We start from the raw sequence: 57671 nt of genomic DNA, 5'->3' as shown, positions 1-57671 counted from the left end.
AAAATCGGAACTTAATTGTCCCGTGCTTTACACTATATTATAATTAAAATTATACCATAGATACCTATGTTGTACTCTTGAAAAAAAGTTTGAAAGTTTCTTCACATTTTTCAAAAAAACGTGCTATACTATCAGTGTGTTAATAATTTCACTAATGAAGGGAATGCATTATAGTGTCAGAAATTAAAAATCATCAAAAAGTTATTTTAGTCGGTGACGGGGCTGTTGGTTCTAGTTACGCTTACGCAATGGCTCTTCAAGGAGTTGCTGAAGAATTCGGAATTGTCGATGTTGTGAAAGAACGTACAGAAGGTGATGCTCTTGATTTGTCTGATGCAACAGCATTATCATATCCAAAGAAAATTTATTCTGCTGAATACTCAGATTGTACAGACGCTGATTTAGTTGTTATTACAGCGGGAGCACCACAAAAACCTGGTGAAACACGTTTGGACTTAGTTAATAAGAACTTACGTATATTGTCAAGTATCGTTAAACCAATCGTTGAATCAGGCTTTGACGGTATCTTCCTTGTTGCTGCAAATCCTGTTGATATTTTAACTTACGCTACTTGGAAGTTATCCGGTTTTCCTAAGCATAAAGTAATTGGTTCAGGTACTTCCCTTGATACTTCACGTTTACGCGTAGCACTTGGTGATTTATTTGATGTAAATGATCCTCGTTCAATTCATGCCTACATTATGGGTGAACATGGTGATTCAGAATTTGCAGCATATTCAGCTGCTACAATTGGTGGTCTTCCTGTCTTGGATTGGGCAAAGAACAATGGTGTTACTGCTGAGCAATTAGCAAAAATTGAAGACGACGTTCGTAACAAGGCTTACACGATTATTAGTAAAAAGGGTGCTACTTTCTATGGGGTTGCTACAGCCTTAGCTCGTATTTCAAAAGCTATTTTACGTGATGAAGATGCAGTCTTGCCTGTTTCAGCTTATATGGATGGTCAATATGGCTTAAACGATATCTACATTGGAACACCTGCTGTTATCAATGGTCATGGAATCGCTAAAATTCTTGAAGTTCCTCTTAATGAAGAAGAAAGTAAGAAAATGACTGACTCTGCAACTACTCTTAAAAAGGTTTTGACTGATGGCCTTAAAACAATTGAGGCATAGTTAATAAATTATTACTTGGCTTAATTATTCATTTTCATAACTATTTTGAATGGGACAAAGCGAAAGCAATCTTTCGACTTTGTCTTTTATTTTGTTACAAGAAGCTTTATTAAAGCTTACTTTTCATAGTATCTTTCTGTAACACATATCTTATATATTATAAATTCTGAATAAATTGTAAAATTTTCATTTCAATTCTCCTTTTAATATAATTTTATGATAATATAGATTAGAAGTTTTTAATTAATGGAGGAAATAATATATGCTATTTAAATCCTTGGTTCAACCAAAGAAAAATTTAACTACTGTTCGTGAAGATGTTACACTAGAACAAGCCCTTGATATTTTAGAAGATTCTGGTTACAGATGTGTTCCTATACTCGATGAAACTGGTCAAATTTTTCGTGGAAATATTTATAAAATGCACATATATCGCCATAAGTCACGTGGTGGCGACATGAGTCTACCTGTCACATATTTACTGAAAAATGCTACAAAATTTGTAACTCTAGATTCTGCTTTTTTTAATATTTTCTTTTCAATTAAAGACTTGCCTTACATTGCTGTGCTTGATGAACAGAATTTTTTCTATGGTATTTTAACACACTCAAGCTTGCTAAACATGCTTTCTCAATCTTGGAATATTGATATTGGTAGTTATGTTTTAACCGTTATTTCCTCTGACGAACGTGGAGATTTGGTAGAAATGTCGAAAATAATCACAAAGTATACAGCTATTGCAAGTTGTATTACCCTAGATGTTGAAGAAAAAGATCTTGTCCATCGAACTTTATTCACATTACCTGCAGATGTAACTTCTGAAAAACTTGAAAAGATAATCTCAAATCTAGAAAGAAAGAGTTTCACAGTCTCAGAAATAGAAGATTTACGTTCGTAAATCGAACATAAGAACTTCCTTGCTGGATATTAGCGAATTTAATCTAGTTAAAAACAGAGTGTGACACCAAATAACAAAAGATCGAGTATTTTCAATACACTTTCTGTTACAAACAAATAGAGGAACCGGGTCAAAATCTAATTTTGACCCGGTTCCTCTATTTGTTCAACCAATCACCAGTACATTAATTATATCGTACACCCTTGAAATCAATATTCTGACTCAAATCATAATATTTCTGAAAATGATAACCTATTGTCTTATCTGCTATGTATATCTGTCAGTCCTAAACTGACATCTAATGCTTGATTAATTTCATTCATTTCGGTTTCACTTATATGTGTTATTTTATCCTTTAATCGTTGCTTATCAATTGTTCTGATTTGTTCTAACAAAACGACTGAATCTTTTTCAATGCCAACTTCTGCTGCTTTTAAACCAACATGAGTTGGCATTTTAGGCTTTTGTATTTTTGCTGTTATTGCAGCAACAATAACGGTAGGGCTGTACCGATTTCCAATATTATTTTGTACAATCAAAACAGGACGCATCCCCCCCTGTTCTGAGCCAACGACAGGTGATAAATCCGCATAAAAAATATCACCACGTTTAACATCCTCAGTTGTCATATAACCCCTCGATCTTTATTCTCATATTCCGTTTCACAATCACAGCCTATAAATTCATCACAAATCTTTTTGTTTAACGGTCCCATTTCCTTATAACCATTAATTAATTCATCTAAAATATGACGGTGTGCTTCTACATATTCAGCAACCATATTATCTTTTTCTAATTCTTGCTGATTGATAGAATAATAATCACAATATATAGATATTCTTTCACTTGAATCATTATTAATCTTTTCTGCCATACTCTCAAAATGATATGCCATTTTGTGACCCCCAACCGTAATTTATCCACTAATCATAACACAGTTTTCCACTGATGTAACATTAAAACCTTAGTTATTTTTTAATAAATTCTTGGTACACGTTCTGAAATCAAACATAAAACTTCATAATGTATAGTATTCATTTGATCTGCAACTTCTTGAGGTGTAATTTTTTTGTTACTATCTTTACCAATTAAAGTAACAGCAGTCCCTACTTTATATTCTTGTGGAACTCTCACCATTATTTGGTCCATGCATACTCTTCCAACTATCTCACAAAAAAAGCCATTTATTAAAACTTTGAACCCTTGCATTTTTCGTGACCAGCCATCCGCATATCCAATTGGAACTGTCGCAATCCATTCAGAGTCTTTTGCAGTATATGTTTTACCATAGCCTATCGAGTCTCCTTTATTTATTTCCTTAATAGCTACAATCTCACTCATAAGACTAAATGCTAACTTAAAATCCGGACTATCCAATTCTCTCCCAGATGGATTTAATCCGTACATCGATATTCCAAATCGAACTGTATTTCCTCCACATTCCTTATGCCAGATTGACGCCGCAGAATTTGCCACATGGACATATCTAGGAAGTGTTTTCAAACACGTCTCAAGGTTTTTAAATTTTTTAAGTTGTTTGTCATAATAATCAACCGCATCTCTTTTTTTTGAATCGGCAGTTGCAAAATGGGTGAAAATCCCTTCAAAATTAAACTGATTCGAATATTGGTTTATAAAATCAACAGCCGCTTGCAATTCTTCTTGATTCCTAAAACCTATTCTTCCCATTCCGGTATCCAATGCTAAATGAATCGATAATCTAAGTTTTCTTTGTTCTAGTAACTTCTGAGCATTCTTCAAAAAATCTATGTCACCCACTGCTGTGGAAATATCATTTTCTGCCATTAACGGTGCATACTCAAAAGGAGTAACTCCAAGAACTAAAATAAGTTCATTTAAGTCCGCTTGGCGTAATGCTAATGCTTCATCAATGATTGCAACACAATAGCCTTCTACTCCCACTTCATGTGCAACCTTAGCAACCTCAACGATTCCATGACCATATGCGTTAGCTTTTACAACTGCGAACAGCTTTTGATTAGAATCCATCTTTTCTTTTTCTACTGAAATATTGTGTTTAATAGCATTTAAATCAATTTTTGCATATGTTCTTCTATGAAAACCAACGACCATTTCTAAGACTTCCCTTACAATTAATTACTTTCCAAGATTACTTCCGTCATCACTAATCTATCAGTATGTGAAATTGAAATATGTGCTTTCCCATCCTTAAACGGTTGCCTCGTTATAGTCGGCTTACCACTTGTTGGATCATTCAAAATTTCAACGTCCTGAAAACTAATCTTTTTCCCAATGCCTGTGCCAAATGCTTTACTGTAAGACTCTTTAGCGGAAAAACGACCAGCCAAATATTCATTTTTTCTCTGCATACTAAGTTTTTTAAAATAAGACAATTCTTCTTCTGTCAAAATTTTTGTTGCGAAATTTTGATGTCTTTCTTGTGCAGCTCCAATTCGATCAATTTCCGTTATATCTACTCCAATTCCACGAATCAAATTTCTCATCCTCTTCAATTAACCTTACCATATCATACTCTGCAAATTATATTACCACAATTCATTGATTCAAAAAAGGACTGTATAAATCAATAATTTCTAACTTTATTCTACTATATTTTAAACTTTTTTCTTCTGAAAATGATTAATAAAAAAACAGAATCAGAAGTAAGTTACCTTCTAATTCTGAATAAAAATTAATTATTAACACATCATTACTGGATAGAATTAAGGTCTCCCCTAATTACCTAATAGTCAAAAATTTTTTATTACTATACTCCGAAGTTAGTCAAGAAATTCTACTATAGTAACCTAGCACACGTGATTAACCTTCTTTTGTTCTAATCGTAAACTTTCTTTTCTTTTTATTGTCTCGATTAAATTTATCTCTGTTCTGATCTTTTTTAGGTTTACGACTACTGCTACTATTGCTACTACTCTTGTGACTGCCTGTTTTATTATCTCTTCTTTGGTAACCACCACTCTTACCACTTCTACGGTTACGATCATAATGACCAGCAGATGCCTTCTTCCGTCTTGGTAATGGACGTTCTGGTGTAATTTTAACAGGCACTTCGTTAGCAGCATCCTTAGTCATCACATTAAGTAACGCAGCAACCAAGTCTGTCGTTTCATATTTTTCAGTTAAAATATCAATTTGTTGTTGAAACTTTTGTGTATCTGTTTTTTTAATAAGTGTATCAATATCATCAATTGCTGAAGATATCTGCCCATTAAATGCTTCTTGTTCTGTAGGTGGCTTTAAATTACTCATACGTTTTTTAGTAAGATTCTCAATTACACGTAAATAATCCATCTCATTTGGTGTTACAAATGTAACAGAGACCCCATGGCGCCCCGCACGTCCTGTACGTCCAATACGATGCACATAACTTTCTGGGTCTTGTGGAATATCATAGTTATAAACATGCGTTACACCTGAAATATCTAATCCACGAGCTGCCACATCAGTTGCAACCAATATATCAAGTTTGCCAGCCTTAAATTGCTTTAAAATGCTCATACGACGTTGCTGAGACAAATCACCATGAATTCCCTTGGCATTATATCCTCTCGCTTCGAGACCCTTCGACAACTCATCAACACGTCGCTTGGTTCTACCAAAAACAATTGTTAACTCTGGCGCTTGTACATCAAGAATTCTAGTCATTGTATCGAATTTTTCAAAATCTCTTGATTTAACATAGTATTGATCAACTAAATCTGTTGTTAATTCTTTAGCTTTGATTTTAACAATACTTGGATTTTGCATAAACTTCTCGCCGATTTTCAAAATTGCTGGAGGCATTGTTGCAGAAAATAACAAAGTTTGACGTTCACTTGGAACAGCTTTGATGATACTTTCAATATCTTCTACAAATCCCATATCAAGCATTTCATCCGCTTCATCAAGAACCATCATTTTTACAGAATCCAATTTAACTGTTCTTCTTCTAATATGATCCAACAAACGTCCTGGTGTACCCACTAAAATTTGTGGAGCCTTCTTTAATGAGTTTATCTGGCGTCGGATATCTGCACCACCATACACAACTTGTACCTTTGCACGTTCATCACGTCCTAATCGGTATAATTCTTCTTGTGTTTGAATTGCTAACTCACGCGTTGGTGACACAATTACTGCCTGTATCTCGTTTACTTTTGTATCAATTTGATTTAATATTGGTAACCCAAAAGCTGCAGTCTTTCCTGTACCTGTTTGAGCTTGTCCAATAACATCTTTTCCTTTCAAAACCAAGGGGATTGTTTCTGCCTGAATAGGTGTTGCTTCTTCAAACCCACTACGGTTTATTGCCTTTAAGATATTTTCTGAAAGACCAAGTTCTGTAAATTTCAAAAATTATTTCCTCCTGTTATATAAAAAGCTAATTTCTCTATATTAATTGTTCTAGTACACTCTCCAGATGTATTCCATGACTTCCTTTTAACAATAACAAGTCATTAACATTCACTTCTTTTTGTAATGCCTTAACTAAGCCATCTTTATCAGTTGTCTTATACAAATGAAGTTGATTTTCTTCAAACTTTGCTGCTAACTTTGTAGCCAAATACTTAACTTCTTCCCCACAAAAATATACACTCTCAATTTTCTTTGGATTAATAACATCAGCTAAGCTTTCATGCATCTCTTTTGAATTTGCTCCAAGTTGAAGCATATCTCCAATAACCAAAATTCGTTTTCCATTTGTTGGAGCATTCGAAAAAGCATTAATAACTAGTTTGGCAGCAGTCGGATTGGAATTATAAACATCACTTAATATTTGCTCACCTTTTTTCCCAACTAACCACTGTGTTCTATTTTTTGTTAAAACAAAAGAATTGAGAGCTTTCTCCATTTCATCGACTGTAATATGGAAAAAATCTCCGACACTCAATGCAGCAATTGCGTTAGTAACATTATAGGAACCAATCATTGGAATCACAAAGTTTTTATTACTCCATTTTGCAACTCTAAAACTAGTTTTTTTATCACTACTAACAACATTTAACGCACGTACTTCAACATGCTCCGAAGTTCCAAAAGTAATTGTTTTTTGTTCAATATTCTTTGCTCTTTGGGTAAGCAAAGGTTCATCACCGTTATACACAAATACTCCATCTTCTTTTAGTCCATGAGTTATTTCCATTTTTGCATCTGCAATTTTTTCTCTAGTTCCAAAAAATTCAATATGCGCTTCACCAATCATTGTGATAACTGCAACATCAGGTTCCACAAGCAAACTGAGTTTCTCTAACTCACCAAAGTGATCCATTCCCATTTCAACGACTAAAACTTCAGTATTTGGCTCCATCGACAAAACAGTCATCGGTACACCAATAAAATTATTAAAGTTATCGTGTGTCTTTTGTACATTGAATCTTTGACTTAGAATAGCTGCTACCATATCCTTTGTCGTTGTTTTTCCATTACTCCCCGTAATAGCGACAACTTTAGGATTAATCTTCTGAAGATAATAATGCGCAAGTTTGTGCAAAGCCTGCAAATTATCAGCTACTACCAATTTTGGAATTATACGTGTATTTTCAACATGTCCTTCTTGCCACAACGTTGCAACCGCACCATTCTCAGCTGCTCTTTCAACATAATCATGACCATCATGTTCTGCAACTAACGGAACAAATAAAGCACCAGGTTTTAACGAACGTGTATCAAAAGAAATACTTGTCACCACTATTTCTTCCCATTCTTCTTTTGGTGTAACTTCTAGAGCTTTCGCAATCTCTGCTAATCGCATCTTCATTTAAAACTCTTCCCTTCATGACATACTGCCAAAAAGGCTAATTTTCTTAGCCAAAATAATAACATGCACAGCATCTCCATTAAAATTGTCCTATGCCATTGTATCACAAAAAATAAAACATCTTAAATTAAACGCAAAATAAGGCAGCAATTATTTATTGGTTTCTAATACTCTCATCATCTGAGTACCTCTAGCTATTTGCCAACGTAATAATAATTCTGCCACATAGTATTAATACTTTATTAAAATGACACATGACTACAGACTTAAATCATTTTCAATTAATTCTGGCACTAAAATATTAAATTTCCACTCCGCCTTGTCCAAATAGTACCTTAATTCCCCTACAAATTGTGATTTTTCAATCAACATAGTGGGCTCATGCCACTTTAATTGATATACAGAATCTGGAGCCAATAAGAAAGGAACGATTAATTCTTGACCTTTAATTTTTAGTCCCCCAAAATCAAACACCATACCATTCACAAGTAAGTCATCAATACTTTTGATAATTTCAACACTCATATTCTGAAAATGATGTCGAGATCTTAAAAATGACTTTTTTTCTCGATATATATCAGCCACCTTGTTGGTTAGGCTAGTTGCGAGAACTTGATAAAAGTGTGGCAAATAACGATAGTATACCTTTTTTGCACCATTAGGTAAAGTTAAATATACATAATTATTTTGTAATTTGTAATAAAAAGGCGATTTTATATGTGTATATGCATGTCCCAAATACAATAATTCAGCTACTTCACGCGGTGTTAATGCCTCTAAATCATTGACTTCATCAAAATCAATCCAATTAATATTTTGTTCTGTATTTCTGGTCAAAAATTTTTTTACATCTGTATCCTCTAAAAACATATTAAATCCAGAATAAATATCTATCTCTTGATTTGGATCTACATTATTAAGTGACAATAAATTTTGTGGCTTTAGTTCCACACCTCTAAAAAAATCTAAATTTGAAATCCCATACGTCAACGTTAAATGAGATACCTTCTCAACATGAACATATACAAGATTATTTCGCATTACCAATCCTCTATTCTACTTATAAAATATTACATTTTCTTTAACCGAGCAATTCGTTCATCTGTCGGGGGATGTGTATCAAATAGGTGAGTCCACGAATCGCCTTTAAACGGATTCGCAATATACAAAGAAGAGCTACTAGGATCTGCTGATTGCATTGGTTCACTACTAGAAATCTTTTCAAGTGCACTAATAAGTCCTTGTGGATTACGAGTCAACTCTATCGCAGATGCATCAGCAAGAAATTCGCGATTACGCGATAATGCCATTTGTGCCAAAGAAGCAGCTATTGGCCCAAGTATTAGCAAAACAATTGACAGTAATACCGCTATCCCATTTTTGTCATTGTCTCTTCTACGGTCTCCTCCCCACCAAAAAGAATTATAACCAATATTCACCAATGCTGAAATTACAGAAACAAGAGCCAAAGCGGTTGTTTGCAACCGAATATCATAGTTTCTAATATGTGAAACTTCGTGAGCTACTACCCCTTCTAATTCTTCACGATTTAGTCGTGTAAGCAACCCTTTAGTAACTGCAACAGCAGAATGTTCAGGGTCTCTGCCTGTCGCAAATGCATTTGGACTTTCATCATCAATTGTAAATACTCTTGGCATAGGAACTTTACCTACCAGTGCCATATCCTCAATAATATGCCATAATTCAGGGAAATCACTCTCTTGTTTAATTTCCTTCGCATTATTCATCCCCATTACAATATCAGTTGAACGTGCAAGCATAGACAACATATAAAAAGTACCAATAACAGCAGCTAATAAAATTCCCGCGCCAGTGCTATTAAAAAAAACATAACCAATCGAAGCACCTATCAAAATTACTAATAGAAAAAAAGCAATCATTACATACAATGTTCTTCTTTTGTTTCGTGCTATTTGCTGAAATAACATCTTCAAAACTCCTTCAACAAAATTTTATTCAAATGACACTTTAGGTGCAATCTTTTCCTCGGCTGGAACTTCTAAATAATTAACCTTTTCCAAGCCATGTGCTTTTGCAACCATATTGGAAGGAAATGTCATCAGTTTTTGATTATATGAAGCGGCTGAAGAATTAAATAGCTGACGTGAATATGCAATCTTATTTTCTGTATTCGTTAGTTCTTCCATCAACTTCGTAAATTCTTGGTTAGCTTTTAAATCAGGGTAACTTTCTGCTAACGCAAAAATAGACTTTAATGTCCCTGAAAGTTGATTAGAAACCTCCATTTTTTCCTCATGTGCATCTGCAGGTAATTGAACCATTTGATTCCTTAATTCAACTACCTTAGCAAAGGTCTCTTTTTCATGCTTAGCATAACCTTTTGTTGTCTCCACAAGGTTAGGTATTAAATCATTTCTCCGCTTAAGCTGTACATCAATTTGGCTCCAAGATTCTTCTGTATATACCTTAGCAGTTTGTAACCCATTATAAAGAGCGACATATCCCAAAATAAGCAATACAATAACCACAATAATAATAATCCAAATCATTGTAAATTCCTCCATAATTATATTAAAAAATTGTCAGTTCAACTCTAATTAATTACTACCTAAACTTTAAGTAATTCCATACACTATTAAAAATAGCAACACATCAAGTAAGGCTAACCAACGAATATCCTTTTCCATATCATAGCAAATTTGTTTAATATTATAAAGCCAGTTATACCACATTAAAGGCACAAATCTAAATTATATTCTGCGGTATTTTTTTAATCCATAATTTAAAAAATAAGCCATAACAAAAACTAATGTTTTGTTATGGCTTATTAACCGGTATCACTACTTAAAGTGATAGTAGGGTCACTCCACAATGAACACCTACAAACACACTGGAAATCCGCCAGTATATGTGTCCCGTTCGAAAAAAATCACTAGCCGCCACAGCGGAACGAATAAATTCGTCTGATTACTTCGACTCATCGCATAAAATTATTATAACATAACTTTCCAATAAATCAACGTAGAGTTTTTGTCATTTTATGATGCGCAATTCCGGCATCATAAAATCCTTCTCCAGAAACATTAAAACCTAGCTTGATATAAAAATCCTGGGCTTGGTCTTGTGCTCCTAATGTCAAATAATGTATATCTTCATTTATTGCAATTTCTTCAATACATTTCATTATTTCTTTAGCATACCCTTTACTACGATACTCTTTTAAAGTCGCAACTCGTTGAATATGCCAAGCACCATCTTCTTCATTAACTGTCCGTGCTGTTACTACTGCCTTAGAGTCTACATATCCCACATAATGCACTGCTAATTCTTCGCTATCAATTTCCATATTTTCTGGAACCCCTTGTTCAACCACAAAAACATTTTTTCTAATTTCAAGAGCATCCCTATAAACTATGGATTCTAGATCATTGGTTCTATAAAAAGCAATCATTTATTCATCTCCAATTCGAATTTTATTTATACCACCCATTTTACAGGTAGATGCTTTCCAACAAAAGATAAATTTTATATAATGATCTTATTTTTACATCATTATTTTTTTGAATTTCTTTGGCTTTTGGACTAGAATAAAGTTGTGGGACAAAAGCCACGTGTCGATTCCAAAAAAAGAGGCGATTACAATGTCACAAAAGTTGAGTAAAGAAGAAAAGAAAGCATTGGCTCGCAAAGCCTTAGAGGAACGCGCAAAACATCCCGTGAAAAAAGATGGATCAGGCTTTGCACGCCTTGATGCTGATGCAAAAAAAATAGAAAGATAAAACCAAGTCTTTCTGGCTGTTTTTTACACCAAACATAAAACTATACACTGCAAAAAGAAAATAACTGTCAGTGTATTAAAAGGGACTAAATCGAAACATATCATTTCGGTTTAGTCCCTCTATTTAACTAGAATAGTCAGAAAATTCTTTTAGTAAGCCAACTCTTCCAATCGGTCGTTTTTTTCACTAATTATTTAAAATCCAGAAAAAACCTATAAACACAAAGAATAAAATATACATAATCGGGTGAACTTCTTTTCCTCTTTTGGAAGCAATCATAGTGACTGGATATGCTATTATCCCAAGTGCCAATCCATCAGAAATACTATAAGTTAGAGGCATTCCTAATAAAATAAGAAATGAAGGAATTGCAATTTCCATCTTTTCCCACTCAACTTTTTTCATGTTCTGAGCCATCAAAACTCCAACAATAATTAAGGCTGGTGCTGTTACTTGATTCGTAACGACACTCAAAAGTGGTGAAAAGAACATTCCAAAAATAAATAAAATTCCTGTTACAACTGCAGTTAATCCTGAACGTCCACCAACAGCAATTCCAGCAGAGGACTCAACATAAGCTCCTACAGGTGAAGTTCCTAGCAAAGCTCCAGCAGTCATCGCTGTTGAATCTGATAATAATGCTTTACCAACTCTTGGCATCTTATTGTCTTTCATAAAACCAGCTTGTTGAGCCAATCCAACTAATGTTCCAGCAGTATCAAAGAACGTAACCAACAAGAAAGTAAGTACAACGACAACTAATTGTAATGAATTAATATCACCGATATGGTGTAATGCAACTAAAAAAGTTGGTTTCAAGCTAGGAGCACTAGACACTACAGAACTAGGTAATTTAATCATATTAGTAATAATTCCTAAAATCGCTGTTGCTGCCATACCAATAAAAATATTTCCTGGAATACGGCGAACTAATAAAATTGCAGTAACAATCAATCCAAAAATGGTTAACCAAGTTGTACCAGAAAAACTACCCAAAGCGACTAATGTAGATTTATCTGCTACAATTATTCCACCATCTTCTAACCCTATAAAAGCAATAAACAATCCTATACCAGCAGAAATTGCATATTTTAAATTGGCAGGAATTGCATCGATAATTAATTCACGCAGTTTAAAAATCGTAATTAGCAAGAATATAACTGATGCCACAAAAACACCTGCTAAAGCTGTTTGCCAAGGAACCTTCATCCCTATACAAACTGAATACGTAAAAAATGCATTAATTCCAAGTGCTGGAGCTGTCGCAATTGGATATTTTGCATATAGTCCCATTAAAATACATCCAATTGCACTCGCAATTGCTGTAGCCGTGAATACAGCTCCCTTGTCCATTCCTGAGTCACCTAAAACACTAGGATTAACAAAAAGAATGTATGCCATAGAAATAAATGTGGTAAATCCGGCCAATAGTTCACGACCAATAGTCGATCCTAATTCATTAATTTGAAAATAAGATTCGATTTTCTCTTTCAAAGTACTTACCCCTTTTCACGAACATTAAAATCCGCTTTTTTTATAAAACCCGTTAATAATATACTACATTGAAAAAAAAATGTAAATAACAAACTGATTCTCTCATAAATGTTCGGCTTTATTAAAAAAAGAAAGATTAGCTTGCTATCTTCTAAAATTTCGGAGAGAATATAATATTGACCAAAAGAAAAGAGATGGAGTTATGCGTAATAAAATAAATAAACTATTCTTCAGAAAGAAAGAAACATGGGAAAAAAATTTATTAGTTCTATGGTTTGGAACTTTTATGACTGGAATTGGTTTCAGTCTAGTCATGCCATTTCTTCCATTATATATAGATACTCTTGGAGAATTTTCAAAAAGGCAGTTGAACTTATATAGTGGTTTAACATATTCCGCTATGTTCATCGTAATGGCCTTTGTTTCCCCTTTATGGGGTAAGTTAGCAGATCGTAAAGGTCGAAAATTAATGTTACTACGTGCAGCATTTGGAATGTCAATTGTCATTGCATTAATGGGTTTTGTTTCCAATGTCTACCAACTTATATTACTAAGACTGCTACAAGGAGTTTTTTCGGGCTACGTCAGTAATTCTAATGCTTTAATTGCAACAGAAACTCCTAAAAAAAATAGCGGTAAAGCACTGGGAATTTTAATTACTGGAAACATTACAGGTACACTTTTCGGCCCGTTAGTTGGTGGTGTGATTGCTTCGCTTTTTGGTTATCGTCCAACATTCATCATCACCGGAATTATTTTATTCCTTGTTTTCTTACTAAGCCTTTTTTTTGTTCACGAAGATTTTGAACCTGTGAAAAAAGCCGATGTCCAAAATTCCATGCAAGTTTTCAGTCAATTAAAAAATAAAAGAATCATTATCGGTATGCTCGTTGCTACTTTAATAATTCAACTAGGAAATTTTTCAATAAGTCCAATTATTAGTCTATACGTTCGAGAACTTATGAAAAATTCTGGACCAATTACAATTGCAAGTGGAATTGTTGCATCTTTGCCCGGTCTTGCTACATTAATAGCTGCTCCTCGCTTTGGTGAACTCGGAGACAAAATCGGGACCGCAAGAATACTTAAAATTGGAATGCTATTTGCAACCTGCGTTTTTATCCCAATGTCTCTGGTAACTAATGTTTGGCAATTTGGCTTTTTACGCTTATTGATTGGCGTCTCCGATGCTGCTTTAATTCCTGCAGTTCAAACACTTTTGGCCAAGAACACCCCTCCAAATGCAACTGGTAGAATTTTTAGTTACAATCAATCCTTCCAAGCTCTTGGCAATGTTATGGGTCCATTGCTAGGTTCCACGATTTCTGGTTATTGGAGCTACAATGCTGTTTTCTTTTCCACAGCAGTTATTATTTTTACCGGATTCATATGGGTTGTTTTCGCGACAAAAAAACATAATTAGACAACTACCACAAGTCAGCTTAATCACATGATTAAAAAATTACGACCCACAAACCAAATGTTCTTATAATTCATGTTTATCTGAATAAACTATGAACTTGTTCTTAATTTTTAAATTTAATTCAGCAAAAAAGGCTACGTCAAAATAAAATTTGACATAGCCTTTTTACTAGTTACGTATCTAGCCTGTAACTGTATACAACAAAAAATTAGTCTTCCTTATTTGCAAAACCATATTTTTTATTGAAACGATCAACACGTCCGTCTGCTTGCGTGAACTTCTGACGACCTGTGTAGAATGGATGTGAATCACTTGAAATTTCAACACGAATTAATGGGTATGTATTCCCATCTTCCCATTCGATTGTTTCTGCTGAGTTCTTAGTTGAACCTGAGATAAACTTGTATCCTGTAGATGAATCTAAGAAAACAACTTCATGATAGTCTGGATGAATTCCTGGTCTCATTTTATACTCTCCTTTGCCCTGACTCATTTGCTGCGTCAGAGTTAATCATTTGTACAACAACAATAAGCATTTTAACACAAATAAAAGAGATAAGCAATTATCAATCCTATTTATTTTTTTCTAACCTTACTCTCCAATTTAGCAATAAAATCATTATTATCTTTTGTTTTTTTCATTTCAAGAATCACTTGTTCTGCTTGTCTTGCAATATCACCATTTAGTTCTTTGCGCAAATTCCACATAAAGTTCAATTTTTCTTCAGGAAGTAAAAGCTCTTCTTTTCTAGTACCCGACTTCTTTAAATCAACAGCCGGAAAGATTCTCCGTTCTGCCAAGTCTCGGGCAAGTTGTATTTCTTGATTACCCGTTCCTTTAAATTCTTCATAAATAACATCATCCATACGACTTCCAGTATCAACAAGTGAAGTTGCTAAAATTGTTAAACTTCCACCTTCTTCGATATTTCGGGCTGCTCCAAAAAACTTTTTGGGCTTGAATAAAGCAGCTGGGTCAATCCCACCAGAAAGTGTTCTTCCACTTGGAGGAACCACCAAATTGTATGCTCTCGCTAGTCTCGTCAACGAATCTAATAAAATTACTACATCTTGTTTGTCCTCAACTAACCTCATAGCACGCTCTAAGACAAGCTCAGATACCCTGACGTGATTTTCAGGTTTCTGATCAAAAGTTGAATAAACAACTTCTCCGTCTATTGTTCTCTCAAGATCCGTAACCTCTTCAGGACGTTCATCTATTAATAATACTAATAATTTAACCTGTGGGAAATTACTAGTAATCCCATTTGCAATTGCCTTCAATAAGCTTGTTTTTCCAGCCTTTGGTGGTGCAACAATCAATCCTCGCTGTCCAAAACCAATTGGAGCAAACAAATCCAATATTCGTGTCGATAAAATTGGATGCTCCGTTTCTAAGCGTAATTGTTTAGTTGGATATAGGGCTGTTAGCGCAGGAAAATGTGGCCTTTCTTTGGCATCTTCTGGATGTTTACCATTAACACTATCAACATGCATCATGCCATAATAACGTTCATTTGGTTTAGGAGGCCGTACTTTTCCTGCAACCATATCTCCGTTGCGCAACCCAAAACGTCTAATCTGTGACGAAGATATATAGATATCTTCTTGCGAAGGTCCATAATTAATTGGCCGTAAAAAACCAAAGCCATCTTGTTGTAACGATATATCTAAGACCCCAGACATATAATAAAAACCTTGCTCTTGTGCCTGAGCTCTAATAATTGCTAAGGATAGCTCTTTTTTATTCATTTGACTGTAATAAGGGATTTTAAACTTGCGTGCAAAAGAATAGATTTCTTTTAAATTTTTATTTTTTAAGTCTACTAATGTTAAATTTTCCGTAGTTTTTTCCCCTTTACTTTAAAGTATCGATATCTATTCACTATTCGTCAACTATTTCAATTTCAACATTTAATCCACGCAATTTATCAATTATTCGCTCATACCCACGTAAAATATTGTCTGCGTGTGTTATTGTTGTAACTCCCTTAGACATTAGTGCCAATCCAAGAAGAGCAACCCCAGCCCTAATTTCACTTGCCTTCACAGTTGCACCTCTTAAGTTGTTAGAATGTCCAATTGTAATTACACCATCCCGACTTGAAATCATTGCTCCCATTTTTTGCATTTCAGCAATATGCTTAATTCTTTCTGGATACAATGTATCGATAATCTTACTTTCCCCATTAGCTTTCATTAATAATGGCGTTATTGGTTGTTGTAAATCTGTAGCAAATCCAGGAAACGGTGACGTCTTAACAGTTACAGGTGTTAGATTTTCGCCGCTATTAACATAAATACTATCCTCATTTACTTCCAAATATATTCCCATCTCCACAAGTTTAGCAATAAATGGTTCCAAATGTTCAGTAATAACATTTTTCACCAACACACCTTCTCCGTTTGCAGCCGCAAACGCTAAATAGGTTCCAGCTTCAATTCTATCTGGAATGATAGTATGTGTATTTGTAGCCTCTAATTTTGAAACTCCCTTTATTCTAATAACATCTGTTCCTGCTCCGCGGATTTGTGCGCCCATATTGTTTAAAAAAGTAGCTAGATCTACAATTTCAGGTTCCTTTGCGGCATTTTCAATAATTGTAGTACCTTTTGCTTTAACCGCGGCTAAAAGAACATTAATAGTTGCACCAACAGAGACAATATCAAAAAAAATCCGCGCACCTTGTAATCCATTTTCTCCAGTGGTAATTCTAACAGCATCATTTTCCTCAACAACCTGAGCTCCTAAAGCTCTAAAGCCCTTAATATGCTGGTCAATTGGTCTTGGTCCAATATTATCTCCACCAGGAAAACCAACAATTGCTTCCCCAAATTTGCCTAACAAAGCCCCCATAAAATAATATGATGCGCGTAAACTTTTAATCGCACCACCAGGTAGAGGAACATTTTCTATTTTAGTTGGATCAATTTCCAGTTCACCTTTATTAAAAAGCGACTTCACATTCATTGATTCCAAAATCAACATCAAATTGTGTACATCCAAAATATCTGGTACAGAATCAAATTTTACCGATGTATCTGCTAAAATAGCAGCCGGTATAAGGGCAACTGTACTATTTTTCGCTCCGCCAATCGTGACTTTGCCTGACAGTTTTTGCCCTCCTCTAATAATCATTTTTTTCATTTTTATAAAATCTCCACTCGATTATCAAGTCAATATAATCCACAACAAAGTGCCTAAATTTTTGGCACACCAACTTTGAGCACAAAAAACATGCCTCTTTTTATATTACAAGATAGCTGGGACCGTTTCAATTAAAAACATCTTAATTTAAGCATTTTATTCTTAAATATTTATTGAAAAGCTAAACTAGTTGCTGAATTTCACATAAATTACCAATTATTCATTATCTCGATAACAACCTAATGACTTTTTAAGGACTCAAATAATAATTCACTTCTATATTTTACGAAAAAAAAAGACTAAATCAAAAGTCATATTCTGATCTAGTCTTTTATAATATTCCTGTTAATTAAAAATTAGCTGTTAAATACCACATTATTTACAATCTCGTGTCAGCAACTTTTTCTCACTCTGTTATTCGCTGAGTGTGAAATTTCTACCAAACTGATTAAGCCTGTGTTCATAAATATCAAGTTCATACTATGTCTAGGAAAAAAGTGCATGCATTATTATCGCTACATCATATACTGTAAAAATTAAAAACGCAGTACCTATGATACTTAATGTGTATCCTATAATTTTTCGCTTTTGTTTTATTTTACCTATTCCAAAACTTAATAGAGTAACTCCTAGAACTATGGCGAATATTAATATATATAATCCCATAACAGTTTTCTCCTACTCTTTTTTGCCTAATTCACATTTTTATGTTCAAAACCATAATTCCTGTAGTTTAGCAAATTGAAAGCCGAACGTAACTATTATGACCATACTGGCTAGCTAGCTGACTACTAATCAGCATGGTCAATCGTTAAACACAATTATAACTTTTTAAAAAATAAAATCACACACGGTCTGACTATCGTAATAATCAATTGAATAAGATAATCATTTAAGCAAGCACATATTATAACTTGTGAGTTTTCAAACACTCCCAACAGTCACTAACCCACTAATTAAATAACTATCCTCCTCAAGAAACATTGGCCAATACGCACTTTTTATTACTTTTGTACCATTTTTAATTTACACCTATTATTTTGAACTTGCAATTACAAATGCATGGAACAAACCTTCAGGACGTTGTGGTCTTGATAAAAATTCTGGATGATATTGTGCGGCAACAAAGAACTTATGTTGACTCAATTCAACGACCTCCACCAAATGATTATCTGGAGATGTACCCGCAAATGTTAACCCATTTTCCATAAATACCTTACGATATTCATTATTGAACTCATAGCGATGACGATGACGCTCTTGAATCACTTCCTGGTTATCGTATGCTGCGGCTGCAACTGAACCTTGTTTTAACTTACATGGATACAATCCTAATCGCTGTGTTCCTCCCATTTCCTCAACATCTTCTTGGTCAGCCATTAGGTCAATAATTTTATTAGCACATTTTGCATCCACTTCCGTTGTGTTAGCATCCTCTAGCCCAACAACATTTCTTGCAAACTCAATACATGCCATTTGCATTCCCAAACATATTCCTAAAAATGGAATATTATTCTCACGAGCATATTTAATTGACTCAATCATTCCTTCAAGTCCACGATCACCAAAACCACCTGGGACAATTATTCCATCGTATGAACCTAGTTCGCTAGCAATATTTTTTGCATTTAATTTTTCTGAATCAAACAATGCAATTTCAATATCTGCATTTATTGTATAACCTGCATGTTTCAATGCTTCTGCAACCGAGATATACGCATCTGGCAATTTTACATATTTACCTACCAATGCAATTTTTACTGTTCTATTTAAATTTTTAACTCGCTTCGTTAAATCTTCCCATTCAGTCATATCAGACTCTGGTGATGTAAGGTGTAACAACTTGCAAACAATATCATCCATGTGCTGTGATTTTAAATTCAATGGAATTTCATAAAGAGTTTCAACATCCATCGATTCAATCACAGCTTCTGGTTCAACATCACAAAAACTTGCTATTTTGTTGCGCATACTGTCAGAAATATGTTGTTCAGTTCTTACAACCAAAATATTAGGCTGTATCCCTAAGCCACGCAATTCCTTAACACTATGCTGTGTTGGCTTTGTCTTCATTTCACCAGCAGCTTTAAGATATGGAACTAACGTTGTATGAATATAAACAACATTCTCACTTCCAACATCTGCTTTCATTTGACGTAAAGCTTCCAAAAAAGGCAATGACTCAATGTCACCAACAGTTCCTCCAACCTCTGTGATTACAACATCAGCATTAGTTGTGGTTCCTGCACGCATTATTTTTTCTTTAATCATATTCGTAATATGAGGAATCACTTGAACAGTAGCACCTAGATAATCACCACGGCGCTCTTTGCGAATTACCTCAGAATATATTTTACCAGTTGTAACATTTGAGTATTTATTCAAGTTAATATCAATAAAACGTTCATAATGTCCCAAATCCAAGTCTGTTTCAGTACCATCATCTGTTACAAAAACCTCTCCGTGTTGATAAGGACTCATTGTGCCGGGATCCACATTAATATAGGGATCGAATTTTTGAATCATAACTTTTAGTCCACGATTTTTTAACAATCTTCCAAGAGAAGCTGCAACGATTCCCTTTCCTAACGATGACACAACGCCACCTGTCACAAAAATATATTTGGTCATTAAAAATTCTCCTTTGAATATTTTTTCAGGGTAAGCACACTATAAGTGTACATAAAAAACAAAATAACAAGCTCCCTATTCTGGTGAATAGGGAGCTTGTATACTTACCGTTCAATGACTTCATTAAACAACATGAAGTGCCCAATAAAGATTCTACCCAAAAAGCATACTTTAGTCAAGCTTTAGTCATTACAATTCTTCTTCATCATCAATGTCATCATCTGACATTTCAGTTAGCTGTCCTTCAATACCATCTGGTAAATCTTCATCTTCATCATCTGAATCATCAATGTCATTTAAATCTTTACTATATTCCTTAAGTTCTGTATTATCTTCATCTTCACTTGCGTAATCAATGTCTAGATCATCATCTTCAGGATCATCATCATTATAATCAATGACATCATCATCTTCGCTTGCATCAGCCATAAAGGCATTAACTTTTTTACGTTTTTTACTCTTTGGCTCATCAGTTTCTTCATCCTCAGTATGAACAACTGCTTCGTCAATAGAATCATACGGATACCATGAACGCAAGCCCCAAAGATTATCACCCAATGAAATAAAGCTACCATCTACATTTAAGTCAGTGTAAAATTGTGAGAGTCTTTCCCTAATCTCCTCGTCGCTCTTGCCAAGATATTCTTGCACAGCATTTACCAAATCGGCAAAAGGAGTAACATCTCCTCGTTGACTTAAAATTGCATGTGCAACTTCAATCAATGATAGTTCACTTCTGTTAGCATCCTTGAATTTTTCTAGCTCCAAACGGTACACGTCCCTTCTACAGTCTAAATATTATCATACATTCTTAACCAACAAATTGCAATCTAATTTTGTATTCTCCTAAAAGTTCACCATTACTATACAAAAAATAATTGATTGCCACATTACCCACTAGTGGTAATTCATCAATAGTTACATTCAAAACAGGCGTGACTGTTTCAATCGGAATTTCTCCATAAGGCGTACGATAAACTGCAGCTATTCTTTTATTATCTTCAAAAAAAAGCTGCATTCTCATATCGTTAGTTTTTCGAATTAATTGAATACCACCATCAAAACTAATTTTAAAAGTTACAATTGCACTTTCTTGACTGTCATCTTCATTATATCTAAGATACATAGAATTACCCATTTGAAAAACTTGACCCTTAAATTTCCGTTCATACTTACTAGTCTCGCCATTTTGCTTTGTTATCGTCTTGAGATCTACTAAAACAGGTGTTCCACTACTCAAAAAATCACCTCTTTTTATATCAGTATATTATACCATTTTTCTGAGTAACCAACTATAACTTATTATCCGCTACTATGCAATAAATATTATATTAGGCTATAATACACTTAGTTTACCAAAACGTCCTATTGTTTAAGGGAGGGTTAGTCATCACTATTTATAAAAGTAAAAAATTAAACCGAGAAAAAGTTTTAAGAGATCCCATTCACAGTTATATTTATATCCAACATCAAGTCATTCTAGACTTAATTAATACTCGTGAATTTCAACGCCTACGCCGAATTCGTCAACTTGGAACTGCCAGTAGTACATTTCATGGTGCAGAACATTCTCGTTTTACGCATTCTGTAGGAGTATATGAGATTACCCGCCAAATTTGTGACAATTTTCAAAGAAACTATCCTACAAAAGAAGATGGCGATGGCCTTTGGAATGATAATGAACGACTTATTGCTCTTTGCGCTGCTTTGCTACATGATATTGGCCATGGTCCGTACTCGCATACTTTCGAACATATTTTTGGTACCAATCATGAAGATTTGACTGTTGCAATTTTAACCTCTCCTTCTACAGAAGTTAATAAAGTTTTACGTGCAGTTGCTCCTGAGTTTCCAGAAAAAATTGCAAGTGTCATCCAAAAAACATATCCAAATCAACAAGTTGTCCAAATGATTTCCAGTCAGATTGATGCCGATCGCATGGATTATCTACTCAGAGATTCATACTATACAGGTACTAACTATGGGACCTTCGATTTAAAACGAATTTTACGTGTTATGCGTCCATATGAAAAAGGTATTACCTTCCATATTAGTGGAATGCATGCAGTCGAAGACTATATCGTAAGCCGTTTCCAAATGTATCAACAGGTTTACTTCCATCCAGTTTCTCGTTCTATGGAGGTAATCTTAAATCGCTTGCTCCAAAGAGCTAAATTCTTGTTTGAGCATAATCGTCTTTCGCAATCTAGCTCACCGTTACTATTGCTACCTTTTTTTGAAAATAATTTTTCTGTTGAAGATTACATCCATCTGGATGATGGCGTTTTAAACACATATTTCATTCAATGGTCTAGAAGTTCTGATAAAATTCTAAGTGACTTAGCTCGCCGTTTTTTAAATCGCAAACCTTTAAAATCAGCTAGGTTTTCTCAAGAAACAAAGCAACTGTTGCCCAAATTACGTGATTTTGTAACTGCTGCTGGTTACAATTCTGATTATTATACCGCAACAAATGATAGCTTCGATCTTCCCTATGATGTGTATGCACCAAATCAGAATCGAAAAAAAACACAAATTGAATTATTCCAAGATGATGGTACTCTAGTTGAACTTTCCGTAATCAGTAAGCTTGTTGCTGCTATTACTGGAGAAGTTTCGGGTGATGAACGTTTCTTTTTTCCAAAAGAAATGCTTGCTTCCCCTGATCAAATTGATTTATTTACCCCAATCTATGAGCAATTTCAAAAATATCTAAAAAATGGTTGGTTATTTAACAATGATAATAATAACAACTAGAATGTCTTGAGATTTTCCCAATAAATTTAAAACATTTGCTATCTTAAAAAGTACACAAGAAAAGCTAGACCAAACATTAATTTGGCCTAGCTCGTCTTATATTCAAGATTCTATCGTCTTCAAATCAGTAAATTTTCTCGATACCATATTTTGCCTATATGCGAATCATAATATCATTAATTTTCTTTGTGGGTTTCCAAGCTGGTCCACCAAGTCCCATCCTGCTGCTGTTAGGTTCCCTGGGCATAAATTTACAAAATGATTCTCAATTTTCTTTGGACATTTTGTAATTATTTGTGCCGTAAAAAGCAACATTTCGACAGTTGCTAGTTGTCTTAGTCCAACACCCATCGTGAAAGAAAAATCGATTAATTCCCTTTCTTTTGGTTCTTCACCTTCTTCAGAAGAAAATTGAGACATAAACATCAAAAAAGCTTCTACAAATTCGTAATCAATCAATTATTTTCCTCCTCAATTTCCAATTAAATATAATAACATTCATCAATATTTAAAATATCATTTCGAATCTTTTTTACTTGCTCATGTAATTCAGGATTCTTTGAAATTTTATTTTCAAAAACAACCAATATGCTAATTATTTCTTCTAGCCGATCAATTTTTTTAATAATTTCTCTTTTTTCATTACTATCTTTGCTGTCTGACGTAACAGAAGTTAGACAAGGTATATCCTTCAATATTTTTCTATATCTAGCTAAAGCAAATTTGATATTCAAAGTTGAAGAAATCGTTTTAAAATTCTCTGGATCTTGACAATTTTCTAATAAATCAAAAATTTCTGGATAATACCACAATTTAACTGTGTACTCACCGTAGTAACGTTCAAAAACTTTCTCTTCATTTACAACTCCACTTATCTTCATTACTTTCACCTTGTTCTATGAATTAAATAACTATCCTTCTTTATTGTGAAGTTTACTATTATTCGAACATTTACCGGTTTTTATTTTTTTTATAACTGCAAAAAAAAGAAACCATCTTACAAAAGCAAAATGATTTCCTCTACTAATAATAAAAGTCTACAATGTAATAACAATTGCCAATATGATATATGAGGCTCCAATAATCAACATACTCCTACCAAACCTACTGAATCTAACTGGCTGATTTTTCATTCTTCCAACTTCACGTATCTTTATTTTAGATTGTTCATATTCATCATCAGTTTCACCTTTTTTTTTGTGCCTAAACCAACCAGCTAACAAATGCGCTCCCAATAAAATATCCACCACTGCAAGGCAAATTGTGCCTAGCCCAATCATAAATAAAATATTTGAAACAAGAACTTTATCTATTCCTATAAGTGCCATAATAGCTATCAGTAATCCTAAAATTTGAATAACTGAAACACTCTTAAAGTAATATTTTTTTTTAAATTGATTCATTAGTTTTCCATCCATATTAATTGATATTTACATATTCTCCCGTAATTTCATCGGCCTTTTGAACTTTCCCAGTAGAATAATTATACTTGTACATACCTTTCAAATTAGAAACATTCACATTATCTGGGCTAGTATGCCTGATTTCAATTTGATAAGTACTATCATCTATTTTGGTAACATAGTATTGATCGCCTGCTTCTTGTGGAATACCTGTCACTGCACGAAACTTTGTCAATACTTGATCATTAGTTACCTCTGCAACCACAGAAGACACTTGACTATTGGTTGCACTACTAATCGAGTTGCCAGTTTGGCTAGCGTAAGTAGAGCTTACAATTTTCGAGCTTCTAGCATTAGTATATCCACTTGACGCTTTATAATTTGCTGAAGATGTTTCAGCAGCCTGGCTTTGATTTTGCGCTGTAGCAATTTTTTGCTGATATCCCTTAACTTTTTCTTGATATGAAGCAACTGCTTGATATTTATTTGACAAAGCCATTAGAACTTGTAAGCTTCCACCTGCTTCTGAATACTTCCCCGCATTATAATAGGCAAGTGTCTCATCATAATAAATTTTCGCTAATTTAACTGCTTGATATTCTTTTTGTACTGCCGTAATTTGTTCAACTAATTTATCCGGACTTTTAATTTCACTAAGCTTTTGTAACTTTTCATTTGCCAAAGAAAGATTACTCTCAGTAACTGCTCTTTTAGCAGTTAACAAGTTTCCAAGATTATCATACAAATCTTTAATTTTCTTAGTTGCCGATTTACTTTTAATAATCTCACCTAATTCACGATATGCTTGTCGTGATGCTCCTTTATCAAGATATTCAAGTGCATCCGCATAGTGTGATTTAACTTGTTGAGTAGACATTGAAGAATCACTGCTTTGCCCATTGTTCTCTGATGAACACCCAACTATCATGATAGTTAGTAAAGTCAATGTTATCCCCAAAAATATTTTTCTTACTCTTGCTTTCATTACAATTACCTCCCTACTATAATTGTCCCTGGAAAAATTATAACATGTTAATTCTATTTAGTCGTTCGACACCAAAGAACTCTATCGCTTATTCCCAGATTTTGCTTTGCTAGTTTTCAAAACTGTCATTTCAATTGTCACCCAAATTACTAAAACTACTGAAATAGCTGCATAAATAACTAACATAGTCTCGCTAACAAAAATTTTAGAGTTTGCATAATAACCAAAACTTGCATCTAATTTGGAAATTAAAATAAATAATGCCAAATTACCACCAAACATCCCAAAAAATAAAGTATTAAATGTCATTCCCATAATTTGCAACCCAATATTTCTTCCACTTAATCGCAATTCATTAGCAGTTTTTGATCCGCCCTGCTCAATTATTTCTTCCATCCCACTTGCAACCGCAATTGCAGCTTCAGCAATTGCACCTAATGTACTTAGTATTGTAGTCGCAATCGCAATTGATGAAAAATTTACTCCAATTGCAACGTTAAAAGCTTCAATTTCTTCTGATTGTTCACTACTAAAACCATAAATCTGCATTAAATAATTCATTGGGATAATTAATATTAACATAACCATTAGGACTAACAAAGTTGCTAAAAATGCAGTATTTGTTTGTGCTTCATTTTCGTTTCCAACATAAATAATAATTGCGAGCATCGAAATCCCTGTAAACATCATCACAAAAATTGGAGGGAATCCACCAGAAATCAAAATAACAGTCAAAAAAAGAAGTCCAAAATTAACAATAAGTGTAATAAAAGCGGAAACTCCCCTCCTACCACCGCTAAAAATCATCAAACACAATAAAACTAGAATTAGTGCTATTAGTGTGCTCATTTTTCACTTCCCCCTAATGACCAAGCAGCAATTAAGCTTGCTGCTGGAATTACCAAGGCTATCCCAATTCCACTAATCACTGCTTGCGTTAAGCCAAGTGACATTGTCCATGAAAATGTGTAACCGATTGTATTTCCTGTTCTAAAATACAATACAGCCATCGTAAAAGTTTCTGCAAAAAAAATTAATAATAATACATTAATTAAAGGACCCATAATGTCTTTACCTACTTCTCTTCCAGATTGATAGAGTTGTTGGAATGTCACTTGTGGTTGGCTTCTCTTGAGTTCAAATAACGTTGAAACAATGTCAGTCGAAGCGTCCATTACTGTTCCCAATAATCCAATTAAAGTGGCCGATAAGAATAGTTGTTTTGGCTGCTGCGTTGCAAAATCTAGTGCTTCATAATGCATCCCATTATCCTGAGTAATCCACATAATAACAATCGAAATTAGTAATGCTATAGACGTTCCACTAACAATAGACAAAAAAGTAACCCAAAATTGCTTATTAAGCCCAACTATCATGGCTAATGTAATTGCAGTAAAGATAACTGCACTCACTGCAAAAATTACAAAGAAGTTAGTAATATTCCACCATACATCAAGTTGCACAATTATCAGGAATAAAATGAAGTTAATCAAGACACTTATAATTGTTCGTAATCCATCAATTTTCATTACAATAAACAGTAAACAAATCATAATCCAACACATCATAAACAAATAAGTATCCCGCTTATAATTTGTAGGTGTTACCTCATATTTCCCATTTTCCTTGCTTATAGTAACAAATATTTGCTGACCTTTTTGATAATTCTGACTTAATCCTCCTGAAGCAGCATATGTATTTTGAAAACTAAATTTTTTCCCTTTTTTTTCACCATTCAAAATTAATCCATCTACTCTTTGATTAGTTTTTTTATCATGGTTTCCATATTCATCTGAAGTTTTAAATGTCTTTCCTTGCGATACTTCGGTAACTTGCAAAATTGTTTGCTTATACAAAAAGGCATCATGCGTAGATATTACAAAAATTACAATAGCTCCTAAAATCATAATAATACATTCAAAAAAAAGCTTTTTCCTCATAATTATGGCACTCTCTTTCCTTACTACATTGGATAAAGATAACATCCATCTTGCTTTTTTTAAAGAATTAATCCCTTTTCTTAAAAGAAAAAAGACAATTTGAAAAGCCTATGTTTAATCTTTATAATTACAATTATAACAACACTAAAGGAGTTTTCTTTTATGAACAACATACAAAAAGTCTTGCAATTTATTTCAAATTCATCAGACTATGTTTCTGGTGAAAAAATTGCCACAGAGTTTTCTCTTTCACGTACAGCAATCTGGAAAATTGTAAAAAACTTGCAAAATATGGGTTATCCTATTAAAAGTAAAATGCATCTAGGTTATTACTATGAAGATACCAATAAACTTAATGAGTTCATCATCCGAAAAAATTTACCCCAAAATTTGGAAACGATAAATTTTGAATTACATGATTCTTTAAAATCAACTAACATCCGCGCAAAAGAACTCAGCACCAATACGAATACGACTCAAAACACTACCCCGACTATAATTATAAGCGATCAACAAACAGGTGGATATGGCAGATACGGTCGTTCATTTACATCACCTAGCCAAACTGGGATTTACATGAGTATTCTTTTACAAACTGATATGAACACTTTAAATCCAGGTTTATTAACGACTGCTACTGCACTTGCAATCACCCGGACAATTGAGCGAGTTTTGGGGGTATCTCCACAAATTAAATGGGTAAATGATGTTTTGGTAGACAAAAAAAAAGTTGTTGGTATATTAACTGAAGCTGTCAGTGATATTGAAAGTGGCTCAATTAATCAAGTAATTGTTGGCATTGGCATTAATTATTTATCAGATATTTCTCTTTTCCCGCTTGATATTCAAGCACGCATAGGTACTTTAAAAGACATCGTTACTACCAAGAACATATCACGTAATTTTTTTATCTCCCAAATACTAACTGACTTTTTCCACTTATACTCAACCTACCAATCCGGAGAATTCATTGCCGAGTATAAAGAAAAATCTAATCTTCTTTTCAAGAATGTTACTATCACCCAGGGTCAAAATAAAAAAATGGGATTTGTCATTGATATTGATAATAAAGGACGACTTGTATTAGAAGATGGTACAATCCTTAATTCTGGAGAAGTTACCAAAATCAGGCTGTAAAATTTTCTCTTTTTCATTAATATACGAAAAAAGGCTGACTCAAAAAAATTCTAAGACTCAACCTTTAGTTTGTTGTAAAAAAGGATGCTGCAGTGATTATATTTACGTAATCACTGCAGCATCCTTTTTGAGCTATATTTTTATTTACCCCATTAAATATGGGCCATAAGGCAGTATACTTATGCTCTTTGATTTTAGGGGTCGGAGAATGTGTTGCCCTTAGAATTTGAACACAAGCTACTGGCTTATAGCCCATATCGTTTATTAACTTAATTTTATTGCAGCAGCTTCATCAATAATTACAGTAACATTATCATGTTCTTGTAGTACACTAGCTGGACAAGCCTCCGATAATGGTCCTTTAACCATTTTTGCGATGGCTTCTGCTTTGTCTTCACCAAAAGCTTCTAAAATGATACTTTTAGACTTCATTATTGACCCGATTCCCATAGAATATGCAAATTTTGGAACGTCCTGTTCATTTTCAAAAAAACGAGCATTTGCCTCAATAGTAGAATCTGTCAAAGCTACCTTATGTGTCTTTAACTTGAAACTTGAACCCGGTTCATTGAATCCAATATGACCATTGCGACCTATTCCTAGTAGTTGCAAATCGATTGGATTATCTTCAATCACCTTATCATAACGTTGAACCTCTTCAACAGCGTCTAACGCATCGCCCTTAGGCAAAAATGACTTCTTAAAGGGTTTAGCTATAAACAAATTTTTCTCCATGTAGTAGCGATAACTCTGCGGATCTGTAGATTTTAAGCCCACATATTCATCTAGATTGATAGAAATGCAATCTGAAAAGTCAATATCACTCTTTACAAGACATTCATACGTTGTGATTGGTGTACTTCCAGTAGCTAGCCCAAATACCCTTGCCCCATCATTATAAGCTTGTTTAAAGAGCTCGCTTGCCTTTTTTCCGCCTGCCGCACTATTCTTAACAATAATAATCTTCATTATATTTACCTCCATCCAATGGTATAACCTAATTTTAATTGGACTATACCAAAAAAGCAAGTAACTAAATGAAAAGTTTAACGCCATCTACTTTGTTATCTTAACATGTCCGTAAGTGTTTGTAAACATTTAAAAGTGTTTATAAGTCATTTTAAGTGTTTGACACCAAATTGAATCGTTAATTCTTTCTTGCAGCTAGCTACACTTAAAAAAGTTCCACCTAAGCTATTTTAGAATAGCTTAAAGCAGAACTTTTTAATTTTGACATAACTAAACATCCAAATTGCGATGCTTCAAGGACGGAGCAATCTTATAATCTGCTAATCCAACGAAATATCCCTGAAATAATAATGAAAAGATTGTTCCAATATTTATCGCAAAAATCTGTTTATCACTGACAATTGCCAAAAAAATAGCAACAATCGGAATTAGAAATGACACAAGCTGCGCAATTATCGAATTTCCCTTAAAAAATTTGAAACGAATAATCTGCATCATATCATCACAAGGATGTAACATCAGATTTACTCTTTGATAAATTGAAATAGCTGTTGCAACGCAAACTATCCCTAAACAATCAACAATGACTTTAATCTCTATTGGCAAATTCCTAATTCCTAATATTTCCAATTCATGAGACAATATTCCTACAAGATAGGCAAAAGGAAACATGAATATTAAGTAGCCAATAATTCTTCTAGGTGAAATTTTTCCAACCAATATCAGATTTATTGCAATTGCAACTACACCTTCTAAAATCAAAACAAAACTCAAGGAAAATGAGGTTGCATGTGCAATATTAACTGCAGCAGCAGTCCATAAAGCACTTCCTAAATTCAAGGAAACCGTCAAAGCATTTCCAAAACTATTTAGAATAATCGAAAAAATAAAATATCCCATCATCAAGGGTAAATCATGATGATAAGCATTCATAGTTGGTCTTTTTTGCATAATTTATCTTGTCTTTATCTCCATTTTATATTTTGTATTAACTCACAATGTATCTTACTTTATCCCAACTAATAGTTCAATCTTTTTTTGTTCAAAGAAGAACAGCCATCTTGTTTATTATTAGTAATACGTTAAAATGAGTTAAAAAAGGAGCTAATTCAATGCCTGATACTGATATTAAAATACGCATAGCCGAATTATCTGATGCACCAGAACTTTTGAATATCTACCAATACTATGTTAAAAACACAGCAATTACATTTGAATACGATATTCCGAGCAATAAAGAATTTGAAGATCGCATTCGCACTATTTCACATGATTATCCTTATCTTGTTGCCTATAAGGCAAATAAAATATTAGGGTATGCATATCTAAATGCTTTCCATCCTAGAGCCGCTTATATTTGGGCTGCAGAAATTTCAATCTACTTAGCACCAAATGTACAACATAAAGGCATTGGTACATTGATGTACAAAGAACTTGAAAAAATTGCCTTAAAACAAAACATTTTAAATATAAATGCTTGTATCAGTCTACCCAAACAAAATGACGTTCATCTTCCAATGACTAGTATCAATTTTCACAAAAAAAATGGATTTAAAGAGGTTGCTCATTTTCATGATGTTGGTTATAAATTTAATACTTGGTTTGATATGATCTGGATGGAAAAAAATCAAAAAAACCATCCAATCCCGATGAATGCCTTCATACCTTTTCCACAATTAAGAGACTCTTTTTTACTTAATAGCTAATCACTTTCAACTACATGCTTTAGTGATACAATATGGTTAGTATAATCATTTAAGGAGGATTTTTGATGAGCGAAAACATTTTATTTAATCAAGGTCAGTCAATTTCTAGTAAATATGATTTTAGTAAAACTTATCTTTCTGCAGATATTTTCAAAAAAAAAGATGGATCAGGTCCTGCTCCGTCTCCGCAGTTTCCCGAAAGAATAACACTAAGTGACGGCACCGATATTCCATTAATCGGTTTTGGGACCTTCCGCTTAAATGGTGGTCATGGTGTAAATACGATGCTACAAGCATTGAAAACTGGCTATCGTTCACTAGATACAGCTGTTAATTATGAAAATGAAGGTGCTGTCGGTGAAGCAATTCAAAGAACTAGTTTAAACCGGGAAGATTTATTTATTACTTCCAAGTTACCTGGTCGCCACCAAAAATTTGATGATACTATTACTACAATTCAAGAATCATTATTTAGAACTAAGCTTGACTATTTTGATCTTTATTTAATTCATTGGCCAAATCCGCTTGCAGATAACTATGTCGAAGCTTGGCAAGGTCTAATCGAAGCACAAAAAATGGGCCTTGTTCGTTCAATTGGGGTTTCAAATTTCTTACCTGAACATTTAGAAAGGCTTGAAAAAGAAACCGGTGTTCTTCCAGTCATCAATCAAATAGAACTACACCCATATTGGTCACAGCCAAAACAACGAAAATTTAATAAGGATCATGGGATTTTTACACAAGCATGGAGTCCGCTTGGCCGTGCCAATGCAGTATTGCAAGACGAAACAATTAGAAAAATTGCAGAGGCCCATCACAAATCAATTGCACAAATTATTTTACGCTGGGAACTTCAATTAGGTGTTGGTGTAATCCCCAAGTCAAGTTCTTCAAAAAGGCAATTTGAAAACTTGAATTTATTTGATTTTGAACTATCTACAGCTGAAGTTAATTTGATTACCAATCTTGATAAACCTAATGGAAGAACTAACAATCAAGATCCTGCAATCTATCAAGAATTTTAGTACTATTAATAACTTGTTCCAAAAGTTTCTAAATAAAAAGACTAGGTCGATTTTAACTTACCTAGTCTTTTTATTAGTTCTGCATAAATATAATTCATAGTTAAGATATATAACAATCACAGTAATATCTTTTTTATTTTTGTTTTAATTGTTGTGGAAACGATTCTTGAAAAGTGGACTAACTGATTTATTTTCATGAATACGTGTAATCGCATCACCAATTAGCGCACCAACAGAAACTTGGATTAACTTATCAATATGCTTTTCTTCAGGTAACTTAATTGAATCAGTAACAACTAACTTTTTAATTGGAGAATTTTCAATACGTTCAATTGCTGGACCAGATAAAACTGGATGGGTCGCACATGCATAAACCTCAATTGCTCCTGCATCTCTTAGTGCTTGCGCCGCAAGAGTAATCGTTCCTGCAGTATCAATCATATCATCAATCAAAATACATCTTTTTCCATCCACAGAACCAATAATATTCATTATTTCAGCAACATTTGCTCTAGGTCGACGTTTATCGATAATAGCAATCGGTGCTTTCAAAAATTCTGCTAACTTGCGTGCCCTTGAAACACCGCCGTGGTCAGGAGAAACCACAACTGCATCTTTTTCAAGGCCATTTGTTAGGAAATAATCGGCTAACAAAGGGGCACCCATTAAATGATCAACAGGAATATCAAAGAATCCTTGAATCTGGGCTGCATGCAAATCCAATGCAACCACACGGTCTGCACCTGCTTTTACTATCATATCAGCAACTAGCTTTGCAGTAATTGGTTCACGTGGTCTTGCCTTACGATCCTGCCTTGCATAACCATAGTAAGGAATAACTACATTAATTACTAAAGCACTGGCACGTTTAAGCGCATCAATCATAATTAATAATTCCATCAGATTATCGTTAACCGGTGCTGAAGTGGATTGAACTATAAATACTTCATCTCCACGAATACTTTCCTCAATATTAATACGAATTTCCCCGTCACTGAAGCGATCAACGGATGTTTTACCTAAAGTAACACCAACAGCAGCAGCTACCTTTTCTGCTAAAGGCTTGTTAGAATTCAAAGCAAATATTTTAAGCTTCGGATCAGCATATTGTTCAGACATAATAGCCTCCATTTTTTCTATTTCTCTATAACAATACTATTCATTTCTAACAACAAAATCAAGATTAATTAATGAATTTATCATCAATTATTTTTTATTAGTGTTTTTTTGTGAAATTTCGGCAGCCTTTGCGACTGGATATCGATCAAAATATCCCTTTTTATTAACCTGTCTTCCACGAGCAATTGCCATATCGTGTGAATCTACATTATTAGTAATGGTTGAGCCAGCTGCAACATACGCATGATCAGCTATATTCAAAGGTGCAATCAAGTTTGAGCCACTACCAATAAATGAATAATCACCCACATTTGTATGATGTTTATTTATTCCATCGTAATTCACAAAGACAGTTCCACAGCCAACATTGATTTCTTCACCCAAGGTAGCATCACCAACATATGTCAAATGGCCGACTTTTGTATTTTTTCCAATTTCAGCCTTCTTGATTTCCACAAAATTTCCAATATGGACATTTTCTCCAACATGAGCAGCAGGTCTAAGATGGCTATATGGACCAATATTACTTCCCTTTTCCATGATGGCGTCTTCTAAAAATGATGCTGTAACTTTCACATTAGATGCAATTTGTGTATCGCAAATCTCAGAATGGGCACCAATAAAACAATCTTCTCCAATAATTGTCTCTCCCTTTAAAACTACACCAGGTTCGATTACTGTGTCCTTACCTATTTTTACATCAATATCAATATACGTCGTTTGAGGATCAACTAATGTAACCCCATTACGCATATGTTCCTCATTTATACGTTGCCTCATCAATTTGTTTGCTTTAGCAAGTGCAATTCGATCGTTTACTCCCATTGACTCATCAAAATTTTTCATTTTATAAGCAGCGACAACTTTACCTGATTTTTTTAAAATTTCCATAACATCTGTTAAATAATATTCACCTTGAACATTATCATTTTTTATCAAATGTAAAGCTGAGAACAAGTCCCGATTGTTAAAGCAATAAACCCCAGTATTAACTTCACTAATTTTTTTTTCCGTCTCACTAGCATCTTTTTGCTCAACAATCTTTTCAACAATTCCTAAATTATTACGTACAATCCGTCCATAACCAAATGGATTGGGTGCCTCTGCAGTCAAAACTGTTGCTGCTGCACCTTTTTGCTCATGATAGGCAAATAATTCTGTAAATGTTTGTGCAGTAAACAATGGAGTATCCCCACAAACAATTAATGTTAATCCATCTTTATTTTTGAGTAATTTTTCTGCTTGCAATACCGCGTGTCCTGTACCGAGTTGTTCTTCTTGATATGCATAATCGGTACGGTTAACTAACCTTTCTTTTACCAATTCTGCACCGTGACCAATGACTGTCACAATTTCATCCATTTTAATTTGTTCAATTTGTGTTAATACATGTTCCACCATTGCTTTACCACAAACTGGATGTAAAACTTTATACAACTTGGATTTCATTCTTGTTCCTTGCCCCGCAGCAAGAATCACTGCAAACTTTGAAGTCATTTTAAAATCTCCTCTAATCAAAACAAATTTTCTTTATCATCATAACCTAGTAGCGTATGTGGTGCAACTGCTCTACTCAGAATTCATCGTACAAAACTGTCATACTATACATTGAGATTTACGTATCAATTCAATATCATAAGCATTGTAAATTCTTATTAGTAATACTCAAAATTAACTAATTAATATCTTCTTTTATATAAAAAAAAGGACTGAAAAAGCCCCTTTTCTCTACATAAGTACCAAGTCTACTAAAACTTCTTACTTCCAAAAATTATTTTTTGTCATCTCCAAAAACTTTTTCGAGATAATTCCCTGCACTTACATGAATAGACTTGTCTAAAGCATTAACTTTGTCTACCTTCAACAATGAAGTATACTCATCAATCATCCTATGACCTTCAAAAGAAGCTTCAGCAAAGACTGTAATCCCAACTAATTCAGATTCAAATTCTTCAATCATACTCTTCATACCATTGACAGTCCCGCCCCCCTTCATAAAATCATCAACAACTAAAACATGCGATCCACGCTTTAAACTACGTTTTGATAACTCCATTTTTTCTATTCTCTCACTTGAACCTGAAACATAATTAACAGAAACAGTTGATCCCTCAGTTATCTTTGAATCACGACGTAAAATTACGAACGGTACATTCAAATAACTTGAAACGCTTTGTGCAATTGGAACGCCCTTTGTTGCAACAGTCATCACTGCATCAATTTGCTTGTCAATATATTGTCTTGCAATCACGCGCCCTACTTGCCGCAACACATCAGGTCTTCCTAACAAATCAGAAAGATAGACATAACCACCTGGCAAAAGTCGGTCTTGCTCAGACATCTCAGTCTTCATAGACTTGATAAAGGCACGACAATCTTCTTCCCCGATAGATGGAATATATCTCGCACCCCCAGCAGCACCTGGAATGGTCTCCAATACACCGATCCCACGACTTCTAAATGTACGTTTTACAATTGCCAAATCCTCACTGATTGATGATTTTGCAGATTCATAGCGTTCTGCAAAATATGTTAATGAAATTAACGTGTGTGGTCGTTCAAGTAGAAATCGAGTCATATCAATAAGCCGATCACTTCTTCTTGTTTTCACTTCTCATTCCCCCTACACTAGATTCCTTATAATTTATAGTATTGTCTTTAAAATAAGCTACTCAACATTATAAGACATTTTACGTCATTTTGGTAGTTTTTTTGATATTTTCATCAAAATTGTTCGCATTTAATGTCTTTCATCAAAATTTAAGTCCCCTTAGTTTTAAAAATCTTTTATATTTTCTAACATTCGGTTTTAGAATTCTCTTCATTAACTGCTTTTATTTTATAAACATTTTGCTCCCTTAACTTTACTAAAAAAGAGCTTCTAGTGTACTTCAACTCACTAGTAACTCTTATTGGAATTTGTTAATAAATTCTAAGCTTTTTATTTGATATCCAATAACACATCAGTTGGCTTAAACCAAGCCAATTTTTTGATAAAAATGTACTTAGACAAATAAGCCAATCCTACTGGTAAAATTACAAATAATACTGCAAGTATAACCACACTTACCATATTTTTATCCATATTAGCATATGCTGCCATTGGACCAATCAGGCCGCTAAAACCAAAACCTGCACTTGTTGCATTACCTTCAATATTCAAGATTGCACCCAATAATCCCATGATTCCAGCATTTATACAAACAGGAACAAATAATAAAGGCTTTTTCAACATATTACCCATTTGAATTTTAGGAGAACCAATAAAGTGTGCAAAACTTGTTCCAATCTGATTAACAGAACTACCATAAACTGCCAACATAAAGCTCGCCGCTGTAATTCCAAGATTAGCTGATCCAGACCCAATCCCTACTAAACCAATTGCTGTTGCAATTCCAACAGAACTAATTGGGGAAACAATTAAAATTGCAAAAGATATCCCCATCAATGTTCCCATAAGTAAAGGTTGCAAACTTGTGATATGACTAATAATCAATCCAATTGTTGTTGCTATCATTTTAATATACGGTAAAATTAATATTCCTATTCCACCAGCAATGATAATTACTAGTAAAGGGAGCAATAACATCGTGAAATTTTTCAGCCTATCACCTATCAACAACACTAACCAAACAGCCAATGCAATCGTTATTCCAGTATTTATAATATCTCCTGTACCTTTTAAAATAAAAGTTCCTTCCCCAGGCTGCATTACACCAGAGCCAACCATCGCTGCAATAGCCACCGCAGAAATTTGAATTGGATTTAATTTAAAATAAAGTGACACACAAACTCCTGTAATAATAGGAAGTAAACTCATCGCAAAACTAGTCATCATTATTATTGTTGTTGCATATGGGAAAAAGGACTTGATAGCTACCATCAACTGCCCGACCAACGCTGAAGGAATAAGTGCTACTACAACACTCAAGCTGATTCCATTCAAAATATTCATTGTGTATTCTTTACTAGAAATCTTAGTTTTCATTTTTTATTCACTCATCCTCTTTTTTTAAGATACTTGATGTTCACTTGTTTTACCATTAAGAATTAATACAACATCATTCAAACTTATATCTACCATATTTTGCACTGCAATATTCGTAAAGAACCCAACATGCGGTGTCAAAATCACATTATCCATTGCCCGCAACTTCTTAAGTTGTGTACTTGGTAAATCTTTATTTTGTAAATCAAAATTAAAGAAATTTTCTTCACCAGTTAATGTATCCAACGCAGCACCTGCTATTTTTTTCTCTTCTAGCGCTGCTATCAATGCATCAGTCTCTACAACTGGCCCACGACACTCATTAATTAAATATGCGGTTGGCTTCATTAGTTCAAATTCTTTTGCCCCCATTAAATCAACAGTTGTTTGATTTAAGTCCACGTGTAAACAAATTACATCGGCATTTCGCAGCACTTCTTCCTTACTCATATAGTCCACAATTGACTTTAATTCATCACGTTCAACCAAATCGTATGCAATAACTTTTGCTCCAAGTGCATCAAAAATCTTGGCAGTTGTTCCACCAATCCGACCAGCACCAATAATACCAACAGTAAGCGAATGAATTTCTGTTGCTTGTAATCCAGCCCATCTAAAGTCTTGTCTAGCCATTCTTTCATCAAAGATTTCTAGTTTCCGAATCAATCTCATTGTGTGTGCTAAGGCTAATTCTGCTACGGATCTAGGTGAGTATGCTGGTACATTTGTAATAACAAGGTTATTTTCTCTGGCAAGATCAATATCAACTACATCATAGCCTGCTGTTCTAAGCGTGATTTGCTTTATTCCAATAGCTTTTAGTGCCGGGTAAACTGCCTTTTCTACTTTACTGCGTTGTTGAATAACAATCCCATCATAGCCAACTAATTCTTCAACTTTATCAAGCCGTAATTCCCAATCAACTGTTTTAACCTCAATATTATTTCTTTTTTCCCACTCTGTAATAGCTTCTTTTTCATCATCTCTAACACTCATCATTAAAATTTTCATAAACTAATCCTCCTTATTTTCTTCAATATATATTTTAAGACGCTCCATCGCTTCTATAATTTCTTCCATACTTGCTGCATAACTAATTCTGATATACCCTTCTCCTCCAGGCCCAAAACTACTTCCGCTAATAACTGCAACTTTACCTTTTTCTGCTAAATCATAAATAAATTTCTTATCATCTTGAATTAACCCATCTGGAATTTTCGCAAAGATATAGAAAGCTCCGTCAGGTTGTGCACATTCAAATCCCAAATTTGTTAAATTATCAAATAAATAGTTTCTCCGTTTTTCATATTCTTCTTTCATTTTTGGACCATCATCTAAGCCATTTGCAAAAGCCTCAGTTGCTGCTGCTTGTGTCATTGTTGATGTTGTTGTAATTGCAAATTGATGTACTTTAGCTAATTCTTCAGTAATTTCTTTTGGCGCACACATTACACCAATTCTCCAACCAGTCATTGCATGTGATTTTGATACACCATTCAACAAAATTGTTTGTTCACGAAGACTATGTACCATGGATGCATGTACTCCTTCATAATTAATTTCACTATAAATTTCATCACAAATTGCAAAAATATTTTTTCCACGTAGAATTTCTGCTAAGACATCAAGTTCATTTTGCTTGTAAGTAACACCTGTTGGATTAGAAGGATAGTTAAGTATGACGGCCTTAACATCATCTCCTTGTTCCTCAAGAACTTGCTTTAACGCGCTCGGTGTTAACTTGAATCCAGTTGTGGCTGTATTTACGAAAATAGGAGTTGCCTGATTTAAAATTGTAACTGCAATATATAAAGGAAAAATAGGTGTTGGTATAATCACTTTGTCTCCCGGATTTAGAACCGAGGTAAGTGCTGTATAAATAGCTTCCGTTGCTCCATTCGTAACAATAATCTCATTTTTTGGATCATAATTTTGATTATACTTTGTTGCCAAAAAATTCGCAGTTGCCTCTAACAATTTTGAAGTTCCATTTGAAGGAGCATAGTGTGTCTTGTCAGCCTCAATACTTTTTATTGCAGCCTGTTTGATATGTTCAGGCGTTGCAAAATCAGGTTCTCCCATTGTGAACTTAATAATACCCGGTATTTTTGATGCAAACTCATCAAATGTTCGAATATCAGAAGGTTGTAATAAAGCAAGCTCTTTCTTCATACTTTTTACAAGTGATTCCATATAAATCCTCTCCTTTAAAATTATTTTTCAATATTAAAAGCCTACAGACATTTTATAAGTCTGTAGGCTTTTTCCTAATTTATATCATCAATGAAGTTGATACAAAACCTAACAGACTGTTACATTAACATCTGTGTGGCTTTGCTAACAACTAGCAAAATAACTCTTATCTTCCTCACAGGTGCATAACACTTTACCTACGTGTTTGCACCAATTTATTAATCAGTTACAAACACTCGTGAAAAAAATAAAAGTAATAGTAGCTATTCAATTGTCCGAGTTTATTAGAAGTAATCATAATTAAAATCCCCTTAAAATTGAATAGACAAAATATAACTTAATTATCAATAGATGTCAATTGTTTTTTTATCTTTTTCAAAAATAAAAGCTGTGATTTTATTTTTTTATTTTGCTGCATTTTTTGATGTATCCCTTTTCTTTGTGAATATATCCATAAAAATAAGTATATATATTCATAAAAAGGTGAAAATTAGCTTTTTTTGTAAATATTATTGCATTTTAAGTATATTGGTGTTAAACTGCAATCAATCGAAAGCATTCATATTAGGAGGATTAAAAAATGGTAAAAGAAAAAGTCGTTCTGGCATATTCAGGTGGACTAGATACATCTGTAGCAATCGCTTGGTTAAAAAATAAGGGTTACGATGTTATTGCTTGTTGTATTGATGTTGGCGAAGGAAAAGACCTTGTTGCGATTAAACAAAAAGGGCTTGAGGTTGGTGCAATCGAATCATTAACAATTGATGCAAAAGAAGAATTTGCTCAAGAGTATGCTTTAATTGCCCTTCAAGGTCACACTTATTATGAAAATAAATATCCTTTAATTTCAGCATTGTCACGCCCGTTAATTGTTAAAAAACTTGTTTCTGTAGCCAAAGAATACGGTGCTTCTGCAATTGCTCATGGATGTACAGGTAAAGGAAATGATCAAGTTCGTTTTGAAGTGGGAATTCATGCTCTTGCACCCGAAATGAAAATTGAAGATCCAATTAGAGAATGGCACTGGTCACGTGAAGAAGAAATTCAATATGCTGAAGAAAATAATATTCCAGTCCCTATTAATAAAGAAAGTCCCTACTCAATTGATGAAAACTTGTGGGGTAGAGCAAATGAGTGTGGAATATTAGAAGATCCTTGGGCAAGTGCTCCTGAAGACGCATATGATCGTACAGTATCTATAGAAGATGCACCAAATGATGCTACTACCGTTGAAATAACGTTTAAAAATGGGATTCCAACATTATTAGATGGTACCTTTTATCCCCTTTCTGAACTAATCATGAAACTAGATAAAATTGCCGGTGCACATGGAATTGGTAGAATTGATCACATTGAAAATAGATTAGTTGGTATTAAGTCACGTGAAGTTTATGAGTGTCCTGCCGCAACAGTCCTTATGAAGGCTCATAAGGACTTAGAAGATTTAACATCAGAGCGCGACCTTGCACATTTCAAGCCAATCATTGAGCAAAAATTAAGTGAAATTATTTATAATGGCCTTTGGTTTTCCCCAATTATGCCTGCCTTAACAGCTTTTTTGAAAGAATCTCAAAAGAACGTCTCAGGAACAGTTCGTGTTAAATTATTCAAAGGAAATGCAATTTGCGAAGGACGTAAATCTCCAAACTCACTTTATGATAAAAATCTTGCAACTTATACATCAGCAGACGAATTTGACCAAGAAGCTGCAGCTGGTTTTATTAAATTATGGGGGCTACCTTCACAAGTATATGCTCAAGTCCAACAAAAAAATGAACACACAGACCAAAAAACAATTCCTAGTGAGGTTAAATAATTATGGTAAATGGCAAACTTTGGGGTGGCCGTTTTTCAAAACAAAGTGCTGCTTGGATTGATGAATTTGGAGCTTCAATTGGATTTGATCAAGAAATGGCTCATGAAGACCTTGAAGGTTCAATTGCACATGCTCAAATGCTTGAAAAAACAGGTATCATATCAGCGGATGATGCTACTAAAATCATCTCAGGTCTCCAAGAAATTCAAGAAGATTTACAAAACAATAAACTTGAGTTTAAAGCATCTCTCGAAGATATTCATATGAATATTGAGACTATTTTGACTTCAAAAATCGGACCAGTTGCAGGAAAGTTGCATACTGCTAGAAGTCGTAACGATCAAGTTGCAACCGATTTACATCTTTACTTAAAAAATCGAATTCCTGAAGTCATTTCCGCAATTCAATCTTTACAAGTAATTCTAGTCAAGAAGGCTGCCGACAATATTGAAACTATCATCCCAGGTTATACTCATTTACAACATGCACAACCGATCTCATATGCTCATTATTTATTAGCTTATTACGAAATGTTAAAACGTGATATTGATCGCTTCATGTTCAACGTCAAACATACGGATATTAATCCACTTGGCGCTGCTGCATTAGCTGGAACTACCTTTCCAATTGATCGTTTTTACACTACTAACATTCTGGGCTTCAATGACACTTATAATAACTCTCTTGATGCCGTTTCTGATCGCGATTTTGTTCTTGAGTTCTTGAGTGATGCATCAATATTAATGGTCCACTTATCACGTTTTTGTGAAGAAATCATTCTTTGGTGTAGCTATGAATTTGGATATCTTGAACTCGATGACAGTTATTCTACCGGAAGTTCAATTATGCCCCAAAAAAAGAATCCTGATATGGCTGAATTAATTAGGGGAAAAAGCGGACGGGTTTTTGGTCATTTGCAATCTCTTTTAACAACAATGAAGGGTCTCCCCCTTGCTTACAACAAAGATATGCAAGAAGATAAAGAAGGTGTCTTTGATACTGTCAAAACGATTATTCCTAGTATCAAAGTTTTTTCCGGAATGGTTGAAACACTAAAAATTAACAAAACTAAAATGCTACATGCAACACAACAAGATTATTCTAACGCAACAGAGTTTGCAGACTATCTTGCTAATAAGGGAATTCCCTTTCGTCAAGCTCACGGAATAGTTGGTCAATTAGTTTTTGAAGGAATTCAAACAGGTAAAACTCTACAAGAAATTCCACTCTCCAAACTACAACAAATTTCTCCTTTGATTGATGAGGATATCTTTAACAAGTTGACTTCAAAAGAAGCTGTTGCTCGAAGAAATTCATATGGTGGTACAGGTTTTGAACAAGTAAAATTTCAAGTTGATCTTGCTAAAAAAGAATTAAATTTATAATTTTCAATATATGATATGCAATATAAACCATTTTGAATCTGCTTATTTTGCTATGATAAATCTAAAGTTAGATTATAGTTTTTACCTTATAACCCATGTTTGACAATAAAAGGAGTCTGGGGAATTTTCCCCAGACTCCTTTTATGTTCGAAGTACCAAAAGATAGCTACTCATTACTCTTTAGGACTGCTTAAATTGCATGGACGTACAATATAAACTTCTTCACAAAAACCCTTCAAACTATTGTAGACACGCTGTGCTCTTGAATGTTTCGAACATAGCCCAAACACTGTAGGACCACTACCTGTCATTTGGGCAACACTTGCACCAAATTTTATCATTTTTTCTTTTAACTTGGCAATTTCTGGAAGCTCTGCTGTTGTTAATTCTTCCAACGTATTTCCCATCGCATCAAAAAGTTGTGGCACTTGTTGCTTCTTTATTGCTTTAACAACCCTGTCCACATCTTGATGGTCTAAATCAGAATAAGATATTTTTTTCAAAATTGTCGGTGTTGATATGCTTGCCCTTGGCTTAGCAATTACAATCCACATGGAAGGTAATTCATTTAAAGGTGTAATAATTTCACCTTTTCCAGTCACCAAGGCTGTTTCACTAAAAACACAAAAAGGGACATCAGAATCAATTGATAATCCAATTTTTGCCATTTCCGTGCGTGTTAGATTTAACCTCCACAATTTATTTAAGCCACGCAAAACTGCCGCAGCATCCGCGGATCCCCCACCCATACCCGCTGCTACAGGTATATTCTTTTTTATTTTGATTCGTACCCCTTGATGACCGGCAAATAGCTGCTGCATTTTTTTTGCAGCTTGATATGCTAAATTCCGTTGATCCTGTGGTAAAAAACCTGCATCTGTTTCCACCTGGATACCTACAATATCACTTGCAGATTCAATTTTCACATAATCAGCAAGATCCACTGCAGTCATAACCATTCTCCACTCTGGATCACCATCAAGATGACGAAATGGAGTATCCAAAGATAAATTAATTTTGGCCGGGGCCTTTTCAATTATCTCCATCTTGTCACCTACCTACGTATTTTATATCTATTATACTTAAAATCATTACCTCTTGAAAAGTCTTTTTTGCACAAAAAAAAGCCTTGCAATAAATTCACAGGCTTGATTCCTAAATCAAAATATAAATTACTAGTTAAATACCTTCACCAAAATCAAGTTCGATGTTTTTTGTGAGGACATCTGTATAACTATAGGAAACTCTTTCAAAAGCATTTTCTTCTTGATTCAAGTCAACCACAAAAACAGCTGGATAAGTTTCACGTAATATTCCATGCCGTTTCACAGTTTTTTTCCTACCAGTTTGTGCAACAACAGTCAGCCTCTCTCCGATACAACTATCAAGCTTATTTTTGATTGTAGCTAATGTTAATGGCATTGTCTTCACCTCTCCTGTGAAACATATTATATCATAGTTTCACAAAAAATGCAATTATACCACAACACATCCATTAAATTCAATTAAAAAACCATTATTTTTCAATGATTTTAACTTCAATCAACTTATTAGTCAATGAAATAAATTCATCAATATTAAGTCTCTCTGCTCTAATTTGTGGGGAAATTTGTAATTCTTCTAAGACATTCTGCATTTTTTCTCTTGTCTTTGGTTCTTTTCCAAAAATCCCTTGTAAATTGTTCCAAAGACTTTTACGTCTATGAGCAAAACAACCTTTTACTAGTGAAAAAAAATCTTCTTCTGAATATGGTTCCAAATGCTTTTTCATCAAAGGTTCAAGTACCACAATTGCTGAATCAACATTTGGCTGAGGAACAAAAACTGTCCTTGGTACAATAAAAGACGTATGGCATTCCATCTGATATTGAACTCTAGTTGTTAAAGCACCATAATCTTTAGTACCTGGTTCGGCACTTAAACGATTTGCAACTTCTTTTTGCATCATCACTACGATTGCTGCAAACCGAATTTTGGAATCTAATAAATGCATAATAATTGGACTAGTAATGTAATATGGTAAATTAGCAACCACTTTTATTGGATGGTTGCCATCAAAATTTTTCTCAATTAAATCAGCAATATTCGCCTTCAAAATATCTTGTAAAATAACGGTGATATTATCATATTGCGCTAATGTCTCAGATAAAACCGGAATTAGCCGTTCATCAACTTCAAGTGCTACTACGTGATGTGCAACCTTTGCTATTTGTTCAGTCAATGCGCCTATTCCAGGGCCAATCTCAATCACGTCATCATTTTCTGAAACATTCCCAGCAGCAACTATTTTATGCAATATATTAATATCTGTTAAAAAGTTTTGCCCCAAACTTTTCTTAAAATTTAACCCATAAGTCTCCATAATTGCACGTGTTCTCAGCGGTGTAGCTATTTCTGGAACCTCACTTTTCATTTTTTCTTCCCTCCGTTTCTTCCAATGCATCCCTAAGTTTTTCTGGTGTAATCTGAAATAAATTCAAACGATTATATAGCTGTTTTCCATTTGTATATCCAATTTTTAACTTTTCACCTAACAAAGCTCTTTTTTTCTTGGCAGTTGGACCAGCTAATAGTCCCAAATCCCACAAATCTTCTCGTGTAATTAATGGCTCTGAATCTGGTACTTCCGTATACAAATTATTTAAAGCTTCTCTAATAGCTTCAACTGAAGCATGCTCAACGCCTAAGCTACCCTTAGCACTTGGCGCTGCATCTTTTTTTTTTAAAAAAGCATGTTTGACACCGGGAACTTCCCGCGTAATAATATTACGAATTTTTTCTCCTGAATAATCAGGATCAGTTAAGACAATTATGCCCCTTGTAGATTGTAATTGTTCAATCTGCTCAATTGTTTCATCATTAATTGCTGAGCCCCTTGTTTCTAAAGTATCAGCATTCACCGCTAACTTGATTCTTTTCGTGTCATCTTTTCCTTCGACAACTATAACTTCTTTTATCTTCTTCATTTTGTTCTTAAAATCTCCATCATATTTTGGTAAGTTTGCTTTGCTAACGACTCAACCGATACTCTTCTTAATTGTGCCAAAAATTCTATGGTATATCTTGTATATCCAGGTTCATTTCTTAGTCCTCTAAAAGGAATTGGTGCTAAATAAGGTGCATCCGTTTCAACTAGGATTCTATTTAAAGGTGTTGCAATAAAAGCCTCTCGCACTTCAGTAGCATTATTAAAAGTACTAACACCACTGTAAGAAAGATACATTCCCAAGTCAAGAAACTTCTTAGCCCAAGCTGCATCACCATTAAAACTATGCATGATGCCACCAATTGATTTTACGTCCTCTTCCTTTAATATTTGATAAACATCCATAAAAGCATCTCGATTGTGAATTGCAATTGGGACATTAAGTTCATGTGCCAATCTTATTTGAAGGCGCAATACTTTTTTTTGCAACTCATGGTCAACGTCACAATGATAATCTAGTCCAATTTCTCCTAGAACTTTCATTTTTTCAATTTTGAAATTCTCTTTAAGTTCACTAACAAATTTTTCGTTAAAATTTGGCGCATCTTCTGGATGACACCCAACTGCTCCATATATATTAGGAAAAATCGTGAGCATCCTTTTTAGTTTTTCCGTACTTACACTATCATAACCCACAACCAACATCGCTGTGACATCTAATGCCCTTGCTCGTTCAATAACATCTGGTATGTCGTTATCAAATTCTGGTGAATTAATGTGTGTATGCGAATCAAAGATTTCCATTTTTTACCTCCTTAAAAAAAAGACTGGTCAAATTAGTTCTTGAGCCAGCCATTTTATTCACTATTTATACTAAATTTTAGTTATATTGAAAATTCAACTACTCACATTGTATTTTCAATCTTCTAACCAATCAATGAGCCATTAGGAATATCTTTTGCTATCGTCAACAATTCAACTTTTTCACCATATTCAGCTGATAATAACATTCCTTGACTTAACTCTCCACGCATTTTACGCGGTTGTAAATTTGCGACAATTATCACTTTCTTGCCAACCAATTCTTCTGGATTAGGATACCATTTAGCTATTCCTGACAAAATTTGGCGAGGAGAAGCGTCACCCGCATCTAAACTAAATTTAAGAAGTTTATCCGCACCTTCAACAGATGAAACCGATAGAATCTCAGCGGCCTTTAGCTCAACTTTATCAAACTTGTCAAATCGGATTTCTTTTTTTGTAAGATTCAATTCAGACTCTTTCGTAACTTCTTCTTGTTTTTGCTTAGCAACCTCTGCCATTGCTTTTCTTCCCTTAGCCTTTTCATTTTTTGTCATTTTAGATTGGATATATAGCACTTCTTCTTCAACCTCTAATCGAGGGAATATTGGAGTAGCTTTTGCAATAACTTTAATATCCTTAGGCAAATCGAAATATGAAACACCTTTAATATTCATATTGTCCTTTGCCAAACCTAATTGTTCAAAAACTTTATTAGGTGCATGCGTTAATACTGGCTGCAATAAAATTGCAATTACTCGTAAACTTGCTACCAAATGTGCCAGTACACTTTCTAATTCAGCTTTTTTCTCTTGATCTTTCGCTAAAACCCATGGCTCAGTTTCATCAATATATTTATTAGTACGACTTACTAGTTTCCAAACCTCAGCTAAAGCATTCGAAAAACGCACACTATCCATTTCTTTTTGATACTCTACAATTGCTTGTTCTGCAATTTGTTCCAGTTCAGCATCAAAGAGCGTTATTTTAGCCTTTAACTCAGGTACTGTGCCACCATTATACTTATTAATCATTGCAACAGTACGATTCAGTAAGTTTCCTAAATCATTAGCCAAATCAAAATTAATCTTATTTACAAAGTCTTCCGGAGTAAAAACACCATCATTACCAAATGGAACTGATCTCATTAAATAATAGCGTAAGGCATCTAATCCATAACGCTCCACTAGCATTTCAGGATACACTACATTACCCTTTGACTTAGACATCTTACCATCTTTCATTAACAACCAACCATGTCCAATTACATGTTTTGGTAACGGCAAGTCCAATGCCATCAGTATAATTGGCCAATAGATTGTGTGGAAACGCACAATTTCCTTACCAACCATATGAATATCTGCTGGCCAAAACTTAGCAAATAATTCTTCATTCTCCGTACCATATCCCAAAGCAGTGATATAGTTACACAAAGCATCAATCCACACATAAATAACATGTTCCGGATTACTTGGGACCTTCACTCCCCATTTAAATGTTGTCCTTGTAATTGCTAAATCTTCCAATCCAGGTTTAATAAAATTATTTAACATTTCATTTTTACGTGAAACTGGAATAATAAAATCAGGATGTTCATCATAATACTTAGTTAAACGTTCAGCATATTTACTCATTTTAAAGAAGTAGCAAGCTTCCTTAACAAGTTCAACTTCATGCCCAGATGGTGCCTTTCCGCCAATCACCTTGCCATTTTCATCACGATAAACCTCAGCCAATTGTGATTCTGTGAAATATTCCTCATCCGAAACCGAATACCATCCAACATACTCACCTAGATATATATCGCCTTTTTCTAACAACTTCATGAAAATCTTCTGAATTGCCGCCTCATGGTAATCATCTGTTGTGCGAATGAATTTATCATTGGAAATCTCTAGTGTTTTCCAAAGCTTCTTTATTTGTAAAGCCATTTCATCAACATACGCTTTAGGTGATACACCTAATTCTTCAGCCTTTTGTTCTATTTTAAGTCCATGTTCGTCTGTTCCTGTAAGAAAGAAAACATCAAAATCTTGTAATCGCTTATAACGTGCCATAACGTCACACGCAATTGTAGTATATGAATTCCCAATGTGTAATTTCCCAGATGGATAATAAATCGGTGTTGTAATATAAAAAGTTTCCTTTGTACCCATTAATTCAAGTCCTTTCGTGCGGTCTTTCAGCATTTATGACCTATTTCCCCAATTTAATATAATTGTTAATTATTGCAAGTATATCATATTTTACGCCTTCAAATTTACAAATTAACGCTTTAAATACGGAATTTCAAATTTTTCAAAAAATTCCGCAACTTTTAATGCATACAAATCTTTGAAAAAAACATCTGTATTCTTTAAAGGTGCATTAATTATAAATGAATTTTGTTCGTTATATATCCCCAGCCCGATATAGGCAATTTTGTCTTGATAAACATCATGTAATTGTGAATTCTTCAAATTAAAAACCTGTCTGACTTCCAATTTTAATTGCCGTGCACTAATTATTGGTGTCAGTGTTATAAACTCACGTAAATTCATACCCATCATCCCGAAGTCATCAAGGCATTTATCAAACTGTGTAAATACACGAATTATTGCGCTATGCAGGCCCTGCATTCCTGATAGTTCTCTTTTTGTTGCAGCTTCAAAAAGTTGTTTTGCAGCAAGATAAGAACATGGATAGTTAGTCTCAAATACTTCTGCAACAGTCTTGTTTTCTTCTCCAAAAAAAACGATTGCATCAAACAATTGAATAATTCTCAATACTGTCTTTTCATCTGTTTTATTTTTTTTCTCTACATCGAGCGTTTGCACAATTCCCTGTAGATACATATCTTGGACTTCTTTTGAAAATAGTCCCATTTCACGTTGTAAATTATAAATTTCAAAATGCAAAATTGTATTATACAATTCAAAACCCGTAGCCAGTAAATTATTATCTAAGTTTTTGTTATTTGTTGTTAAATTAAATATGATTTCAGGAACATTATTAATCCTAGTTAACAAGTGCAGTAATTCATGAGTAACTGTATAATCAGGGCATGTGATATCATCAACTTGAATTACTAACGTACCCGCACTTAGATATTGTTGCGCCTGATCATGTCTAATATATCCTGCTTTTTCATTTCCATACTTAATTTCAATTTTATTAGGAAAGCCAATTTTTACTTTTTTCAATAAATCTTTGGTTTGTTCATTCAAATTAATGTCCGTCATTTTTTCCTCTCTTCCGAATCCCAGCAAGAATTGTTTTTGCACTAGCCAAGTCTCTTTTCCCTTCAGCTAACATATACTTTATAATTTCTTCTTTTTCTGTATCCTTAGCTCCTGCAGCAGTTACCAAAGATTTGAGTTGTAATTTCATATGACCCTTTTGAATTCCATCCGTTACCAACGCTAATAATGCCGCCAAGTTTTGGGCCAACCCAACAGAAACAATTACATTCTCAAGTTCATTTGCACTTTCCACATTCATTAATTTTTGATTCACCTTAACCAATGGAACTATTCCAATTGAACCACCTACAAAACCTATAGGAAGGGGCAGTTCAATTTCTCCACTTAAATAATTATCATCCACACTCCACGAACTAAGCCCCTTATAGCGACCATTTCGTGCTGCATACGCATGCGCCCCACTTTCAATTGCACGCCAATCATTACCAGTTGCCATGACAACTGCATCAATTCCATTCATAATTCCTTTGTTATGCGTTGTTGCACGGTAAACATCTAATTGTGCGATACGACTAGCTTGTGCAATTTTTTGTGCAATACTTTTTCCAGATACATTATCTTTTGAGAGCAATTCAAACGGAATCTTGCAACTTGCTTTTGCAATACACTCAGTTGCATAGTTAGATAATATCGACATTAAGATAACCTGTTGTAATTTATTCTTTATATTTAGCGCAACGGCTTCTAGCATTGTATTAATCATGTTAGCTCCCATTGCTTCTTGCACATCGATAGCAATATCTACTGAAATTAAATCATAATCAAGAATTCTTACTCTTAACCACTTTGCCCCACCTCCACGTTTTTTTAGTGAAGGATGTGCCTTGTTTGCTATTTCTAGTAAAACTTTCTCAAGTGATTTAAGTTCTTCACTAGTTTTTTTTACATCCGTTACTTCTTCCAAAATAATCTGCCCAATCATCATTCGCTCACTTGATTTCGCAAAAAAACCTCCTGCCTTTGCTATAATTGCTGCTCCATGACTACTCGCTGCAACTACTGAAGGTTCTTCTGTAACCATAGGTACTATATAATCTTTATTATTTATCAAATAGTGAAAAGCAATGCCTTCAGGAAAATGATAATCAGTTATATAATTTTCTATCATTGTGTCACCTAAACTCTTATTCACCGCAGAATCTCTCAAAAGTTGAGTTTGCACTGTATTAAGAGATTCACTTTGAATAATCTGTTTCATTCTCTCATCCCATGACTTTTGATAAAATTTCCCATAAATTTGCATAACTAAACTCCCTTTATACTGACATTTTACCCACATCTCATCTTTTCATTATATAATATTATCTATCAACATCACAAAGGAGTATCGTTTTATTATGCGAAAAAAATTTTTTATTGCTATCGCTATTATGGTTTTATGTATCTTTGCATTGGGGATAATTCATTCTTTAACCTCTAAAAAGGTAATTAAAGAGGAGTTAGCCGTAGCTATTGTCACTCAAAAAGGGGAAAATCCAAGAATCAAAACATTTAATAAAAGCTTCGGAAAACTTTTGGGAAAAGAGCTTAATAGGAAAATTTCATTAAAATACGTCTCACCTGTAGCAGCACATAAAAATAAAAAATCCTATGATATTATCATTGGTCTTGATAAAAAATCATCAACTTACTCATCCTCATACCTCTATGTTCCAAATGAATTAGTTACCCTTAAGAGTGAAGGAATCTCTAATTTATCTCATACCCCCCAAAAATTTTTAATTATGTCAAATATTGACTATCCAAAAAGTCTGACTCTCTCAGATATTAAGTTAAATATTGTTCGTATGCCATCAGCTTCAGCTATTTTAAATTCTGTGATGATGCATAATGGAAGAGGAGCAATTGTAAGCATCTTAGACTTCAATGAATTATCTTCAAAAAATATTGACTATTTAGAAAATCTCAAAACGAATCAAACAACACCACCATTATCTTCTCAAACCTATTACATCTACATTAATGATAACTTTAAGATTGAGAAAGCCTTTAAATCATTACAAAATTCACAAAAACTTGCTAAATTATCTTTTCGAGTACTCGGACAAGATTATACCAAGCAGTAATAATAATATTATTACTTACCACTCTAAATGAGAGACCATAATTTGTTCCGTAGCTTTCCTAGTAAATATCCCCTATGCAGACTTCTAAAAATAACTTAAATAACCCACAGCAAAAATTTGCTTATGGGTTATTTGAGTCATATTAAACTTTTCCTAGTTGACATTGCGCTTCGATTGTTTTTTTTTACTAAATATAAATAAATTCAAATTCTAAAAATTATGACTAGCCAATCTTTGTGCTACTACTAATTCAGCTTTTTTCATTAACCAATTGGTACAAAAAACCTTCACGCGCACCACTCTCAGAAAAAATTATTTTTGTACTATTTAAGCGTTCGAACAATAATTCTAATGGTGTCATTCCTGCTAAAATAATGTCTGCTCTTGCTTCTTCCATACCAGCAATATTCATGCGCTCTTTAATTGAACATCCAAGCAAACGTTCATAAATCTTTTTAAAATCGCCAACTGCTAACTCGTATCCATGGATATTGTCTAGGTCATTAAAACCCTTTTCAACACGATTAATTCTAGCAACCGTTCGATTACATCCGCCTAACAGAACTACAGGGAGTAACTTAGCCTGTTCCAACCACAATAAATTATCAAATAGCTTATTACTAAATTGTTTAAATTTTTCCATGTTTTGGATACTTATTAGTCCTGATTGACAGAATTTTTCACTCAAACTAACTGCACCATAGGGTAAACTAATAGATTCTTTTAAGTTAGTGTTTTTTACAAGTGCCAATTCAACACTTCCCCCACCCATATCTACAATTAAACAATCCTTTATATTGAGTGTCGAAGTAACCCCTAAATAATCGTAGTATGCCTCATCTTTTCCAGATAAAACACGTATCCTAGAGCCAGTCAAAGCTAGGACTTCATCAATAAAGATTTGACTATTGGAAGCTTCACGCACTGCTGCTGTGGCAATTGAAAAAACTCGATAATCCGAGTACTCCTGGTAAATCCGCTTAAAATATTTGATTGCATTAACAGTTCTTTTAATAGCTGCATGGGATAATTCCTTTTGATTGCTCTTCCCCATTCCTTCTGCAAGACGAGTTGTTTCCTTCAAACGTTTTATTTCAGTAAATTTGTATTTACTTCCAAGTTTTTGAATTTTATTAATAGATAACCTTACAGAATTTGATCCAAAATCAAGAACTACCAAATTTTTCAAGCCCATCCCTCCAACTATTTCCTTCAATGTGATTAACTAAAATAATTAACACCTATCGCAGCCCTAACTTCGCTTAATGTCTGTTCAGCAACTGCATTAGCTCTTTCACTGCCATCCTTTAAGATATCATAAACGCTGGAAATATCTTTTGCAAACTCTTCGCGTCTCTTTCTAATTGGGGCAAGTTTAGCTTCCAAAACTTCATTTAAATAACGTTTAATTTTAACGTCACCAAGTCCTCCAGCTTGATACGCTTCTTTTAATTGTGCAACTTTTTGCTTATCCTCATCAAAAATATCTAAATAAGTGAAAACCATGTTCCCTTCTATTTTTCCAGGGTCTTCTACATGAACATGAGAAGGATCTGTATACATTGACATGACCTTCTTTTTTAATGTTTCTGCATCATCAGATAGATAAATACAGTTGTTTAACGATTTGCTCATCTTGGCATTGCCATCCAATCCAGGCAATCTTCCTGCACCTTTTTCAGGAAACACCCCTTCTGGTTCAACTAGAATTTTTTGTCCGTAAATTGTATTGAAACTCCTTGCTATTTCACGGGCTTGTTCTATCATCGGTTCTTGATCATCTCCAACGGGAACTAAATTCGCTTTAAAAGCAGTTATATCAGCAGCTTGACTAACTGGGTATACAAAAAATCCCGCAGGAATAGACCGTTCAAAATTTTTTTGTTGAATTTCTGCTTTTACCGTTGGGTTACGCTCCAAACGTGAGACAGTCACTAAATTCAAATAATAAGTTGTTAATTCTGCTAAAGCCGGAATTTGTGATTGTATAAAAATCGTAGACTTAGCTGGATCTATGCCCACTGCAAGGTAGTCCAATGCAACTTCAATCAATGAATTACGAATTTTTTGCGGATCTCGAGCATTATCTGTTAGCGCTTGTTGATCTGCAATCATGATAAACGTATCATAGTCTCCAGTGTTTTGTAGTCGAACCCTATTTTGCAAGGATCCGATATAGTGTCCAATATGTAGTTTCCCAGTTGGCCGATCACCTGTTAAAATTATTTTCTTCATATTTATTGCTCCTTTCAAAATAAAAAGTCCCATTGCTAAAAAATAGCAATAGGACGTAATATGCGCGGTGCCACCTATTTTGCAGCTTATTAACTGCCTCTCAAACAACTATTATTAATATTTAGTTCTCCCAGCCCAATTCATTTAGTTTTTGTATCTTTCAGCACTTGATACATCTCTAATATTAACTAAACTACTCTTTCTGATCACCGAACAATTACATTTTACCGCAAAATTGTATTCCAAGTCAAAAGCTTCTTACATTGTTGTCTTGCATAGTTTATGATACCATTATTCTCTATTAAAGAGTTTGAAGAAGGAGATTACATTGGATAAAGAACATATTTTTGAACAAGAAAGAGTTAATCGAGTTGTTTCAATGATTTCAACTTCACTACAAAAAGCTAAAAATGAATACGATAATGCTAAACAGGAACGTTCTTCGGTTGAAAAAAACTATGTCCAAAATGCTAAAATCAATACATTTGAAGTTGATGATCAAATGGAAACAAATGCTGAAGTTCAACAGCAAAAACAATTAGTTGCCAAAAATGTCGAAACTGAAAACATTTTAGAACGCCAAATAAAGCTCTTAGCAGATTTAAAAAAATCACCTTATTTCGGACGCATTGATATCCATGAAGATGGTGAAACTTCTCCTGAAACACTTTATATTGGGACATCTTCTTTCAACGACGATACTGGTAATTTTCTAATTTACGATTGGCGAGCCCCAATCGCAAGCATATATTATAATGGTAATCTTGGGTATGTCAGCTATAATACTCCTCAAGGAAAACAGAATGCACAACTTCTAAAAAAGCGACAATTTAGAATTCAAGAAAGTAAAATTACTAACATGTTTGATACTAATGAAACTGTTGGTGATGAGCTACTCCAAGAAATGTTAGGTGAACAAGGCGACGAATACATGAAAAATATTGTTGCTACTATCCAAAAAGAACAAAATGATATAATCCGTGACACCAAACATGATTTACTAATAGTACAAGGTGTGGCCGGGAGTGGCAAAACCTCAGCCATTTTGCAAAGAATTGCTTTTTTACTCTATCATAGTCGTTCTGACTTAAACGCTGATCAAATCGTTCTTTTCTCACCAAATTTATTATTCAGCCATTATATTTCTGAAGTTCTTCCCAGTTTAGGTGAACGAAATATGCGTCAAGTTACTATAACAGAATTTTTTGCCCAACGTTTTGAAGGATTAAATGTCGAAACACTTTTTGAGAATTTTGAAAAGCACCAAATTAAACAGACTTCTGAAAAAAACATTAAAGAAACGGCTGAATTCATGCTTTCCATAAAAAAACAAGTTGAAAATTTAGATAATAAAGATTTACTTTTTAACAATCTGTTACTAGAAGACCAAATAATTTTCACAAAAAAAGAAATCTTATCTCTTTATTCTACACTGCCTTCTGCACAGCCCCACCATTTAAGACAATTTGAACTAAAAAATATTTTGATTCAAAAATTAAAACAAAAAATAAAAAAAGAACAATCTAAACAATGGGTTCTTGATAAAATCGATAGTTTATCAGAAGAAGAGTATTATTCCCTTTTAGGTGAATACAAAAGAGGTCGCTTTGACAACATTGAATCTGAAATAACTTATCTTAGCAAAAAAATAGTACAAACCAAATTTGAACCAATCTATGAAGCGATTTACAATAATTATTTTCTTGATATTTATCATCAATATGCAGAATTACTCAAAGTTTTTCTTCCCTTTGATCAAAAAAAATTTAATGATGAACTAGAACTTCACAGAATTCGATTAGAGGATTGTGCACCACTTTTGTACTTGCGTGATCAACTTACTGGTGAAGGGCAGAATCATTCAATCCATCATCTTTTTGTAGATGAAATCCAGGACTACTCGCTTGCACAAATTTATTATCTTCATGCAACTTTTCCTAATGCTCATTTAACCCTGTTGGGTGATAGTGAACAAGCACTATTCCATACTTTACAATCTTCAAATGAACTTATGACCTCACTTAAAGAAACAATTGCTCCCAAAAAGGCAAGAATGATTGAGCTTAACAAGAGTTATCGTTCAACTTTTGAGATTACTTCCTTCATGAAATCCTTATTACCGGATGGAAATAAAATTCAGGCCTTCACACGCTCAGGTCCATTACCTAAAGTTGTCATTACAAGCAAAAAAGCGGTTATCTCAAAATTAATTTTTGAAGCACAGCGACTTCTCAAGAATAACGAAACAGTCGCAATCATCACCAAAGATATTGTTACATGCCAATTACTGTTACATTCAATGAAGTCAAAAAATGCTCCAACCTTAATTAAAAACAGTGATCGTTCTTTACCAAAAGGTATTGTGCTCTTACCTATCTATTTAGCAAAGGGTCTTGAATTTGATGCTGTAATTGCTTATGAGATTTCAAAAGAGAATTATCCAAATGACAAGTCGCTTGGTATACTTTATACAATTTGTTCAAGAGCGATGCATGAACTTGTTTTAATAGGTGTTGAAAATGTATCACCCTTAATAACTAATGTTCCTAACAATTTATTTATCGTTGAACATGCAATCACACTTTAAAATTACTAATGTTATCTTTTTAATTCGTTACTAATTAAAGGATATTATTAAGTATATCTTGATTTTGCCAACTCAATATAATATACTATTTGAGTTGACAATTCTTGCCACTTTAGCTCAGTAGGTAGAGCATCACCATGGTAAGGTGGGGGTCACCGGTTCAAATCCGGTAAGTGGCTTTTATTAATAAAATCTTGCTAACTCAATATGCATGTTAGCAAATTGTCAGCTAGTCTATCAATTTCTGTTTAAATACCAAAAGCTAGGTCAACGAATAATTTGAGCTAGCTTTTTTTGTATACAGTTTTAGAAGTCAGCTTTTTTTCGCTTAATTTTAGATTATTTTGTTTATGTAATTCTTTTGCAAATTAATTTGATGATTTGTGAAGAACTTCTCTCAATAATTATTGAAACGTTGCTATCATTAGTGCTATATAAGAAATTAATTAGAATGGTGGCGTAAGCAAAATGACATACCCTTTAAGCAAAGATACTGTTGAACAGATTTTAAATATCCGTAATATGAGAAGCGATGAAGATTTTCAAAAATTATTTTTCCAGTATAGACCACTTGTAATAAAGTCTATCAACCGATATCACTTCAGATTTCATGAAATCGATGATTTGCTACAAGAAGCTAGAATTGTTTGCTACCAAGCTGTTTTAGCATATAATATCACTGGTAATATCACCTTTGGTAAATTTTATCAGCAAAGTCTTCAAAATTGTTTTTGTAGTCTTTTACGAAAAGAAAATGCAATTAAGAGGCAAAGTGATCGTTATGCAGAATCCTTCGAAAATGTATTAGAAACGCAAGGGGAATGTTATTCTAAAACTGCTATTTCTAATATTGTCCCTGAAAATGTCATCCTTATAAATGAGGCAATTGTTCAATTAGAATACTTACTTTCTGAATTTGAATACAAAGTTTTTTCACTGCTTTACTTCAAAAGAAAATCACCTGAGGATATTACTAAGATTCTTGATGCGCCACAAAATAAAGTAAATAGAGCCGTTACTAGATGTAAAAATAAACTCTCCGAAGAACTTTTTAATTCGTAATTTGGATATTAATTCGATGCCAAGTATATAAAATAAATCCGTGCAAATAAAAAAGACACTGACAATTATCAGTGTCTTTTTTATTTGCACGGCAACGT

Annotated in this window: 54 protein-coding genes and 1 tRNA gene; 14 read left to right on the top strand and 41 right to left on the bottom strand. The window is 33.8% G+C overall.

Translation table 11 applies throughout. The annotated features are described in order from the left end of the window. The first annotated feature begins 173 nt into the window (after positions 1–173). Both FC80_RS00275 and cbpA read left to right on the top strand, forming a co-directional pair. Positions 174–1136 (top strand): L-lactate dehydrogenase, encoded by a 963-nt coding sequence (locus tag FC80_RS00275; protein ID WP_057828149.1) that lies wholly within the window; start codon positions 174–176, stop codon positions 1134–1136. Between the two features lie 262 nt (positions 1137–1398). After that, positions 1399–2034, top strand: coding sequence for a cyclic di-AMP binding protein CbpA (cbpA, locus tag FC80_RS00270; RefSeq protein ID WP_057828148.1), 636 nt, complete (start codon positions 1399–1401; stop codon positions 2032–2034). Between the two features lie 260 nt (positions 2035–2294). On the opposite strand, the gene FC80_RS00265 is transcribed toward cbpA, so the two are convergent. The 10 genes from FC80_RS00265 to FC80_RS00220 form a co-directional block, all read right to left on the bottom strand. Beyond that, positions 2295–2663 (bottom strand): type II toxin-antitoxin system PemK/MazF family toxin, encoded by a 369-nt coding sequence (locus tag FC80_RS00265; RefSeq protein WP_057828147.1) that lies wholly within the window; start codon positions 2661–2663, stop codon positions 2295–2297. Continuing rightward, positions 2660–2929 carry a hypothetical protein gene (locus tag FC80_RS00260; protein WP_057828146.1) on the bottom strand — a complete coding sequence of 90 codons (270 nt, stop codon included), beginning with the start codon at positions 2927–2929 and terminating at the stop codon, positions 2660–2662. The genes FC80_RS00265 and FC80_RS00260 overlap by 4 nt, the downstream gene beginning before the upstream one ends. Positions 2930–3009: 80 nt before the next feature. Next, positions 3010–4128, bottom strand: coding sequence for an alanine racemase (gene alr / locus FC80_RS00255; RefSeq protein WP_057828145.1), 1119 nt, complete (start codon positions 4126–4128; stop codon positions 3010–3012). Between the two features lie 20 nt (positions 4129–4148). Then, a complete protein-coding gene (gene acpS, locus FC80_RS00250; protein WP_057828144.1) occupies positions 4149–4511 on the bottom strand; it encodes a holo-ACP synthase in 363 nt (120 codons plus the stop codon). A gap of 325 nt (positions 4512–4836) precedes the next feature. Beyond that, positions 4837–6369, bottom strand: a complete 1533-nt coding sequence (gene cshA, locus FC80_RS00245; RefSeq protein WP_057828143.1) for a degradosome RNA helicase CshA — start codon at positions 6367–6369, stop codon at positions 4837–4839. Positions 6370–6406: 37 nt separating this feature from the next. Continuing rightward, positions 6407–7774 (bottom strand): UDP-N-acetylmuramoyl-tripeptide--D-alanyl-D-alanine ligase, encoded by a 1368-nt coding sequence (locus FC80_RS00240; protein ID WP_057828142.1) that lies wholly within the window; start codon positions 7772–7774, stop codon positions 6407–6409. 258 nt (positions 7775–8032) lie between these two features. Next, the gene (locus tag FC80_RS00235; RefSeq protein ID WP_057828141.1) at positions 8033–8815 is read right to left on the bottom strand and encodes a hypothetical protein; all 783 of its coding nucleotides are present in this window, start codon (positions 8813–8815) and stop codon (positions 8033–8035) included. A gap of 29 nt (positions 8816–8844) precedes the next feature. Continuing rightward, the gene (gene htpX, locus FC80_RS00230; protein WP_057828140.1) at positions 8845–9723 is read right to left on the bottom strand and encodes a zinc metalloprotease HtpX; all 879 of its coding nucleotides are present in this window, start codon (positions 9721–9723) and stop codon (positions 8845–8847) included. Positions 9724–9747: 24 nt separating this feature from the next. Then, positions 9748–10305, bottom strand: coding sequence for a LemA family protein (locus tag FC80_RS00225; RefSeq protein ID WP_057828139.1), 558 nt, complete (start codon positions 10303–10305; stop codon positions 9748–9750). A 467-nt stretch (positions 10306–10772) separates the two neighbouring features. Continuing rightward, positions 10773–11207, bottom strand: coding sequence for a GNAT family N-acetyltransferase (locus FC80_RS00220; RefSeq protein WP_057828138.1), 435 nt, complete (start codon positions 11205–11207; stop codon positions 10773–10775). Between the two features lie 190 nt (positions 11208–11397). Between FC80_RS00220 and FC80_RS09575 the strand changes: the two genes are divergently transcribed. Next, positions 11398–11535 (top strand): hypothetical protein, encoded by a 138-nt coding sequence (locus FC80_RS09575; protein WP_169790537.1) that lies wholly within the window; start codon positions 11398–11400, stop codon positions 11533–11535. Between the two features lie 186 nt (positions 11536–11721). On the opposite strand, the gene FC80_RS00215 is transcribed toward FC80_RS09575, so the two are convergent. Then, complete coding sequence (locus tag FC80_RS00215; protein WP_057828137.1) at positions 11722–13029, bottom strand: NCS2 family permease; 1308 nt, start codon at positions 13027–13029, stop codon at positions 11722–11724. Between the two features lie 202 nt (positions 13030–13231). Here FC80_RS00215 and FC80_RS00210 point away from each other — a divergent pair, with 202 nt between their 5' ends. Continuing rightward, entirely contained in the window at positions 13232–14452 is a 1221-nt protein-coding gene (locus FC80_RS00210; RefSeq protein WP_057828136.1) for a multidrug efflux MFS transporter, read from the top strand. Between the two features lie 208 nt (positions 14453–14660). Here FC80_RS00210 and FC80_RS00205 read toward each other — a convergent pair whose 3' ends face one another. The 6 genes from FC80_RS00205 to FC80_RS00175 form a co-directional block, all read right to left on the bottom strand. Then, positions 14661–14918 (bottom strand): type B 50S ribosomal protein L31, encoded by a 258-nt coding sequence (locus FC80_RS00205; RefSeq protein ID WP_057828135.1) that lies wholly within the window; start codon positions 14916–14918, stop codon positions 14661–14663. 110 nt (positions 14919–15028) lie between these two features. Continuing rightward, the gene (gene rho / locus FC80_RS00200) at positions 15029–16249 is read right to left on the bottom strand and encodes a transcription termination factor Rho (protein WP_057828134.1); all 1221 of its coding nucleotides are present in this window, start codon (positions 16247–16249) and stop codon (positions 15029–15031) included. An 88-nt stretch (positions 16250–16337) separates the two neighbouring features. Next, a complete protein-coding gene (locus FC80_RS00195) occupies positions 16338–17600 on the bottom strand; it encodes a UDP-N-acetylglucosamine 1-carboxyvinyltransferase (protein ID WP_057828133.1) in 1263 nt (420 codons plus the stop codon). Between the two features lie 1035 nt (positions 17601–18635). Next, on the bottom strand, positions 18636–20231 hold the full coding sequence (locus tag FC80_RS00185) for a CTP synthase (protein ID WP_057828131.1): 1596 nt from the start codon (positions 20229–20231) through the stop codon (positions 18636–18638). A gap of 189 nt (positions 20232–20420) precedes the next feature. Next, positions 20421–20999, bottom strand: a complete 579-nt coding sequence (gene rpoE / locus FC80_RS00180; protein WP_057828130.1) for a DNA-directed RNA polymerase subunit delta — start codon at positions 20997–20999, stop codon at positions 20421–20423. A 43-nt stretch (positions 21000–21042) separates the two neighbouring features. Beyond that, positions 21043–21471 carry a YwiB family protein gene (locus FC80_RS00175; protein WP_057828129.1) on the bottom strand — a complete coding sequence of 143 codons (429 nt, stop codon included), beginning with the start codon at positions 21469–21471 and terminating at the stop codon, positions 21043–21045. A gap of 128 nt (positions 21472–21599) precedes the next feature. Between FC80_RS00175 and FC80_RS00170 the strand changes: the two genes are divergently transcribed. Next, on the top strand, positions 21600–22988 hold the full coding sequence (locus FC80_RS00170) for an HD domain-containing protein (RefSeq protein WP_338038069.1): 1389 nt from the start codon (positions 21600–21602) through the stop codon (positions 22986–22988). A 165-nt stretch (positions 22989–23153) separates the two neighbouring features. Here FC80_RS00170 and FC80_RS00165 read toward each other — a convergent pair whose 3' ends face one another. From FC80_RS00165 to FC80_RS00140, 6 genes are all read right to left on the bottom strand, one after another. After that, complete coding sequence (locus FC80_RS00165) at positions 23154–23447, bottom strand: hypothetical protein (RefSeq protein WP_235807210.1); 294 nt, start codon at positions 23445–23447, stop codon at positions 23154–23156. A 23-nt stretch (positions 23448–23470) separates the two neighbouring features. Continuing rightward, positions 23471–23869 (bottom strand): hypothetical protein, encoded by a 399-nt coding sequence (locus FC80_RS00160; RefSeq protein WP_235807209.1) that lies wholly within the window; start codon positions 23867–23869, stop codon positions 23471–23473. Between the two features lie 156 nt (positions 23870–24025). Next, positions 24026–24391: a DUF3899 domain-containing protein gene (locus FC80_RS00155; RefSeq protein WP_057828161.1), complete on the bottom strand. Its 366-nt coding sequence runs from the start codon at positions 24389–24391 to the stop codon at positions 24026–24028. A gap of 16 nt (positions 24392–24407) precedes the next feature. Next, complete coding sequence (locus FC80_RS00150) at positions 24408–25376, bottom strand: hypothetical protein (RefSeq protein ID WP_057828128.1); 969 nt, start codon at positions 25374–25376, stop codon at positions 24408–24410. A gap of 81 nt (positions 25377–25457) precedes the next feature. Then, complete coding sequence (locus FC80_RS00145) at positions 25458–26225, bottom strand: YibE/F family protein (RefSeq protein ID WP_057828127.1); 768 nt, start codon at positions 26223–26225, stop codon at positions 25458–25460. Next, a complete protein-coding gene (locus tag FC80_RS00140; RefSeq protein WP_057828126.1) occupies positions 26222–27316 on the bottom strand; it encodes a YibE/F family protein in 1095 nt (364 codons plus the stop codon). The genes FC80_RS00145 and FC80_RS00140 overlap by 4 nt, the downstream gene beginning before the upstream one ends. Positions 27317–27478: 162 nt before the next feature. Between FC80_RS00140 and FC80_RS00135 the strand changes: the two genes are divergently transcribed. After that, a complete protein-coding gene (locus FC80_RS00135; protein WP_057828125.1) occupies positions 27479–28453 on the top strand; it encodes a biotin--[acetyl-CoA-carboxylase] ligase in 975 nt (324 codons plus the stop codon). Between the two features lie 264 nt (positions 28454–28717). Here FC80_RS00135 and FC80_RS00130 read toward each other — a convergent pair whose 3' ends face one another. Both FC80_RS00130 and FC80_RS00125 read right to left on the bottom strand, forming a co-directional pair. Continuing rightward, positions 28718–29422: a glucosamine-6-phosphate deaminase gene (locus FC80_RS00130; RefSeq protein WP_057828124.1), complete on the bottom strand. Its 705-nt coding sequence runs from the start codon at positions 29420–29422 to the stop codon at positions 28718–28720. 270 nt (positions 29423–29692) lie between these two features. Beyond that, positions 29693–30373: a DUF6198 family protein gene (locus FC80_RS00125; protein ID WP_057828123.1), complete on the bottom strand. Its 681-nt coding sequence runs from the start codon at positions 30371–30373 to the stop codon at positions 29693–29695. A 161-nt stretch (positions 30374–30534) separates the two neighbouring features. Between FC80_RS00125 and FC80_RS00120 the strand changes: the two genes are divergently transcribed. Next, a complete protein-coding gene (locus FC80_RS00120; RefSeq protein WP_057828122.1) occupies positions 30535–31128 on the top strand; it encodes a GNAT family N-acetyltransferase in 594 nt (197 codons plus the stop codon). Positions 31129–31193: 65 nt separating this feature from the next. Beyond that, a complete protein-coding gene (locus FC80_RS00115; protein ID WP_083486884.1) occupies positions 31194–32153 on the top strand; it encodes an aldo/keto reductase in 960 nt (319 codons plus the stop codon). Positions 32154–32297: 144 nt separating this feature from the next. Here the strand turns inward: FC80_RS00115 and FC80_RS00110 are convergent, their stop codons facing one another. The 6 genes from FC80_RS00110 to FC80_RS00085 all read right to left on the bottom strand — a co-directional run bounded on the left by FC80_RS00110 (position 32298) and on the right by FC80_RS00085 (position 39453). After that, positions 32298–33272: a ribose-phosphate diphosphokinase gene (locus FC80_RS00110; protein WP_057828121.1), complete on the bottom strand. Its 975-nt coding sequence runs from the start codon at positions 33270–33272 to the stop codon at positions 32298–32300. Positions 33273–33359: 87 nt separating this feature from the next. Next, positions 33360–34769 (bottom strand): bifunctional UDP-N-acetylglucosamine diphosphorylase/glucosamine-1-phosphate N-acetyltransferase GlmU, encoded by a 1410-nt coding sequence (glmU, locus tag FC80_RS00105; protein ID WP_057828120.1) that lies wholly within the window; start codon positions 34767–34769, stop codon positions 33360–33362. A gap of 274 nt (positions 34770–35043) precedes the next feature. Then, positions 35044–35883 carry a pur operon repressor gene (gene purR / locus FC80_RS00100; RefSeq protein WP_057828119.1) on the bottom strand — a complete coding sequence of 280 codons (840 nt, stop codon included), beginning with the start codon at positions 35881–35883 and terminating at the stop codon, positions 35044–35046. Positions 35884–36213: 330 nt separating this feature from the next. Continuing rightward, positions 36214–37260 carry a PTS sugar transporter subunit IIC gene (locus tag FC80_RS00095; protein ID WP_057828118.1) on the bottom strand — a complete coding sequence of 349 codons (1047 nt, stop codon included), beginning with the start codon at positions 37258–37260 and terminating at the stop codon, positions 36214–36216. Positions 37261–37284: 24 nt separating this feature from the next. Continuing rightward, the gene (locus tag FC80_RS00090; protein WP_057828117.1) at positions 37285–38271 is read right to left on the bottom strand and encodes a D-2-hydroxyacid dehydrogenase; all 987 of its coding nucleotides are present in this window, start codon (positions 38269–38271) and stop codon (positions 37285–37287) included. A gap of 3 nt (positions 38272–38274) precedes the next feature. Beyond that, positions 38275–39453 carry an aminotransferase class I/II-fold pyridoxal phosphate-dependent enzyme gene (locus FC80_RS00085; RefSeq protein ID WP_057828116.1) on the bottom strand — a complete coding sequence of 393 codons (1179 nt, stop codon included), beginning with the start codon at positions 39451–39453 and terminating at the stop codon, positions 38275–38277. A gap of 580 nt (positions 39454–40033) precedes the next feature. Between FC80_RS00085 and FC80_RS00080 the strand changes: the two genes are divergently transcribed. Together FC80_RS00080 and argH are read left to right on the top strand one after the other, a co-directional pair. Next, positions 40034–41269, top strand: coding sequence for an argininosuccinate synthase (locus FC80_RS00080; RefSeq protein WP_057828115.1), 1236 nt, complete (start codon positions 40034–40036; stop codon positions 41267–41269). A 2-nt stretch (positions 41270–41271) separates the two neighbouring features. Further along, positions 41272–42654, top strand: a complete 1383-nt coding sequence (argH, locus tag FC80_RS00075; protein WP_057828114.1) for an argininosuccinate lyase — start codon at positions 41272–41274, stop codon at positions 42652–42654. 173 nt (positions 42655–42827) lie between these two features. On the opposite strand, the gene ispE is transcribed toward argH, so the two are convergent. The 8 genes from ispE to FC80_RS00035 all read right to left on the bottom strand — a co-directional run bounded on the left by ispE (position 42828) and on the right by FC80_RS00035 (position 50866). Further along, positions 42828–43700: a 4-(cytidine 5'-diphospho)-2-C-methyl-D-erythritol kinase gene (ispE, locus tag FC80_RS00070; protein ID WP_057828113.1), complete on the bottom strand. Its 873-nt coding sequence runs from the start codon at positions 43698–43700 to the stop codon at positions 42828–42830. A gap of 133 nt (positions 43701–43833) precedes the next feature. Next, the gene (locus tag FC80_RS00065) at positions 43834–44076 is read right to left on the bottom strand and encodes a Veg family protein (RefSeq protein ID WP_057828112.1); all 243 of its coding nucleotides are present in this window, start codon (positions 44074–44076) and stop codon (positions 43834–43836) included. 94 nt (positions 44077–44170) lie between these two features. After that, a complete protein-coding gene (rsmA, locus tag FC80_RS00060; protein ID WP_057828111.1) occupies positions 44171–45067 on the bottom strand; it encodes a 16S rRNA (adenine(1518)-N(6)/adenine(1519)-N(6))-dimethyltransferase RsmA in 897 nt (298 codons plus the stop codon). After that, positions 45057–45620: a ribonuclease M5 gene (rnmV, locus tag FC80_RS00055; protein ID WP_057828110.1), complete on the bottom strand. Its 564-nt coding sequence runs from the start codon at positions 45618–45620 to the stop codon at positions 45057–45059. The genes rsmA and rnmV overlap by 11 nt, the downstream gene beginning before the upstream one ends. Beyond that, a complete protein-coding gene (locus FC80_RS00050; protein WP_057828109.1) occupies positions 45617–46384 on the bottom strand; it encodes a TatD family hydrolase in 768 nt (255 codons plus the stop codon). Before FC80_RS00050 ends, rnmV begins: the two co-directional genes overlap by 4 nt. 122 nt (positions 46385–46506) lie before the next feature. Beyond that, entirely contained in the window at positions 46507–48537 is a 2031-nt protein-coding gene (gene metG, locus FC80_RS00045; protein ID WP_057828159.1) for a methionine--tRNA ligase, read from the bottom strand. Positions 48538–48648: 111 nt separating this feature from the next. Then, positions 48649–49602, bottom strand: a complete 954-nt coding sequence (locus FC80_RS00040; protein ID WP_057828108.1) for a hypothetical protein — start codon at positions 49600–49602, stop codon at positions 48649–48651. Further along, positions 49589–50866 carry a hydroxymethylglutaryl-CoA reductase, degradative gene (locus FC80_RS00035; RefSeq protein WP_057828107.1) on the bottom strand — a complete coding sequence of 426 codons (1278 nt, stop codon included), beginning with the start codon at positions 50864–50866 and terminating at the stop codon, positions 49589–49591. Before FC80_RS00035 ends, FC80_RS00040 begins: the two co-directional genes overlap by 14 nt. A 94-nt stretch (positions 50867–50960) precedes the next feature. On the opposite strand from FC80_RS00035, the gene FC80_RS00030 reads away from it, so the two are divergent. Continuing rightward, the gene (locus tag FC80_RS00030; protein ID WP_057828106.1) at positions 50961–51689 is read left to right on the top strand and encodes a hypothetical protein; all 729 of its coding nucleotides are present in this window, start codon (positions 50961–50963) and stop codon (positions 51687–51689) included. Between the two features lie 250 nt (positions 51690–51939). On the opposite strand, the gene FC80_RS00025 is transcribed toward FC80_RS00030, so the two are convergent. Next, entirely contained in the window at positions 51940–52878 is a 939-nt protein-coding gene (locus FC80_RS00025) for a Ppx/GppA phosphatase family protein (RefSeq protein ID WP_057828105.1), read from the bottom strand. Positions 52879–52910: 32 nt separating this feature from the next. Further along, the gene (gene trpS / locus FC80_RS00020; RefSeq protein ID WP_057828104.1) at positions 52911–53924 is read right to left on the bottom strand and encodes a tryptophan--tRNA ligase; all 1014 of its coding nucleotides are present in this window, start codon (positions 53922–53924) and stop codon (positions 52911–52913) included. 328 nt (positions 53925–54252) lie between these two features. Between trpS and helD the strand changes: the two genes are divergently transcribed. The 3 genes from helD (at position 54253) to FC80_RS00005 (ending at position 57573) form a co-directional block, all read left to right on the top strand. Next, positions 54253–56511 carry an RNA polymerase recycling motor HelD gene (gene helD / locus FC80_RS00015; RefSeq protein WP_057828103.1) on the top strand — a complete coding sequence of 753 codons (2259 nt, stop codon included), beginning with the start codon at positions 54253–54255 and terminating at the stop codon, positions 56509–56511. A 106-nt stretch (positions 56512–56617) separates the two neighbouring features. Beyond that, a tRNA-Thr gene (locus tag FC80_RS00010) sits at positions 56618–56690 on the top strand. Between the two features lie 289 nt (positions 56691–56979). Further along, positions 56980–57573, top strand: coding sequence for a sigma-70 family RNA polymerase sigma factor (locus FC80_RS00005; protein ID WP_057828102.1), 594 nt, complete (start codon positions 56980–56982; stop codon positions 57571–57573). Positions 57574–57671: the final 98 nt, after the last annotated feature.

Origin of the sequence: Liquorilactobacillus cacaonum DSM 21116 (assembly GCF_001436735.1) — a bacterium.
Lineage (GTDB): Bacteria > Bacillota > Bacilli > Lactobacillales > Lactobacillaceae > Liquorilactobacillus > Liquorilactobacillus cacaonum.
The sequence above is the reverse complement of the archived record's forward strand: the minus strand, read 5'-3'. Positions and strand labels throughout refer to the sequence as shown.

Excerpts from the sequence above, each read along its gene's own strand:
- cbpA (WP_057828148.1), top strand. The coding sequence starts at position 1,399 with ATGCTATTTAAATCCTTGGTTCAACCAAAGAAAAATTTAACTACTGTT.
- FC80_RS00265 (WP_057828147.1), bottom strand. The coding sequence starts at position 2,663 with ATGACAACTGAGGATGTTAAACGTGGTGATATTTTTTATGCGGATTTA.
- FC80_RS00260 (WP_057828146.1), bottom strand. The coding sequence starts at position 2,929 with ATGGCATATCATTTTGAGAGTATGGCAGAAAAGATTAATAATGATTCA.
- alr (WP_057828145.1), bottom strand. The coding sequence starts at position 4,128 with ATGGTCGTTGGTTTTCATAGAAGAACATATGCAAAAATTGATTTAAAT.
- FC80_RS00240 (WP_057828142.1), bottom strand. The coding sequence starts at position 7,774 with ATGAAGATGCGATTAGCAGAGATTGCGAAAGCTCTAGAAGTTACACCA.
- FC80_RS00235 (WP_057828141.1), bottom strand. The coding sequence starts at position 8,815 with ATGCGAAATAATCTTGTATATGTTCATGTTGAGAAGGTATCTCATTTA.
- htpX (WP_057828140.1), bottom strand. The coding sequence starts at position 9,723 with ATGTTATTTCAGCAAATAGCACGAAACAAAAGAAGAACATTGTATGTA.
- FC80_RS00225 (WP_057828139.1), bottom strand. The coding sequence starts at position 10,305 with ATGATTTGGATTATTATTATTGTGGTTATTGTATTGCTTATTTTGGGA.
- FC80_RS00220 (WP_057828138.1), bottom strand. The coding sequence starts at position 11,207 with ATGATTGCTTTTTATAGAACCAATGATCTAGAATCCATAGTTTATAGG.
- FC80_RS09575 (WP_169790537.1), top strand. The coding sequence starts at position 11,398 with ATGTCACAAAAGTTGAGTAAAGAAGAAAAGAAAGCATTGGCTCGCAAA.
- FC80_RS00210 (WP_057828136.1), top strand. The coding sequence starts at position 13,232 with ATGCGTAATAAAATAAATAAACTATTCTTCAGAAAGAAAGAAACATGG.
- FC80_RS00205 (WP_057828135.1), bottom strand. The coding sequence starts at position 14,918 with ATGAGACCAGGAATTCATCCAGACTATCATGAAGTTGTTTTCTTAGAT.
- FC80_RS00195 (WP_057828133.1), bottom strand. The coding sequence starts at position 17,600 with ATGAAAAAAATGATTATTAGAGGAGGGCAAAAACTGTCAGGCAAAGTC.
- FC80_RS00185 (WP_057828131.1), bottom strand. The coding sequence starts at position 20,231 with ATGACCAAATATATTTTTGTGACAGGTGGCGTTGTGTCATCGTTAGGA.
- FC80_RS00160 (WP_235807209.1), bottom strand. The coding sequence starts at position 23,869 with ATGAAGATAAGTGGAGTTGTAAATGAAGAGAAAGTTTTTGAACGTTAC.
- FC80_RS00155 (WP_057828161.1), bottom strand. The coding sequence starts at position 24,391 with ATGAATCAATTTAAAAAAAAATATTACTTTAAGAGTGTTTCAGTTATT.
- FC80_RS00150 (WP_057828128.1), bottom strand. The coding sequence starts at position 25,376 with ATGAAAGCAAGAGTAAGAAAAATATTTTTGGGGATAACATTGACTTTA.
- FC80_RS00145 (WP_057828127.1), bottom strand. The coding sequence starts at position 26,225 with ATGAGCACACTAATAGCACTAATTCTAGTTTTATTGTGTTTGATGATT.
- FC80_RS00140 (WP_057828126.1), bottom strand. The coding sequence starts at position 27,316 with ATGAGGAAAAAGCTTTTTTTTGAATGTATTATTATGATTTTAGGAGCT.
- FC80_RS00135 (WP_057828125.1), top strand. The coding sequence starts at position 27,479 with ATGAACAACATACAAAAAGTCTTGCAATTTATTTCAAATTCATCAGAC.
- FC80_RS00130 (WP_057828124.1), bottom strand. The coding sequence starts at position 29,422 with ATGAAGATTATTATTGTTAAGAATAGTGCGGCAGGCGGAAAAAAGGCA.
- FC80_RS00125 (WP_057828123.1), bottom strand. The coding sequence starts at position 30,373 with ATGCAAAAAAGACCAACTATGAATGCTTATCATCATGATTTACCCTTG.
- FC80_RS00120 (WP_057828122.1), top strand. The coding sequence starts at position 30,535 with ATGCCTGATACTGATATTAAAATACGCATAGCCGAATTATCTGATGCA.
- FC80_RS00115 (WP_083486884.1), top strand. The coding sequence starts at position 31,194 with ATGAGCGAAAACATTTTATTTAATCAAGGTCAGTCAATTTCTAGTAAA.
- FC80_RS00110 (WP_057828121.1), bottom strand. The coding sequence starts at position 33,272 with ATGTCTGAACAATATGCTGATCCGAAGCTTAAAATATTTGCTTTGAAT.
- glmU (WP_057828120.1), bottom strand. The coding sequence starts at position 34,769 with ATGACTTCAAAGTTTGCAGTGATTCTTGCTGCGGGGCAAGGAACAAGA.
- FC80_RS00095 (WP_057828118.1), bottom strand. The coding sequence starts at position 37,260 with ATGAAAACTAAGATTTCTAGTAAAGAATACACAATGAATATTTTGAAT.
- FC80_RS00090 (WP_057828117.1), bottom strand. The coding sequence starts at position 38,271 with ATGAAAATTTTAATGATGAGTGTTAGAGATGATGAAAAAGAAGCTATT.
- FC80_RS00085 (WP_057828116.1), bottom strand. The coding sequence starts at position 39,453 with ATGGAATCACTTGTAAAAAGTATGAAGAAAGAGCTTGCTTTATTACAA.
- FC80_RS00080 (WP_057828115.1), top strand. The coding sequence starts at position 40,034 with ATGGTAAAAGAAAAAGTCGTTCTGGCATATTCAGGTGGACTAGATACA.
- argH (WP_057828114.1), top strand. The coding sequence starts at position 41,272 with ATGGTAAATGGCAAACTTTGGGGTGGCCGTTTTTCAAAACAAAGTGCT.
- ispE (WP_057828113.1), bottom strand. The coding sequence starts at position 43,700 with ATGGAGATAATTGAAAAGGCCCCGGCCAAAATTAATTTATCTTTGGAT.
- FC80_RS00065 (WP_057828112.1), bottom strand. The coding sequence starts at position 44,076 with ATGCCATTAACATTAGCTACAATCAAAAATAAGCTTGATAGTTGTATC.
- rsmA (WP_057828111.1), bottom strand. The coding sequence starts at position 45,067 with ATGAAAAGTGAGGTTCCAGAAATAGCTACACCGCTGAGAACACGTGCA.
- rnmV (WP_057828110.1), bottom strand. The coding sequence starts at position 45,620 with ATGAAGAAGATAAAAGAAGTTATAGTTGTCGAAGGAAAAGATGACACG.
- FC80_RS00050 (WP_057828109.1), bottom strand. The coding sequence starts at position 46,384 with ATGGAAATCTTTGATTCGCATACACACATTAATTCACCAGAATTTGAT.
- metG (WP_057828159.1), bottom strand. The coding sequence starts at position 48,537 with ATGGGTACAAAGGAAACTTTTTATATTACAACACCGATTTATTATCCA.
- FC80_RS00040 (WP_057828108.1), bottom strand. The coding sequence starts at position 49,602 with ATGACGGACATTAATTTGAATGAACAAACCAAAGATTTATTGAAAAAA.
- FC80_RS00035 (WP_057828107.1), bottom strand. The coding sequence starts at position 50,866 with ATGCAAATTTATGGGAAATTTTATCAAAAGTCATGGGATGAGAGAATG.
- FC80_RS00030 (WP_057828106.1), top strand. The coding sequence starts at position 50,961 with ATGCGAAAAAAATTTTTTATTGCTATCGCTATTATGGTTTTATGTATC.
- trpS (WP_057828104.1), bottom strand. The coding sequence starts at position 53,924 with ATGAAGAAAATAATTTTAACAGGTGATCGGCCAACTGGGAAACTACAT.
- FC80_RS00005 (WP_057828102.1), top strand. The coding sequence starts at position 56,980 with ATGACATACCCTTTAAGCAAAGATACTGTTGAACAGATTTTAAATATC.